Source organism: Arthrobacter sp. 35W (assembly GCF_000482545.1).
Taxonomy (GTDB): domain Bacteria; phylum Actinomycetota; class Actinomycetes; order Actinomycetales; family Micrococcaceae; genus Specibacter.
The window spans coordinates 805,753-862,787 of record NZ_KI519454.1 but is presented as its reverse complement, the minus strand read 5'-3'; the positions used below and the strand labels follow the sequence as shown (position 1 = coordinate 862,787).

General features: G+C 67.7%; 51 protein-coding genes (2 of these 51 only partly in view). 14 read left to right on the top strand and 37 right to left on the bottom strand.

The annotated features are described in order from the left end of the window. The 3 genes from lpdA to K254_RS0103675 form a co-directional block, all read left to right on the top strand. A protein-coding gene (gene lpdA / locus K254_RS0103685) for a dihydrolipoyl dehydrogenase (protein WP_026554242.1) crosses the window boundary here: on the top strand, window positions 1-1,060 show its 3' portion. Its footprint begins 323 nt before the window's first position; 1,060 of the gene's 1,383 nt are visible here — the last part of the coding sequence; its start codon lies beyond the left edge, outside the window; it ends in the stop codon at window positions 1,058-1,060. A gap of 123 nt (window positions 1,061-1,183) precedes the next feature. Further along, window positions 1,184-2,917: a 2-oxoglutarate dehydrogenase, E2 component, dihydrolipoamide succinyltransferase gene (sucB, locus tag K254_RS0103680; protein ID WP_026554241.1), complete on the top strand. Its 1,734-nt coding sequence runs from the start codon at window positions 1,184-1,186 to the stop codon at window positions 2,915-2,917. 92 nt (window positions 2,918-3,009) lie between these two features. Next, a complete protein-coding gene (locus tag K254_RS0103675; RefSeq protein WP_026554240.1) occupies window positions 3,010-3,360 on the top strand; it encodes a hypothetical protein in 351 nt (116 codons plus the stop codon). A gap of 75 nt (window positions 3,361-3,435) precedes the next feature. Here K254_RS0103675 and K254_RS0103670 read toward each other — a convergent pair whose 3' ends face one another. After that, window positions 3,436-3,777: a VOC family protein gene (locus tag K254_RS0103670; protein ID WP_231391737.1), complete on the bottom strand. Its 342-nt coding sequence runs from the start codon at window positions 3,775-3,777 to the stop codon at window positions 3,436-3,438. A 93-nt stretch (window positions 3,778-3,870) separates the two neighbouring features. On the opposite strand from K254_RS0103670, the gene K254_RS0103665 reads away from it, so the two are divergent. After that, window positions 3,871-4,299, top strand: coding sequence for an OsmC family protein (locus K254_RS0103665; protein WP_026554238.1), 429 nt, complete (start codon window positions 3,871-3,873; stop codon window positions 4,297-4,299). Window positions 4,300-4,461: 162 nt separating this feature from the next. Here the strand turns inward: K254_RS0103665 and K254_RS0103660 are convergent, their stop codons facing one another. After that, the gene (locus tag K254_RS0103660) at window positions 4,462-7,992 is read right to left on the bottom strand and encodes a S41 family peptidase (RefSeq protein ID WP_026554237.1); all 3,531 of its coding nucleotides are present in this window, start codon (window positions 7,990-7,992) and stop codon (window positions 4,462-4,464) included. Window positions 7,993-8,038: 46 nt separating this feature from the next. Continuing rightward, on the bottom strand, window positions 8,039-9,799 hold the full coding sequence (locus K254_RS0103655) for a serine/threonine protein kinase (RefSeq protein WP_026554236.1): 1,761 nt from the start codon (window positions 9,797-9,799) through the stop codon (window positions 8,039-8,041). A 105-nt stretch (window positions 9,800-9,904) separates the two neighbouring features. On the opposite strand from K254_RS0103655, the gene lipB reads away from it, so the two are divergent. The 3 genes from lipB to K254_RS0103640 all read left to right on the top strand — a co-directional run bounded on the left by lipB (window position 9,905) and on the right by K254_RS0103640 (window position 12,495). Beyond that, a complete protein-coding gene (gene lipB, locus K254_RS0103650) occupies window positions 9,905-10,624 on the top strand; it encodes a lipoyl(octanoyl) transferase LipB (RefSeq protein ID WP_026554235.1) in 720 nt (239 codons plus the stop codon). Next, window positions 10,621-11,637: a lipoyl synthase gene (gene lipA, locus K254_RS0103645; RefSeq protein WP_026554234.1), complete on the top strand. Its 1,017-nt coding sequence runs from the start codon at window positions 10,621-10,623 to the stop codon at window positions 11,635-11,637. Before lipB ends, lipA begins: the two co-directional genes overlap by 4 nt. Before the next feature lie 93 nt (window positions 11,638-11,730). Further along, window positions 11,731-12,495: a DUF4191 domain-containing protein gene (locus tag K254_RS0103640; RefSeq protein WP_026554233.1), complete on the top strand. Its 765-nt coding sequence runs from the start codon at window positions 11,731-11,733 to the stop codon at window positions 12,493-12,495. A 69-nt stretch (window positions 12,496-12,564) separates the two neighbouring features. On the opposite strand, the gene K254_RS0103635 is transcribed toward K254_RS0103640, so the two are convergent. Beyond that, window positions 12,565-13,002: an RDD family protein gene (locus K254_RS0103635; protein ID WP_026554232.1), complete on the bottom strand. Its 438-nt coding sequence runs from the start codon at window positions 13,000-13,002 to the stop codon at window positions 12,565-12,567. A 199-nt stretch (window positions 13,003-13,201) separates the two neighbouring features. On the opposite strand from K254_RS0103635, the gene glnA (K254_RS0103630) reads away from it, so the two are divergent. Further along, on the top strand, window positions 13,202-14,626 hold the full coding sequence (gene glnA, locus K254_RS0103630) for a type I glutamate--ammonia ligase (protein ID WP_026554231.1): 1,425 nt from the start codon (window positions 13,202-13,204) through the stop codon (window positions 14,624-14,626). 158 nt (window positions 14,627-14,784) lie between these two features. Here the strand turns inward: glnA (K254_RS0103630) and K254_RS0103625 are convergent, their stop codons facing one another. The 6 genes from K254_RS0103625 to K254_RS0103600 form a co-directional block, all read right to left on the bottom strand. Beyond that, a complete protein-coding gene (locus K254_RS0103625; RefSeq protein WP_026554230.1) occupies window positions 14,785-15,108 on the bottom strand; it encodes a cupin domain-containing protein in 324 nt (107 codons plus the stop codon). 47 nt (window positions 15,109-15,155) lie between these two features. Beyond that, window positions 15,156-15,371, bottom strand: coding sequence for a hypothetical protein (locus K254_RS0103620; RefSeq protein WP_026554229.1), 216 nt, complete (start codon window positions 15,369-15,371; stop codon window positions 15,156-15,158). 32 nt (window positions 15,372-15,403) lie between these two features. Beyond that, window positions 15,404-15,955 carry a GNAT family N-acetyltransferase gene (locus K254_RS21580; RefSeq protein ID WP_051388766.1) on the bottom strand — a complete coding sequence of 184 codons (552 nt, stop codon included), beginning with the start codon at window positions 15,953-15,955 and terminating at the stop codon, window positions 15,404-15,406. After that, on the bottom strand, window positions 15,955-16,860 hold the full coding sequence (locus tag K254_RS0103610; RefSeq protein ID WP_035749508.1) for a glutaminase: 906 nt from the start codon (window positions 16,858-16,860) through the stop codon (window positions 15,955-15,957). The genes K254_RS21580 and K254_RS0103610 overlap by 1 nt, the downstream gene beginning before the upstream one ends. A gap of 189 nt (window positions 16,861-17,049) precedes the next feature. Next, complete coding sequence (locus K254_RS0103605; RefSeq protein WP_026554227.1) at window positions 17,050-17,781, bottom strand: amino acid ABC transporter ATP-binding protein; 732 nt, start codon at window positions 17,779-17,781, stop codon at window positions 17,050-17,052. Beyond that, the gene (locus K254_RS0103600; protein ID WP_231391735.1) at window positions 17,778-19,295 is read right to left on the bottom strand and encodes an amino acid ABC transporter substrate-binding protein/permease; all 1,518 of its coding nucleotides are present in this window, start codon (window positions 19,293-19,295) and stop codon (window positions 17,778-17,780) included. Before K254_RS0103600 ends, K254_RS0103605 begins: the two co-directional genes overlap by 4 nt. Window positions 19,296-19,489: 194 nt before the next feature. Between K254_RS0103600 and K254_RS0103595 the strand changes: the two genes are divergently transcribed. Continuing rightward, on the top strand, window positions 19,490-21,022 hold the full coding sequence (locus K254_RS0103595) for an arylsulfatase (RefSeq protein WP_026554225.1): 1,533 nt from the start codon (window positions 19,490-19,492) through the stop codon (window positions 21,020-21,022). A 19-nt stretch (window positions 21,023-21,041) separates the two neighbouring features. Here K254_RS0103595 and K254_RS0103590 read toward each other — a convergent pair whose 3' ends face one another. Further along, window positions 21,042-21,641 carry a TetR family transcriptional regulator gene (locus K254_RS0103590; protein ID WP_026554224.1) on the bottom strand — a complete coding sequence of 200 codons (600 nt, stop codon included), beginning with the start codon at window positions 21,639-21,641 and terminating at the stop codon, window positions 21,042-21,044. Between the two features lie 101 nt (window positions 21,642-21,742). Between K254_RS0103590 and K254_RS21575 the strand changes: the two genes are divergently transcribed. Next, on the top strand, window positions 21,743-22,039 hold the full coding sequence (locus K254_RS21575; RefSeq protein WP_035749506.1) for a hypothetical protein: 297 nt from the start codon (window positions 21,743-21,745) through the stop codon (window positions 22,037-22,039). On the opposite strand, the gene K254_RS0103580 is transcribed toward K254_RS21575, so the two are convergent. Both K254_RS0103580 and glnA (K254_RS0103575) read right to left on the bottom strand, forming a co-directional pair. After that, window positions 22,030-25,041, bottom strand: a complete 3,012-nt coding sequence (locus K254_RS0103580; protein ID WP_026554223.1) for a bifunctional [glutamine synthetase] adenylyltransferase/[glutamine synthetase]-adenylyl-L-tyrosine phosphorylase — start codon at window positions 25,039-25,041, stop codon at window positions 22,030-22,032. The genes K254_RS21575 and K254_RS0103580 overlap by 10 nt on opposite strands. Before the next feature lie 8 nt (window positions 25,042-25,049). Continuing rightward, window positions 25,050-26,390: a type I glutamate--ammonia ligase gene (gene glnA, locus K254_RS0103575; RefSeq protein WP_026554222.1), complete on the bottom strand. Its 1,341-nt coding sequence runs from the start codon at window positions 26,388-26,390 to the stop codon at window positions 25,050-25,052. A gap of 235 nt (window positions 26,391-26,625) precedes the next feature. Here glnA (K254_RS0103575) and panB point away from each other — a divergent pair, with 235 nt between their 5' ends. Next, window positions 26,626-27,528: a 3-methyl-2-oxobutanoate hydroxymethyltransferase gene (panB, locus tag K254_RS0103570; protein ID WP_026554221.1), complete on the top strand. Its 903-nt coding sequence runs from the start codon at window positions 26,626-26,628 to the stop codon at window positions 27,526-27,528. Window positions 27,529-27,588: 60 nt separating this feature from the next. On the opposite strand, the gene K254_RS25595 is transcribed toward panB, so the two are convergent. After that, complete coding sequence (locus tag K254_RS25595; RefSeq protein ID WP_155848441.1) at window positions 27,589-27,753, bottom strand: SPOR domain-containing protein; 165 nt, start codon at window positions 27,751-27,753, stop codon at window positions 27,589-27,591. A gap of 97 nt (window positions 27,754-27,850) precedes the next feature. Here K254_RS25595 and map point away from each other — a divergent pair, with 97 nt between their 5' ends. From map to K254_RS0103550, 3 genes are all read left to right on the top strand, one after another. Then, complete coding sequence (gene map, locus K254_RS0103560) at window positions 27,851-28,729, top strand: type I methionyl aminopeptidase (RefSeq protein ID WP_026554220.1); 879 nt, start codon at window positions 27,851-27,853, stop codon at window positions 28,727-28,729. Between the two features lie 76 nt (window positions 28,730-28,805). Then, complete coding sequence (ppgK, locus tag K254_RS0103555; RefSeq protein WP_026554219.1) at window positions 28,806-29,594, top strand: polyphosphate--glucose phosphotransferase; 789 nt, start codon at window positions 28,806-28,808, stop codon at window positions 29,592-29,594. Window positions 29,595-29,603: 9 nt separating this feature from the next. After that, a complete protein-coding gene (locus K254_RS0103550; protein ID WP_026554218.1) occupies window positions 29,604-30,368 on the top strand; it encodes an SDR family oxidoreductase in 765 nt (254 codons plus the stop codon). 176 nt (window positions 30,369-30,544) lie between these two features. Here the strand turns inward: K254_RS0103550 and nrdR are convergent, their stop codons facing one another. The 23 genes from nrdR to mraZ all read right to left on the bottom strand — a co-directional run. Continuing rightward, window positions 30,545-31,039: a transcriptional regulator NrdR gene (gene nrdR, locus K254_RS0103545; protein ID WP_026554217.1), complete on the bottom strand. Its 495-nt coding sequence runs from the start codon at window positions 31,037-31,039 to the stop codon at window positions 30,545-30,547. Window positions 31,040-31,197: 158 nt separating this feature from the next. Continuing rightward, entirely contained in the window at window positions 31,198-32,532 is a 1,335-nt protein-coding gene (gene hisD / locus K254_RS0103540; RefSeq protein WP_442853051.1) for a histidinol dehydrogenase, read from the bottom strand. Window positions 32,533-32,695: 163 nt separating this feature from the next. Beyond that, window positions 32,696-33,238 (bottom strand): hypothetical protein, encoded by a 543-nt coding sequence (locus K254_RS21570; protein WP_051388764.1) that lies wholly within the window; start codon window positions 33,236-33,238, stop codon window positions 32,696-32,698. Window positions 33,239-33,294: 56 nt separating this feature from the next. Beyond that, entirely contained in the window at window positions 33,295-36,855 is a 3,561-nt protein-coding gene (gene dnaE / locus K254_RS0103530; RefSeq protein ID WP_035748953.1) for a DNA polymerase III subunit alpha, read from the bottom strand. Between the two features lie 126 nt (window positions 36,856-36,981). Then, entirely contained in the window at window positions 36,982-37,908 is a 927-nt protein-coding gene (locus K254_RS0103525; protein WP_026554214.1) for an RluA family pseudouridine synthase, read from the bottom strand. Next, on the bottom strand, window positions 37,901-38,482 hold the full coding sequence (gene lspA / locus K254_RS0103520; RefSeq protein WP_026554213.1) for a signal peptidase II: 582 nt from the start codon (window positions 38,480-38,482) through the stop codon (window positions 37,901-37,903). The genes K254_RS0103525 and lspA overlap by 8 nt, the downstream gene beginning before the upstream one ends. 145 nt (window positions 38,483-38,627) lie before the next feature. Then, window positions 38,628-39,314 carry a DivIVA domain-containing protein gene (locus K254_RS0103515; RefSeq protein ID WP_026554212.1) on the bottom strand — a complete coding sequence of 229 codons (687 nt, stop codon included), beginning with the start codon at window positions 39,312-39,314 and terminating at the stop codon, window positions 38,628-38,630. Window positions 39,315-39,492: 178 nt separating this feature from the next. Further along, window positions 39,493-39,783: a YggT family protein gene (locus K254_RS0103510; protein ID WP_026554211.1), complete on the bottom strand. Its 291-nt coding sequence runs from the start codon at window positions 39,781-39,783 to the stop codon at window positions 39,493-39,495. A 190-nt stretch (window positions 39,784-39,973) separates the two neighbouring features. Further along, entirely contained in the window at window positions 39,974-40,501 is a 528-nt protein-coding gene (locus tag K254_RS0103505) for a cell division protein SepF (RefSeq protein WP_026554210.1), read from the bottom strand. 133 nt (window positions 40,502-40,634) lie between these two features. Continuing rightward, complete coding sequence (locus K254_RS0103500; RefSeq protein ID WP_155848440.1) at window positions 40,635-41,426, bottom strand: YggS family pyridoxal phosphate-dependent enzyme; 792 nt, start codon at window positions 41,424-41,426, stop codon at window positions 40,635-40,637. Next, complete coding sequence (locus K254_RS0103495) at window positions 41,413-42,150, bottom strand: polyphenol oxidase family protein (protein ID WP_331271233.1); 738 nt, start codon at window positions 42,148-42,150, stop codon at window positions 41,413-41,415. The genes K254_RS0103500 and K254_RS0103495 overlap by 14 nt, the downstream gene beginning before the upstream one ends. 59 nt (window positions 42,151-42,209) lie before the next feature. Further along, on the bottom strand, window positions 42,210-43,394 hold the full coding sequence (gene ftsZ / locus K254_RS0103490; RefSeq protein ID WP_026554207.1) for a cell division protein FtsZ: 1,185 nt from the start codon (window positions 43,392-43,394) through the stop codon (window positions 42,210-42,212). A 236-nt stretch (window positions 43,395-43,630) separates the two neighbouring features. Next, entirely contained in the window at window positions 43,631-44,809 is a 1,179-nt protein-coding gene (locus K254_RS25180) for a cell division protein FtsQ/DivIB (protein ID WP_081709867.1), read from the bottom strand. Next, a complete protein-coding gene (murC, locus tag K254_RS0103480; protein WP_026554206.1) occupies window positions 44,799-46,244 on the bottom strand; it encodes a UDP-N-acetylmuramate--L-alanine ligase in 1,446 nt (481 codons plus the stop codon). Before murC ends, K254_RS25180 begins: the two co-directional genes overlap by 11 nt. Beyond that, the gene (murG, locus tag K254_RS0103475) at window positions 46,241-47,383 is read right to left on the bottom strand and encodes an undecaprenyldiphospho-muramoylpentapeptide beta-N-acetylglucosaminyltransferase (protein ID WP_035748950.1); all 1,143 of its coding nucleotides are present in this window, start codon (window positions 47,381-47,383) and stop codon (window positions 46,241-46,243) included. Before murG ends, murC begins: the two co-directional genes overlap by 4 nt. After that, on the bottom strand, window positions 47,380-48,675 hold the full coding sequence (ftsW, locus tag K254_RS21560) for a putative lipid II flippase FtsW (RefSeq protein ID WP_051388761.1): 1,296 nt from the start codon (window positions 48,673-48,675) through the stop codon (window positions 47,380-47,382). Before ftsW ends, murG begins: the two co-directional genes overlap by 4 nt. After that, window positions 48,675-50,285 carry a UDP-N-acetylmuramoyl-L-alanine--D-glutamate ligase gene (murD, locus tag K254_RS0103465; RefSeq protein WP_051388759.1) on the bottom strand — a complete coding sequence of 537 codons (1,611 nt, stop codon included), beginning with the start codon at window positions 50,283-50,285 and terminating at the stop codon, window positions 48,675-48,677. Before murD ends, ftsW begins: the two co-directional genes overlap by 1 nt. Then, the gene (gene mraY, locus K254_RS0103460; protein WP_026554203.1) at window positions 50,267-51,379 is read right to left on the bottom strand and encodes a phospho-N-acetylmuramoyl-pentapeptide-transferase; all 1,113 of its coding nucleotides are present in this window, start codon (window positions 51,377-51,379) and stop codon (window positions 50,267-50,269) included. The genes murD and mraY overlap by 19 nt, the downstream gene beginning before the upstream one ends. Further along, entirely contained in the window at window positions 51,376-52,869 is a 1,494-nt protein-coding gene (locus tag K254_RS0103455; RefSeq protein WP_026554202.1) for a UDP-N-acetylmuramoyl-tripeptide--D-alanyl-D-alanine ligase, read from the bottom strand. The genes mraY and K254_RS0103455 overlap by 4 nt, the downstream gene beginning before the upstream one ends. Window positions 52,870-52,875: 6 nt before the next feature. Next, window positions 52,876-54,552: a Mur ligase family protein gene (locus K254_RS0103450; RefSeq protein WP_231391734.1), complete on the bottom strand. Its 1,677-nt coding sequence runs from the start codon at window positions 54,550-54,552 to the stop codon at window positions 52,876-52,878. Window positions 54,553-54,734: 182 nt separating this feature from the next. Next, complete coding sequence (locus K254_RS0103445) at window positions 54,735-55,418, bottom strand: hypothetical protein (RefSeq protein WP_026554200.1); 684 nt, start codon at window positions 55,416-55,418, stop codon at window positions 54,735-54,737. Further along, the gene (rsmH, locus tag K254_RS0103440) at window positions 55,415-56,422 is read right to left on the bottom strand and encodes a 16S rRNA (cytosine(1402)-N(4))-methyltransferase RsmH (RefSeq protein ID WP_026554199.1); all 1,008 of its coding nucleotides are present in this window, start codon (window positions 56,420-56,422) and stop codon (window positions 55,415-55,417) included. The genes K254_RS0103445 and rsmH overlap by 4 nt, the downstream gene beginning before the upstream one ends. A gap of 251 nt (window positions 56,423-56,673) precedes the next feature. Then, window positions 56,674-57,035, bottom strand: partial view of a division/cell wall cluster transcriptional repressor MraZ gene (gene mraZ, locus K254_RS0103435; protein WP_026554198.1) — the 3' portion only. 70 nt of this gene lie beyond the right edge of the window; only the last 362 of its 432 coding nucleotides appear in the window; the start codon falls outside the window, past its right edge; it ends in the stop codon at window positions 56,674-56,676.

Here is a 57,035-nt window from a genome sequence, read left to right as displayed (position 1 = left end):
GGGCAAGGGCATCACCGTCATCGAGGGCGAAGGCAAGCTCACCGCTGCCAACACCATCACCGTGAACGGCGTCAACTACACGGGCAAGAACATCGTGCTGGCCACGGGTTCCTACTCCCGCTCGCTGCCGGGCCTGGAAATCGGCGGCCGCGTCATCACCTCCGACCAGGCGCTGACCATGGACTACGTCCCCAAGAGCGTCATCGTTCTCGGCGGCGGCGTCATCGGCGTCGAGTTTGCTTCCGTCTGGAAGTCCTTCGGCGTGGACGTCACCATCATTGAGGGCCTGCCGTCGCTGGTCCCCAACGAGGACACCGCGATCATCAAGGTCCTGGAGCGCACCTTCAAAAAGCGCGGCATCAAGTTCAACACCGGCACCTTCTTCCAGGGCGTCGAGCAGGATGCCAACGGCGTCAAGGTCACCCTGGTGGATGGCAAGACGTTTGAGGCCGACCTCCTGCTGGTTGCCGTGGGCCGTGGCCCGTCGACCGCAGGCCTGGGCTTCGAAGAAGCGGGCGTCACCATCGACCGCGGCTTCGTCATCACCAACGAGCGCCTGCACACCGGCGTCGGCAACGTCTACGCCGTCGGCGACATCGTCCCCGGCGTCCAGCTGGCCCACCGCGGCTTCCAGCAGGGCATCTTCGTGGCCGAGGAAATCGCCGGTCTGAACCCGGTGGTCGTTGAGGACATCAACGTCCCCAAGGTCACCTTCTGCGACCCCGAGATTGCCTCCGTGGGTCTGAACGAAAAGCAGGCCAAGGAAAAGTTCGGCGATGCCAACGTCGAGAGCACCGAGTACAACCTCGCCGGCAACGGCAAGAGCGCCATCCTCGGCACCGGCGGCATCATCAAGTTCGTCCGCGAGAAGGATGGCCCCGTGGTGGGTGTCCACATGATCGGCACCCGCGTGGGCGAGCAGATCGGCGAGGCCCAGCTCATTGTGAACTGGGAAGCCTACCCGGAGGACGTGGCATCCCTGATCCACGCCCACCCGACGCAGAACGAAGCCCTCGGCGAGGCCGCCATGGCCCTGGCCGGCCGCCCGCTGCACGGCTGATAAAGAACAACCCTTAGTGCACCCGGTGGCAGCCACCGGGTGCACTAAGCTCAGAAACAACTTTGAATCATTAGATTGCATGCTTGGCATGCGCATTGCTTATAAAAGGAGAACGGGGACGAAATGTCTGAATCCGTGAACTTGCCCGCCCTGGGCGAAAGCGTCACCGAAGGTACCGTGACCCGGTGGCTGAAGCAGGTAGGCGACCGCGTCGAAGTTGACGAGCCCCTGCTGGAGGTTTCCACCGACAAGGTCGACACCGAGATCCCCTCTCCCATTGCCGGCATCATCGAGGAAATCCTCGTGGCCGAGGACGAGACCGCCGAGGTTGGCGCTCCCTTGGTCCGCATTGGAACCGGCGACGGCGCTGCGCCCGCCCCGGCCGCCCCTGCAGCCGAGGCCGCTCCGGCCCCGGTGGCCGAGCCCGCACCGGTGGCCGCGCCTGTCGAGACCCCCGCACCCGTTGAGACGCCCGCTGCCGCTCCGGCCGCCGGTGGCGAGACCCATGAGGTCACGCTGCCCGCACTGGGCGAGTCCGTGACCGAGGGCACCGTCACCCGCTGGCTCAAGGCCGTCGGCGACGCCGTGGAGGTGGACGAGCCCCTGCTGGAGGTCTCCACCGACAAGGTCGACACCGAGATCCCCTCCCCCGTGGCCGGCACCCTGCTGGAAATCCGCGTCAACGAGGACGACACCGCTGAGGTTGGCTCCGTGCTGGCCGTCATCGGTGCCGCCGGCGCAGCCGCAGCTCCTGCTGCAGCAGCTCCCGCCGCCCCCGCCCCGGTTGCCGCACCGGTTGCCGCTGCACCCGCTCCGGCCGCTGCACCCGCTCCCGTTGCTGCGCCTGCTCCCGTTGCTGCGCCTGCTCCGGTTGCCGCTCCGGCCGCCCCGGCACCGGCTGCCGCTCCGGCTGCCCCCGCTGCCGAGTCCAGCTACGTGACTCCGCTGGTCCGCAAGCTGGCCAACCAGCACGGCGTGGACATCGCCACCGTCGCCGGCTCCGGCGTCGGCGGACGCATCCGCAAGCAGGATGTCATCGCCGCAGCCGAGGCCGCCACGGCCGCAGCTGCACCCGCGCCGGCTGCTGCTGCAGCACCGGCCAAGCCGGCTGCTGCCGCCGCCGCACCCTCCAGCCTGCGCGGCACCGTCGCCAAGGCTCCGCGCATCCGCCAGGTCATTGCCCGCCGCATGCGCGAATCCCTGGACGTCTCCACCCAGCTCACGCAGGTGCACGAGGTCGACATGACGCGCATCGCCAAGCTGCGCAACTCGGCCAAGGGCTCCTTCCAGGCTGTCAACGGCACCAAGCTCACCTTCCTGCCCTTCATCGCCAAGGCTGTCGCCGAGGCCCTGAAGGTGCACCCGAAGCTGAACGCGGAGTACAACGAGGACACCCAGGAGATCACCTACCACAACGCCGAGCACCTCGCCGTTGCGGTTGACACCGACAAGGGCCTGCTGGTCCCCGTCATCTCCGACGCCGGTGCCCTGAACCTGGCCGGCCTGGCCGGCAAGATCGCCGATGTTGCCTCGCGCACCCGCAGCGGCAAGATCGGTCCGGACGAGCTGTCCGGTGGCACGTTCTCGATCACGAACATCGGCTCCGTTGGCGCCCTGTTCGACACCCCGATCATCAACCAGCCGCAGGTCGCCATCCTGGGCACCGGTGCGATCGTCAAGCGCGCCGTCGTGGTGACCAACGCCGATGGCGATGACACCATTGCCATCCGCCACATGATGTACCTCTGCCTGACGTACGACCACCGTCTGGTGGACGGCGCGGATGCCGGCCGCTTCATGCAGACCCTCAAGGCCCGCCTTGAGGAAGGCGCCTTCGAGTCCGACCTGGGCCTGTAGCGGCACCTGTCCACAACGCGTAAGGGTTGCCTTCCCCTCGGGGAAGGCAACCCTTACGCGTTTTAGCGACAGATAGTCGCTAAGCTGGGATCATGGACATTCTGAAATACATTCTGATCTTCCTGCACATCCTTGGTGCAGCTGCGATCGTTGGCGGCTGGTTCGCCACGTTCAAGAAGCCCACCGTTCTTCCGATCCAGCTCTGGGGTGCCATTGCCCAGCTGGTCACCGGACTGCTGCTGGTCGGCCTGGCCGAGATGGGCGACGGCCCCGTCAACCACGCCAAGATCGGCGTCAAGGCTGTCATTGCCATCGCCGTCCTGGTTCCGGCCATCATCGGCTACCGCAAGGCCAAGTCCGGCGCCGAGGTCTCCACCGGCCTCGCCCACGCCGTCGGCGGCATGGCGCTGATCAACATCGCCGTCGCCACCCTCTGGCACTAAGAGCTCCATCTGTGCAACAGTAAACGTCCCCATGGCGCGCCATGGGGACGTTTACTGTTGCACAGATGTTTGCGTTTAGTCCTCGACGGGGCCGATGCAGAATTCATTGCCATCCGGGTCGGCCAGGACATGCCAGTGGAAGTCGTCAATGGCGTGGTCCTCCACCGCGGTGGCACCGAGGGCGACGGCGCGGGCGATGTCCGCTTCGACGTCGTGGGAGCCGAAATCCAAATGCAGACGACGGCGGCCTTCGGTGGGGTTGTCCACCTGCTGGAATGCCAGGCGGGTCTCCCCCGCACGGCGGCCGAGCCAGGTGAACTCCTCGTGTTCGGCTTCAATGCCGGTTTCAAGGTAGCTGGACCAGAACGCGGCAAGTGCCTTGGCGTTGGCCGAATTGATCATGATAGATGACAGCATGGGCATGTGCGAAAGCCTAGCGGACCGGCTGCGCGGATTGCGCCGGAGAGCATAGGCTGGAGGCGCATCAACCATCTACACAAGGAGTTCCCCTTGGCTACCACACGCACAGCACACACCGTCTGGAACGGCACCCTCATCGAAGGCGCCGGACAGGTCACCCTGGACAGCTCCGGACTGGGCACCTACGACGTCACCTGGAAGGCCCGCGCCGAGCAGGCCAACGGCAAGACCAGCCCCGAGGAACTGATCGCTGCAGCTCACTCCTCCTGCTACTCCATGGCCTTCTCCAACATGCTCGCCGAGGCCGGCTTCACCGCCGAAGAGGTCCACACGACGGCGGCAGTCACCTTCCAGCCCGGCACCGGCATCACCGGCAGCCACCTGACCATGACGGCACGCGTTCCCGGCCTGGGCCAGGAAGACTTCGACCGCATCGCCGGCGAAGCCAAGACCGGCTGCCCGGTTTCCGGCGCACTGGCTGCCATCCCGATCACCCTGGAAGCCACGCTGCAGGCGTAGTCCCCAAGTGCTCCCCAGCCTCGCTTCGCTCGGCTTGGGGGCCCTTGCACCTGTGGGCCCACCCACGAGCTTGACTGTCCTTCCTGCCAATGGCGGCATGCCGGACAAAAGGGAAGGCCCTGCCACCGGATTCCGGCGGCAGGGCCTTCCTGCGTTCTGGGGCTACGCCTTGGGCCGCGGGCCGAGCTTGGCGGGCTTGAGCTTCCGGTAGCCCACCAGCTCCGGCGGACGCTCGGTGGGGATTTCCTTGAGCATCTCCTTGAGCACGCCCACGGCGGACTCGAGCTGGGGGTCGTTGCCATTCATGTAGTCATGCGGAGGGTACGGCACCTCGATGTCCGGATCAACGCCGTAGTTCTCCACATTGAAGCCATTTCCCCCGCGGAACCAGAAGGCGTAGCGCGGCTGGGTGACGCCCGTGCCGTCGGCCAGGGTGAACTTGCCGTCGATGCCGACTACGCCGCCCCAGGTGCGCATGCCGACCACCGGCCCAATGCCACGCAGCTTGGCCACCTGGGTGATGATGTCGCCGTCGGAGCCGGCAAATTCATCGGTCAAGACCACCACCGGCCCGCGCGGGGCCTGCGCCGGGTAGATCTGGGGAGTCTGCCCGCGGGCCAGCCCCCAGGCATCCATCCGGCGGGCCAGCCGCTCGGCCACCAGCTGCGAGGTGTGTCCACCGCGGTTGCGGCGCACATCCACCACCAGTCCGTCGGCGGCAGTCTCCGTGTCGAGGTCCCGGTGCAGCTGGGCCCAGCCGTGGGCCTGCATGTCCGGGATGTGCAGGTAGCCGAAGCTGCCGCCCGAGGCCTGGCGCACGATGGCCCGGTTGGCGGCAACCCAGTCCTGGTAGCGCAGCCGGGCCTCGTCCGCCAGTGGAACCACTGCCACGCGGCGCACGACGGCGGCGCCGCCGCCGGACGCGGGCGTGCGGACGGCCAGCTCCACCACCTTGCCGGCGGTGCCTGCCAGCAGGGCGTCAATGCCCGCCCCGGCCACGTCCATGCCGTTGACTTCGAGGATCTCATCCCCTGCCTTCAGCCCCACGCCCGCTGCCTGCAGGGGTGAGACGGCCTGCGGGTCGCTCGACTCGCCGGGCAGGATGCGTGTGACGACGGCGCCGCCCGCGGTGCGCTGCAGGTCCGCGCCGAGGCGGCCCTGGCCTGCACCGCTGCCGGCCGGACGCGGGGAGACGTAGGCGTGCGAGGTGCCCAGTTCACCGTGGACCTCCCACAGCAGATCCACCAGATCGTCATGGCTGCCCAGACGCTCCACCAGGGGGCGGTAGCGGTCGTAGACCTCCTGCCAATCCGTCCCGGCCATGTCGGCCGTCCAGTAGAAGTCGCGCTGCAGGCGCCAGGCCTCCTCGAAGGCCTGGCCCCAGACCTTGACCGGGTCCAGCTGCACGCGGATGCGCTCCAGATCCACCTCCACACTGTCCGCGGAGTCCGCCTCGGCCGCGGCGGCGGTGGGAACGGCCCTCACCTTGCCCTGGCGGATGGAGACGAGGCGCTTGCGGTCCCCGGACACCCGGTAGGAATCCAGCTGCTCGACCAACACCGTGGTCTTGGCGCCCGCAAACTCGAAACGCACCAGGCGGCTGGCTGCCGGCGCGGCGGCGGTGGAGGCCCGGCCATCACCCATGACGCCCTCGGCGCCGTCCTCCATCCACAGCAGGGCACCCTCAACGGCCCGCAGCGCCCGGTAGGCGCCCTGCGGAACGGGCACGGCAATGATGCGGCCGGCAATGCCCTCGGCGTCCACCTCGACGGCGGTGGCAGGCACCGTGGACGCCGCCTCCGTGCCAGCCGCCCGGCCCGCCACCGACGGTCCAAAGGGCGACGGCGTGAGCGCACCCAGGGCGATCAGGAAGGGTTTTGTGGACTGCGGGAAGCTCAGGTCGAAGGAATGCGTGTCGTAGACCGGGTCGAAGCTGCGGTGGGACAGGAAGGCGACGAAGCGGCCGTCCGGGGTGAAATCGGGGCAGAAGTCGCGGAAGCGGCCATCCGTCAGATCAATGACGGCCCCCTTCTCCGGCACGGGCGCCATCCGCAGCTTGGAGCGGCCGTCCTCGCTGGTGACGGGCTCGGCCCACAGCAGCCAGCGCGAATCCGGGCTGAAGACGAGCTCGGCGACGGCATCGACGCCGGTCCGGGCCACCTCGCGCAGCGTTCCTGCGGCGATGTCCAGCAGCAGCACCTGGCCGAACTCCGTGCCGATGGCGGCGAACAGGCCGTCCGGGCTGGGGACCAGCTCGCAGACGCGCGTCGGCTCGCCGAACTCGATGCGGCGGCTGCCACGCTGCGCGGGGGCACCGGAGGCGGCACCGGCACCATCCGAGGCACCGTTGGGTGCGGCGTTGCCGGCACCGCCGGGCTGGGCACCAACCCCGGCCTTGGCTCCTGCCGGGGCGGCCTGCACAGTTCCGGCCGGTGCAGCACCGGCCTGTGCGGCGGCGTTCGCCACCACGGGGGCGGGCACCGTGGCATTGACGGCGGCGGCGGAGACGGGGCGCGGAAGCGCCGCTGCCTCGCCGTCGTCGTCCTTGGCCGGGGCGGCAGCGGCTCGGGCCGCGGTGGGTGCGGCGGCCGCGGCATCCTCGCCGGGCGCCGCCAGATCCTTGATGTAGAGGGCTTCGACGCCGTCGTGGTCGGCGACGTAGATGGCGCGGTCCCCGGCCAGCGGGCGCACCAGGCGGGCCCGAACGCCGGGGGTGGCCTCCAGGACGCGGGCGGGGCCGTCACGGTGTGTCAGCCAATGGACGGTGCCATGGGTCTCGACGGCGCTGGCGCGGCCCGTCTCATCGGGCACCACATCGCCCAGATGGGCGGCCACATCCAGCGGCTGTGCGCGGCGGGCCACCGAAGCGGAGCCCAGCGTGATGTCCAGCCGGACCGGCTCGGCGGACAGCGAGTCCAGAACGAAGAGGTGGCCCGCGGATTCGAACACCACGCGGGTGCCATCGGTGGAGGCGTGGCGGACGTAGAAGCCCTCATGGTCGGTGTGGCGCTGGAGCGAACCGCCGTTGGGCGCCACGGAGTACAAATTGCCATGGCCCTCGTGGTCGGACAGGAAGGCGATGCGCCCGCCCACCCAGAGGGGATCCGCGAGGTTGCCATCCAGGGTGGGGGCCAGGCGCACGAATTCGCCGCCGCCGTCCACATCGATCCACAGCTTGCCGGCGGTGCCGCCGCGGTAGCGCTTCCACCAGGCCGGCTCGCGCGACAGCACGGAGGAAACCACCACGGGACGCTCGTCACCCACCACCGGGCCATGGGCGACGGCGTCGACGGGCCCATACGGCAGCCGCTCGGAGCGCGAGCCGTCCAGAGCCACGGCATAGGCCCAGGTGTGGCGGCCCTCGGCCTGCTCGTGGGAGCTGGTCACGACGACGTCGCCGGCGGGGGTGAACCCCTTCACCTTGGTGCTGGCGTGGCCCCAGTGGGTCAGCCGCACCATGTCGCCCCCGGCCACCGGAGCGCTGACCACCTCGGGTGCGCCGCCCAGCTGCACCGTCCAGACCAGCGACGTTCCATCCGGGGTGAAGCGCGGATTGCGGGCCGGCTGCTGCAGCGAGGAGACGCGCCAGGCGCGGCCTCCGGCCAGCGGGGCCACCCAGACATCGTCCTCGGCCACGAATGTGACCAGATCTTCATGGATGTGCGGATACCGGAAATACTGTGAAGAGGTCATTTAGGAATCTTAGCCAACCAGCACGCAGCCTCCGGCGCACCGCACTCTAAGGCACGGGCTCAAGCACCTCGCTGATCTGCCATCTGGCGTCCTCCAGCACCAACACGAAGCGCAGCCGCTGGGTCGAGGCGTCAACGTGGTTGAACACCACCTGGGCATCGGCGCCACGTTCGGCAAAGGGGCTGGTCACGGTGGTGGCGTCCACCACCGTGCGGCCGCTGCCGTTGGGTCCCTCGCCGGGGACCGTGGCCGCCTCCGTGAGCTTGGTCTCCAGGCCGGTCAGCGTGTGCCCCGCGGCGGCCAGTGCCTCGACGACGGCGGCGTCGCCGGCCATGGCGGGCGATCCCTGCGCGTTGACCAGGTCCAGCAGCGCAGGCTGTCCCGATCCCAGAGCGTAGGAGCGCAGCCAGGACAGTCCTGCCAACGCCTGCTCGGGATCCCGGGCCTGCAGCTGCCGCCGGATCGAGTCCGGAAGTCCGACGCCGGCCAGCGGGTCCTTGGGCACCGCCACCGTGGACGGAGGTTCCGATCCTGCCCCCGGCAGGCCCTGCCGCCACATCAGCACCCCCGCTCCGACCGCGAGCAGCACCACCGCCGCGGCCACCGGGCGCACTGCCCGGCGCACCGCCGGCCGCACCACCGGCCGCACCGTCCTGCGTTCCTGTTCGGCACCCGGATCGTGTCCGAGGATGATGCCGCCCAGCGGGCCGGCACGCCTGTCCGGCGGCAGCTGCACACCGGTGCGGGGCGCGTGGGGGTCCAGCCAGGGGGCCGCGGCGCCCATGCCCGCCACAATGCCCACCCGCCGCCACCGGCGTGGCAGCAGCGCCGTCCGGCCCGCCACCCCGCCGCGAGTCCTGCCCGCAGGCTTCCGCCGCACTGCCCCCTCGAAGAACGTCCGCCATGGCAGCCGCAGGAACGAAAGCCTCCCCCGACCCTCCGCGGCGGGCCCGCGGCGGGTCAGCAGTTCCGGCAGCACGCTGGGGTGCACGGACAGGGACAGGTCAACGGGCTCCGCCGGCGCACTGCGGAAGACGGCCTGCGCAAACTCCAGCGCCGTGGGGCGCAGGCCCGGTTCCTCGGCCAGGCCGGCTTCCAGCGCGGCGGCCAATTCCTGCGGGACATCGGCCACCAGCAGCGACAGCGGCGGCCTGTCCGCCGTCGGCGCCGGGGCTTGACCCGTGAGCGCGAACCAGCCGACGGCGGCCATGGCCCTGATGTCGGCTGCGGCACTGAGCCGGACATCCGTGGCCGCGGCGAAGCCGGGCGTGCCGTGGACGGCGGCCGCCCCCTCGCCCAGCAGCCGTCCCAGGCCGAAATCCGCCAGCAGGGGCTTGCCGGCGGCAGTGAACAGCACATTGGCCGGCGACACATCGCCGTGCCAGACGCCTTCGCCGTGCAGGTAGCCCAGCACCTGTGCCAGCGGCGTCAGGACCGTGACGCATTCCCCGGCCGTGAGCGGACCACGGGCAGCCACGGTGTGGGCCAGCGATCCCCCGGCGGCAAAATCCATCAGCAGCGCCCGGCCGCCCTCCCCGGGGCCGACCAGTGGCACCGAACCGTGGACCACCACCAGATGCTCGTGCCGGTACCGGGACAGGATGCGCAGTTCGCGCTCCCATTCCCCGGGCTCCAGGGGCTCCGTGGTCTCCACTATCGGGGGCACCTGCAGCGGTGGGAAACATTTCGCCGCCAGCGGCTTCCCGCCGTGGGCCGGAACAACCAGCCATGTCACCGCGCTGGCCCCCACACCCAGACGCCGCTGCACCGCATATCCGGCCAGCTGGGGCCGCTGTTCGATGTCCATACCCTCAGTGATAGACCAGAACCGGAATCCCTGCAGAAGTTATCCACAGTCCAATGCGTCGCAGCCGATTTAGGGCTGGACCCGGGGACGTTTACCCTTAACCTCATGACTCTTGTCTTCACTGAGGTCGGAATTGCCCCGGACTACGTCGATTACATGCAGGCCTGGGAACTCCAGCGCCAACTGCATGAGGACGTGGTGGCCGGTACAGCACCCAGCACCGTACTTTTGCTCGAACATGCCGCCGTCTACACCGCGGGGAAGCGCACCGAGGACCATGAGCGTCCCTTCGATGGCACTCCCGTGGTCCCCGTGGACCGTGGCGGCAAGCTGACCTGGCATGGCCCGGGCCAGCTGGTCGTCTACCCGATCCTGAAGCTCGCGGATCCCCACGGCATCCGCGAATATGTCTGGATGCTGGAGGAGATCATCATTTCCACCCTCGCCAGCGTCGGCATCACCGGCACCCGCGTGGACCGCCGGGCCGGCATCTGGATCGAGGCAGACGAGCGCGGCCCCACCCGCAAGATCGCCGCCATCGGCATCCGGGTCCACAACGGTGCCACCATGCACGGCATCGCCATCAACGCCAACAACGATCTGGCCCCCTACGCCCAGATCATCGCCTGTGGCATCTCCGATGCCGGAACCACCTCCATCAAGGAGGAGACCGGCCAGGACATCAGCCCGGCGGACCTGCGCGCACGGGTCATCGAAGAATTCCGCGCCCACGAAAGCGCTCTGATCGGCAACGACGCCGAGACCGTCAAAACAACCACCGGGGACGACGCCGTTGCCGCCCCGGCCGAAGGAGCACTGAAGTGACACTCGCACCCGAAGGCCGCAAGATGCTGCGCATCGAACAGCGCAACGCCGCCACCCCCGTCGAGCGCAAGCCCGACTGGATCAAGGCCAAGGTCTCCATGGGGCCCGAATACATCGGCATGAAGAACCTGGTCAAGAAGGAGGGCCTGCACACCGTCTGCGAGGAGGCGGGATGTCCGAACATCTTCGAATGCTGGGAGGACCGCGAGGCGACGTTTTTGATCGGCGGCTCCGAATGCACCCGCCGCTGCGACTTCTGCCAGATCGACACCGGCAAACCCTCCCCCATCGACAGGTTCGAACCCACCAAGGTCGCCCGCTCCGTGGTGAAAATGAACCTGCGCTACGCCACCGTCACCGGCGTCGCCCGCGACGACCTGGAGGACGAGGGCGTGTGGCTGTACGCCGAAACGGTCCGCAAGATCCACGAACTGAACCCCAACACCGGGGTGGAGCTGCTCATCCCGGACTTCTCCGGCAAACCCGAGCACATCGCCGCGATCTGCGACTCCGCCCCGGAGGTCTTCGCCCACAACGTGGAAACCGTGCCGAGGATCTTCAAGCGCATCCGCCCCGCGTTCCGCTACGACCGCTCCCTGGACGTCATCACCCAGGGCCGGGACCTGGGCATGGTCACCAAGTCCAACCTGATCCTGGGCATGGGTGAAACCCGCGCCGAAATCTCCGAAGCCCTCGCCGACCTCCACGGCGCCGGCTGCGACCTGATCACCATCACCCAGTACCTGCGCCCCTCCGAACGGCACCTGCCCGTGGACCGCTGGGTCAAGCCGCAGGAGTTCGTCGAACTCGCCGCCGAGGCCGAGGAGCTGGGCTTCCTGGGCGTCATGTCCGGGCCCCTGGTGCGCTCCTCCTACCGGGCCGGCCGGTTGTGGGCGACCGCGATGCGCAAGAAGGGCCGCGACATCCCCGAACACCTCGCCCACATCGCCGAGGGCATCGCGGACTCCGGCACCACCCGCCAGGAGGCCGCCACCCTCCTCGCCGGACACTAACCAGCACCAGGCAGCACTCCACCAGTCGACACTGGCCACGCCGGCCGCACACAGAGTTCATCCACGCAAAGAACGGCTAGAATTAACACCACTATGGCCAAATCCACAGATTCCGCATCCACCAGCCCCGACGCCCCCAAGCGTTCGCTCTTCTCACGCCGCCCGAAGGACGGTGCCCCGGCCAAGCCCAAGGCACCGGGCCGCGTGAAGCAGATGGTGGAAATCTTCAAGATGACCCGCCGCTACGACCCCAACGTCGTATGGCTGATGCTTCTGGTGTTCCTCGGCGTTGTCGCCTTCTCGCTGATCGTCGGCTTCCTGGTCGGCAACTGGATCACGGCTCTGATTCTGGGCATCCCGGTCGGCTTCCTGCTGGCGCTGATCGTCATGTCCCGGCGCGCCGAAAAGGCCGCCTTTGCCCAGATCGAGGGCCGTCCGGGTGCTTCCGGTGCTGCGATGAGCTCGCTGCGCCGCGGCTGGATCGTCGAAGAGCAGCCGGCTGCGGTCAACCCGCGCACCCAGGACGCCGTCTTCCGCGCCATCGGACGCCCCGGCGTCGTGCTGGTCACCGAAGGCCCGTCCACCCGGGTGAAGACCCTCGTCGACGCAGAGCGCCGCCGCCTGGCCCGCATCCTGCCCAACGTCACGGTCCACGTGCTGGAGACCGGCCGCGGCGAGGGCCAGATCGAACTCAGCAAGCTCACCAAGACCATGCAGAAGCTCAAGCCCGAGCTGACCAAGGTGGAGGTTGGCGCCGTCAACAAGCGCATTGCCTCCATGGGCTCCGCGCTGCCGATCCCCAAGGGCATCGACCCGTTCAAGGCCCGTCCGGACCGCAAGGCAGCTCGCGGCCGCTAGGCTGAATCGGCAATATAAAGCAGTGAGGGCGTTCCCGGTCGGGAACGCCCTCACTCGTTTAAGCCAGGTTCAGCGCCGGACGAGGATGGTTTTCATGGCGCGGTCGTGCAGGCCGCGGTGGTCGGCATCGACCAGAATGGCCGGCACCAGCAGGCACAGCAGCAGCGCCCGGACCACGCCGGCCAGCAGGCCGGCCGGACCGCCGTCGATCCTCACCACATGGATCCCGGCAATCCGGTGCCCAATGCTTGATCCCAGCGTGCCAACCAGCAGCATCTGTTCCACGGCGAAGATGCCCAGCACGGCCATGGAATTGCCGTCAAAGAAGGTGTTGGCGATGAGCAGGCACAGGGCCCAATCGATGCACAAGGCCAGAATGCGCCGGCCGGCGCGGGCCATGGACCCGGGTCCAGACTCTGGACGTCCCAGCCGCTCGCCCGGATATTTGGATATGTTGGACGTGTCAGGGCCACTCAGCCAGGACCCAATGTCATTGCGATCTACCACCCCTTAAGACTACCCGCCGGTGCCCTGCCGCCGTCCGGTGGCCAACCGATACCGTTCGGTTATGGTTTGGCATTTATGTAACGTCCCGGAAACAAACCGGACACGATTGAGTAATGCCGCTTCTCTAGGGTTGTCAATAGTTGCAGTTGCACTGGTGGCCGAACAACGGCCGGAACCGAAGTATGCGTAAGGAGCATAGATGTTCAAGAACGCGGACGAAGTCCTCAAGTTCATCAAAGACGAAGATGTAAAGTTCGTCGACATTCGCTTTACCGATCTGCCGGGTGTGCAGCAGCACTTCAACGTTCCCGCCAAGACGGTTGACGCAGATTTCTTCATCAACGGCCAGCTCTTCGATGGTTCCTCCATCCGCGGCTTCCAGGGCATCGCCGAGTCCGACATGCAGCTGATCCCGGACCCCACGACGGCGTTCGTCGACACCTTCCGTGTTGAGAAGACGCTCGCGCTGAACTTCTCCATCGTGAACCCCCGTACGGGCGATCCGTACCACCGCGACCCGCGCGGCGTGGCCGAAAAGGCCGAGGCCTACCTGGCCTCCACCGGCATTGCCGACACCGCCTTCTTCGGTGCCGAGGCCGAGTTCTTCGTCTTCGACAACATCCAGTACGAGTCCTCTCCGCAGGGCTCCTTCTACAAGATCGACTCCATCGAGGCCCACTGGAACACCGGCCGCGAGGAAGACGGCGGAAACCTCGGCTACAAGACCCCCGTCAAGGGCGGCTACTTCCCCGTTGCCCCCGTTGACCACCAGGCCGACCTGCGCGATGCCATGTGCATCGAGCTCGACGCCGCCGGCCTTGAGGTTGAGCGCTCCCACCACGAGGTTGGCTCGGCCGGCCAGGCGGAAATCAACTACAAGTTCAACACGCTGGTCCACGCAGCCGATGATCTGCAGACCTTCAAGTACGTCATCAAGAACACCGCCTGGCAGTGGGGCAAGTCCGTAACCTTCATGCCGAAGCCCGTCTTCGGCGACAACGGCTCGGGCATGCACTGCCACCAGTCGCTGTGGTCCAACGGCGAGCCGCTGTTCTACGACGAGAAGGGCTATGCCGGCCTGTCCGACATGGCGCGCTGGTACATCGGTGGCCTGCTCAAGCACTCCTCCGCCGTTCTGGCCTTCACCAACCCGACGGTGAACTCCTACCGCCGCCTGGTCAAGGGCTTCGAGGCTCCTGTCAACATGGTGTACTCGCAGGGCAACCGCTCCGCCGGCATCCGCATCCCGATCACGGGCTCCAACCCGAAGGCCAAGCGCCTCGAGTTCCGCGCACCGGACCCCTCCTCCAACCCGTACCTGGCCTTCGCTGCCCAGCTGATGGCCGGACTTGACGGAATCAAGAACCGGATCGAACCCCCGGCTCCGATCGACAAGGACCTCTACGAGCTGCCCGCCGAGGAAGCCAAGGACATCCCCAAGGCTCCGGGCTCGCTCGAGGAGGCCCTGGAGGCCCTGCGCGAGGACAACGAGTTCCTGCAGGCCGGCGGCGTCTTCACCCAGGACCTGATCGACACCTGGATCGACTACAAGTACGAGAACGAGATCAAGCCGCTGGCCCTGCGCCCGAACCCGTACGAGTTCGAGCTCTACTACGGCTGCTAACAACGTCACGTCTGGCTAAGTGAGCTGACGAGGGACCCGAACCGAGCTTGCGAGGTTTGGGAGTCAGCGAACGGGCGGCATCCTTTCGAGGGTGCCGCCGGCGGCGTTTAACCACCAAGGGGCCTGGTTCCAGCCGGGCGGGCTGCCCTGGAACCCTGCTACGGGACTTCCGTGACGGCCGTCAGCAGGAAGACGGAATCCTCCGATGCCTCCACCGAGTGCCGCTCCTTGGGGACGACGGCCAGTTCGCCGGCGTTGAGCACCAGCCGCCCGCTGGCCGAGACCACCGTGATGGAGCCCTCCAACACGTAGAGCGTGGCGGCATGCGGAGCGTTGTGCTCGCCCATGACGGCACCGGCGGCCAGGGCCAGCACGGTTTGCCGCAGCGGTCCATCCTGGGCCACCAGCACGGCGCTGCGCCCATGGTCCGAGGACTCGGCAGCGCGCAGATGCTCCCTGGCAATGGCGTTGAGATCGGTCATGGCAGCCTCCCTGGTGCGGTCCTTGCCACCAGAGTAGACCCGAGGCCTCAGCGCTTGCCGTATTTCTTGTGCACGGCCTGTTTGCTCACGCCCAGACACACGGCAATGGCCTCCCAGGACAGACCGGCCGAGCGCGCACGCAGCACGGCCTCCGTCTCGGTCCGCGCCAACTCCTTGTGCAGTTGCGCGACGGCGCCGAGCACCTCGGCCGGGCCCTTGCCATCCATTGAACCCACCAGCGTCTTCATCCGGTCCACCTCCATACGTCAACCGTAGTTGACCATGCGGGTGGTCGTCAATGGAAGTTGACGGTGGGAATGGCGCCGCTTGGGAACGGGGCGAACAAAATGCGCTGGGGGCCGGAGCGGCCGCCGGTGAAACGGCCGTGATCCACATAGCCGGCCCGCTCGTAGGCCTTGATGCCGGCACGGTTGCGCTCATTGACGCCCAGCACGACGCCGGTGGCCGGCAGGTCCTCCCGGCGCACCAGCGCCTGGGCCAGGGCGACGGCGGCCCGTGCGGCCCACGTCCCGTAGCCGAGGCCTTGGTGCCTCGCATCGATGAGGAAGCCGCGCAGCAGGACGGCGCTGTCGGCGTCGGGCCAGCCTGCGTCGGCCGCAGCCCCGGCATGCAGAGTTCCCACACCCACCGTCTCGCCGCCGGCAACAATGCTGAAGGGGTGCCGCCCCGGGGTCTGCAGCCCCATCGCAGTCATGGCCGCAGCGTCTCCCACATATTCGTCCTGGCCCGGCGCCAGGCCGAGGGTGGCAATACGCACCAGTTCAGCGGCCAGCGCGGGCTGGGGCAGCGATTCAAGATCGATGAGCACGACGCCGGTGCCGTCCATCAGAACACCGACCAGCCGGTGCGCGTGGTGAACTCATCCAGCGCCGCCACGCCCGCCACGGAGTTCCCATTAGGGCCCAGCGCCGGGCTCCACACGGCAATGGAACACTTGCCGGGGACGATGGCGATGATGCCGCCGCCCACCCCGCTCTTGCCCGGCAGGCCCACCCGGTAGGCGAACTCCCCCGCCGCGTCGTAGGTGCCGCAGGTCAACATGACGGCGTTCACGCGCTTGCTCTGCGCCGGTGTCAGGAACACCGTGCCGTTGGATCCCACGCCGTTGCGCGCCAGGAACCGGCTGGCCAGCGCGAGGTCCTCGCAGCTCATTTCCAGGGCACACTGGTTGAAGTAGTGTTCGAGCACCTTTTCCACGGGGTTTTCCAAGTTGCCGTAGCTGGCCAGCAGGTGGGCCATGGAGGAATTGCGGTGTCCATGCTCGGCCTCGGAGGCGGCCACCGTTGCGTCGATCCCGAGGGACGGGTTCCCGGCCTCGGTGCGCAGCAGCCCGGCCACACTCGACGCGGCGTCACCCGTGAGGGTCAGCAGCCGGTCCGTGACCACCAGGGCGCCGGCGTTGATGAACGGGTTGCGGGGTATCCCCCTGTCGGCCTCCAGCTGGACGAGCGAGTTGAAGGGCGTGCCCGAGGGTTCCCGCGATACGCGCTTCCAAATGGAGTCGTAGTCGTGGGACATCACCAGCGCCAGCGAGAAGACCTTGGAGATGCTCTGGATGGAGAAGGCCTGCTGCCAGTCCCCCGTGCCGTACACGGGGCCGTCGGCCATCGCCACGGCCATTCCAAAGCGTGCGGCAGGGACGCGGCCCAGGCTGGGAATGTAGTCGGCCACGCGCCCCTGGCCCACCAGTGGCGCCACGGCCGCGGTGATGTCGGCAAGGAGTTGGGGCATGTCGGAGCCGGGGCCGTCGGGTTGGGTAGCAAAGTCCACCTGCCCAGCATGCCAGCGCCCCACCCCTGCGGCCAGCACCGGAGCCGGGCGCGCCGTCGTCGGGCGTTAAGCACAGTTGAGGCGTGGGCCGTCGCCCTTGGAGCGGATCCAAGGGGCAACAACCCACGCCTCAGCGAAAGCCAAGGGCGCCTAGAGCACCTTCGCCAGGAAGTCCTGCAGGCGCGGCTGCTGGGCGTTGGAGAAGATGGCCTCCGGGCTGCCCTGCTCGCAGATCACGCCGTCGGCCATGAAGATCACGCGGTCGGACACCTCGCGGGCGAAGCCCATCTCATGTGTCACCACCACCATCGTCATGCCCTCCTTGGCGAGGTCCTTGATGACCTGCAGCACCTCGCCCACCATCTCCGGGTCCAGGGCGCTGGTGGCCTCGTCGAAGAGCATGATGTCCGGGTTCATGGCCAACGCGCGGGCAATGGCCACGCGCTGCTTCTGGCCGCCCGAGAGCGACGCCGGGCGGGCATCGGCCTTCTCGGCCAGGCCCACGCGCTTGAGCAGCTCCAGGGCCTTGGCACGGGCCGCGGCCTTGTCGGCCTTCTTCAGCTCCACCGGCGCCAGCATGATGTTCTGGATGACAGTCATGTGCGGGAAGAGGTTGAAGTGCTGGAACACCATGCCGATGTGCTGGCGGACGGCGTTGAGGTCAACCTTGGGGTCCGTCAGGTCGAAGCCATCGACGACGACGTTCCCCCCGGTGATGTCCTCCAGCTTGTTCAGGCAGCGCAGGAAGGTGGACTTGCCCGAGCCGGAGGGCCCGATTACGCAGACCACCTCACCCTCGGCCACGTCGACGTCGATCCCCTTGAGGACCTCGTTGGACCCGAAGGACTTCTTCAGTCCCTTGACTTGGATCTTGGGGCTCATTTGTTGAACTTCCTGTCCAGAACGTTGGAGAGCTGGGTGAGCAGCGTGATGACGATGAAGTAGATGGCGCCCACAATCAGCAGCGTCTCACCGGTGCGGAAGTTGGAAGCGTAGATCTGCTGTCCGGCGTAGGTCAGCTCCGCGAAGCCAATGACGGCCAGCAGCGAGGTGTCCTTGAGCGTGATGACGAACTGGTTGATGAACGACGGCGTCATGATCTTCACGGCCTGCGGCACGACGACGCGGCGCATGGAGGTGACGTAGCTCAGGCCCAGGCTGCGGCTGGCCTCCAGCTGGCCCGGATCCACGGACTGGATGCCGCCGCGGACGATTTCGGTCATGTACGCACCGGCGTTCAGGCTCAGCGTCAGCACGCCGGCGGTGAGGACGTCGATGGGCACGCCCGTCAGCTGCGGGAGGCCGAAGTAGAAGAAGAAGGCCTGCACCAGCAGCGGGGTGCCGCGGAAGATGCTCACGTAGACGGTGGCCACACCGCGGAGGATCTTGTTCTCGCCGACCTTGAAGAACCCGAAGACGACGCCGAGCACCAGGGCGATCACTAGCGACAGTGCCGTGGCGAGCAGGGTCAGGCCCAGGCCCTTCATCAGGGCCGGGAAGGAGTTGGCCAGCAGCGAGAAGAAGCTGGTGTCCTCCGCCTGGGCGGGGTCCTTCAGGTAGACGTCAAGGATCTTCTGGTATTCGCCGTTGGCCTTCAGCTCGGCCAGGCCGGCGTTGAAGGCGCTCATCAGATCGGCGTTGGCGCCCTTGTTCACGGCGAAACCGTAGGAGCTGCCGGCTTCCTTCGCGGTGACGGCCTTCAGGCCATTGTTCTGGCTGATGCCGTAGGCCAGGACCGGGTAGTCGTCGAACACGGCCACGGAATTGCCGGCCTTGACGTCGTCGTACATGGTGGCGGACTGGTCAAGCGCCTTGACCGTGAAGTTGTACTGGTCCTTGATCGAGTTGGCGAAGGTCTCGCCCTCGCTGCCGCGCTTGACGGCGACGGTCTTGCCGGCCAGATCGGCGTACGTCTTGATGTCGTTGTTCGTCTTGGCGACGGCCATCTGCACACCGGAGTCGAAGTACGGGTCCGAGAAGTCGAAGATCAACTTGCGCTTGTCCGTGATGGACATGCCGGCAATCACGCCGTCCACCTGGTTGGACTGCAGTGCCTGCAGGGCGGCGTCGAAACCAAGCGACTTCACGTTGACCGTGAAGCCCTGGTTCTTCGCGATGGCCTGCAGCAGGTCCATGTCGATGCCGACCAGATCCCCGTTGCCGTTGCGGAACTCGAACGGGGCAAAGGTGGTGTCGGTGCCGATGGTGAAGGTCTTGCCCTTCGCCTCGGCGGGCACGGCCAGCACGCCGGCGGACTGGTTGGCTGCGGCCACCGGCGCCGGGGCGAGCGCTGTGGCCCCCGCGGAGCCGAAGAACATGGCAAGGACGGTGAACAACGCGGCCAAGGTGGCAGCGGTTGCGCCCCTGGACCGTGCGGCCCGTGGAAGCCTAAGCATGGATATCCCCTTACTGAATGGTCGGCCACAATGGCCGGAAAGTACTGCACGAGGTTACCCGCTTTCCGTCCAGCATGCGAGACGAAAAGGTGTCCCGGGCCACCCGGTAGACTCAATGTGATCGATAACCCACCCCCATTCCGGGCTCCGGGACCGCCCGTTGACGCCCGCAATGTGACAGTAAAGGCAGCACTGTGGCCCAGCAGAACGTGATCCTTGTTTGTGTGGACGAGTGGCGTGGAGACGCACTCTCGGCGGAGGGCCACCCCTACGTCCAGACACCCCATCTGGATGAACTCGCCTCCAAGGGCGCCCGCTTCCGCCACGCCTACTCGGCCACCCCCACCTGCGTCCCCGCACGGGTGGCACTGTTCACCGGGCAGTCGCAGGAGCGCCACGGCCGGGTGGGCTACCAGGAGGGCGTCCCCTTCGATCGGATGCACCCCACCACGCTGCAGGGCGAGTTCCGCAAGGCCGGCTACCAGACCCAGGCCATCGGAAAGATGCATGTATACCCGGAGCGGAGCCGGACGGGGTTTGACGACGTGATCCTGCATGATGGCTTCCTGCACTACGCCCGCAAGAACCACAGGGGCCATTTCAAGATGTTTGACGACTATGTGCCGTGGCTGCGACGCCAGCCCGGTGCCACGGCGGACGCGGAGTATTTCGACCACGGTGTGGGCTGCAACTCCACTGTGGCCCGGCCCTGGGACAAGGACGAGCGGCTGCACCCCACCAGCTGGACCGGCCAGATGGCCATCGACTGGCTCCACCGCCGCGACCCCACCGCCCCGTTCTTCCTCTACCTCTCCTTCCACCGCCCGCACCCGCCGTACGATCCGCCGGCCTGGGCCATGGACATGTACCTGGACCTGCCCGCCTTCAAGCGCCGCGTGGGCAATTGGGAGCACCACTACGAATCGGTGCGCGCCGATGGGATGCACCAGCTGGCGTTCGGCACGCTCTCCGAGGCGGTGACGCACCGGGCCCGTGCGGGCTACTACGGGCTGATGACCCACATCGACCTGCAGCTGATGCGCCTGTTCGAGGCATTGAATGAATTCGACCTGACGGAGGACACCATCGTGGCCTTCACCTCGGACCACGGGGAAATGCTGGGCGACCACGATTTCTACCGCAAGGGGGTGGGCTACGAGGGCTCGGCCCGCATCCCGCTCATCATCGCACCCTCCCCCGGCGACAAGGCTGCCATCCGGCACACCGTGGTGGACGAGGTGGTGGAACTGCGCGATGTGATGCCCACGCTGCTGGAGCTGGCCGGCGTGCCGGTGCCGGACAGCTGCGACGGCCGCTCGCTGGCCCGTTTCCTGCGCACCCCGCCGAAGGTGGATGACATAGGTGTGGAGGACGCCGGGACCGGCGCACCTGCTGAACTGGAGCCGTGGCGCCAATGGCTGCACGGCGAACATGTCTACTTTGGCCAGTCCCTGCAGTGGGTCACCGACGGCCATGTTAAGTATCTGTGGGCCTCGGGCTGGGGCACCGAAGAACTCTTCGACCTGGACGCGGATCCGGACGAGATGGACAACCTCGCCGAGGATCCCGGGCACGCGGACCTGCTGGCACTCTGGAAGGGCCGGCTCATCGAGGACCTCGCCAACCGTCCCGAGGGCTTCGTGCGCGACGGCGCCCTGCTGGCCGGCGCCGCCGTGGCCCCCATGCTCCCGCACGCACGCGAACGGTTCGAGGCGCTGGCCCGCTGACCCGCGGGCGCCGTCGAAGCTAGTCCCGGGCCGAGCCCGAGAGGGCCCGGGCCAGGGCTTCGACGGCGAGCAGCACCGTGCGCCGCCGCCGGGCCGTGCGTTCGGGGGTGGCCGCGGCGGCACCTGAATAGATGCGGTCGGTGGTGCCCATGGCCTGCCAGCCATCGGTGAGGGCCAGCACGCTGAGCAGCAGTTCCTGGGCTTCCTCGGTCGAGAGTTCCGGCAGGGCGGTGCGCAGCATGGCAATCTTGGCCTCGGCGCGCTCGGCGCGCATCGCCAGCGCAATGGGTTCTGTGCGCTCCAGCCCCTCCCAGAACGTCAGCCGGGCCAGAGCCGGGCGCGCCTGGTGGTAGTCAAAGAGCCGGCCGGCGTAGCCCACCACGGCTTCCACCCCCATCCCCTCCAGAGTCACCGCATCCATGACGGCTGCCAGCTCGTGCTCCAGGGCAATGGCGAAGAGCTCGTCCTTCTTGCCGAAGTACTGGTAGATGCGTTCCTTGCTGAATCCGGCTGCCGCTGCGATCCGGTCCACCCGGGCGCCGGCCAGGCCGTACTGGCTGAATTCTGCAACCGCCGCCGCGAGAATGCTGCGCTTTGTGTTCTCCGTGTCCCAGGCCATGGCACCACCCTAGCAATTTTCCAACCAGATGGTTGTAAATTCCAGCAAAGGGGCGTACGGTAATTTCCAACCACTTAGTAGGAAATCACTTGGGAGCCGTCATGAGCATCAATGGATCAACCACAGCACTCGTCCAGGAGCCGGCAGAAGCCGCACCCGCACGCCCCGCGGCACTGCTGCCGTCGGTGCATGTCAGGGCCGCAGCCACCTGGCTGGTCATCTTCCCGTTGGTCGCCGTGGGCATGACGGCGCTGGGCCTGGTGGCCGGGGACTGGCACCCGGTGCTGCGCGCCCTGGTGCTGACCGCCGTCGTCGTACCGCTGGCGGTCTACGTCCTCGTGCCCCGGGTCCTGGGCCTGTACGCCCGGCACATCGCCCCGCGCCTGCGTCAGCCGTAGAACAGCCGCTCGAAGACCGCCCGGGCACGCCGGGTCAGGCCCAGGTAGTCCTCTTCGAAGCGCGCCGCGGCGCCGGCGTCGTAGCCGCACCAGCGCGCCACGGCCTCCAGATCGCCGCGCTTGGACGGCAGGAGGTCTGAGGACTTGCCGCTCCAGATGACGTTGGCCGAGCGGATGCGGCTGGCCAGCCGCCAGCTGGCCGCGAGCAGATCGGCGTCGTCCTTGTCCACCAGGCCCACGGCACGCGCCGCCTCCAGCGCGGCCAACGTCGACGTGGTCCGCAGCTCGGGATGCTCATGGGCGTGCTTGAGCTGGATGAGCTGCACCAGCCATTCGACATCGCTCAAGCCGCCGCGGCCCAGCTTCACATGCCGGGCCGGATCGGCGCCGCGCGGCAGCCGCTCCGATTCCACCCGGGCCTTCACCCGGCGGATCTCGCGCTGGTCGGCCTCGGTGATGGCCACCGGGTACCTGACGGTGTCGACCAGTTCCATGAACTCGGCCGCGACGTCGTCCGAGCCGGCCAGCGGGCGGGCACGCAGCAGCGCCTGGGCCTCCCAGATGAGCGACCAGCGCTGGTAGTACTCCCGGTAGGCCTCCAGCGAGCGGACCAAAGGACCATTGCGGCCCTCGGGGCGCAGATCGGCGTCGATCGCCAGCACACGCTCGGCCTGGATGGCCGGCTTGAGCGGAGCGGTCAGCAGCGAGGACATGCGCGAGACGATCTCCTTGGCCTGCTGCTGGGCCTCCTGCGGGTCCACCCCCGGCAGGGCGCGGTGCACATAGAGCACATCCGCATCGGAGCCGTACCCGATCTCCCGCCCGCCCTGGCGCCCCATGGCCACCACCATCACATTCGTCTTGGCGCCGCCGGCAAACTGGACCTCGGCCTCGGAAACGTGGAGGGCACCCAGAATGGCCGCACGATCGGCATCGGACAGCGCATGCCCCACGGCATCCTGCTCCAGCAGGCCGGAGCTGTCCGCAATGGCGATGCGCAGGATCTCCCGGCGGCGGATCAGCCTGATCTGCCGCATGGCGGCGGTGGCATCAGGGTGCCGGGACATCTTGGACTGGATTTCCTGCCATTGGGCCTCAAAGGTGAGCGGCACCAGGTCCTTGTCCGTCCCCAGCCAGGCCGTGGCCTCCGGGGAGACCTCCAGAAGGTCCGTGATGAGCCGGGAGCTGGAGAGCATGTGGCAGAGCCGCTCGGCGGCCGCGGCGGAATCGCGCAGCATGCCCAGGTACCAGTGCGAGGTGCCCAGCGATTCGCTGATCCGGCGGAAGCCCAGCAGCCCGGCGTCGGGGTCGACGCCGTCGGCCAGCCAGCCCAGCAGCACCGGCAGGAGCTGGCGCTGCAGCGCGGCCCGCCGGCTCACTCCGGCCGTGAGCGCCTCAATGTGCCGCATGGCACCGGCGGCATCCCGGTAGCCCAGGGCCGCCAGCCGGCTTTGGGCGGCCTCGGAGGTCAGGGCAACGTCGTCGGCGCTCAGATGCGCGGCGGTGGCCAGCAGCGGCCGGTAGAAGATGCGCTCGTGCAGCGTGCGCACCTGGCGCTTGACCTTCTGCCACGCGGCGGTGAGCACCTCCGCGCCCGGGCGGGCCGTGGTGAGCGGGCCGACGGCGGAGCGGGCCAGGGCGCGCAGGGCCGCGTCGGAGGTGGGCATCAGATGCGTGCGGCGCATCTGCACCAGCTGGATCCTGTGCTCCAGCACGCGCAGATACCGGTAGGCGGCATCCAGGGCGTGGGCATCCGTGCGGCCGATGTAGCCGGCCTCGGAGAGTGCAGAGATGGCGGTCGTGGTGTCCCGGCAGCGCAGGGACTCGTCCCCCTTGGCGTGCACCAGCTGCAGCAGTTGGACGGTGAACTCGACGTCGCGCAGACCACCCGGCCCCAGCTTCAGCTGCCGGGGTGCCTCGGCGGCGGGGATGTGGTCCGTGACGCGCCGGCGCATCGCCTGGACTGACTCCACAAAGCCCTCGCGCTCCGAGGAGGCCCAGATCATCGGGGCCACGGCGGCCTCGAAGCGTGCACCCAGCTCCCTGTCGCCGGCCAGGGTGCGCGCCTTCAGCAACGCCTGGAACTCCCAGCTGAGCGCCCAGCGCTGGTAATAGTGCAGATACGAATCCAGGGTGCGCACCAGCGGGCCGTCCTTGCCCTCGGGGCGCAGATTGGCGTCAACCTCCCACAGCCCCGGCTCCCTGGCTGGGGCGTAGATGGCGCGGGAAATGCCGCTGGCCAGCGCCGTGCCCACCGTGACGGCGGTGGCTTCGGCCAGCTCCGGCGCCTCGATCACATACATGACGTCGACGTCGGAAATGTAGTTCAACTCACCCGCGCCGCATTTGCCCATGCCGATGACGCTGAGCCGGACGGCGGCCACCGTCGTCGGGTCCATGGTCGTGGCGAGGTCGTACCGGGAGACGGCCAGCGCCGCTTCCAGCGCGGCGCCGGCCAGATCGGCCAGCTCCGCCCCGGCGGCGGGCATGAAATCCTGCGGCGAGGCCGCACAGAGGTCCCGGATGGCCAGATCCGTGAGCAGACGCCGGTATTGCGTGCGCAGGGCCACATAGGCCTCGGTTCCCCCCATGGAAGCGCACGGGACGGCCGACGCCGGGTCCGCAGCGACGGCGCGCAGCATCGCCTCCCGCAGCCCGGCGCCATCCCTGGCCACCGGTTCCGGGCTGGTGGGGGCCTGCAGGACATCCAGGTGCTCCGGATGCCTCATCAGGAACTCGGCCAGGGCCTCCGAGGAACCCAGCAGCCGAAAGAGCGCCTCGCTGGGCCCCTTGGGGCCGTCCACCAGCGCGGAGAGCTGCGGGTGGGCGGCCAGCAGCCGCACCAGCGACTGCAGGGCCAGGTCCGGGTCCGGGGCAAGGTCCAAGGCGTCCAGCAGCGCCTCAACGCCAAAGTCCGCCAATTCGGCGGCGTTGAGGAATCGCTCGCTCTTGTCCAGATCGGCGAAGCCGTGGGCAATCAGGGTTCGCTGCAGGCTTCCCACCAAGGATCCTAGAGAACGCCCAGGTAGCGCTTGAGCTCGTAGGGGGTCACCTGGAGCCGGTAGTCCTGCCACTCGGCGCGCTTGTTGCGCAGGAAGAACTCGAAGACCTGCTCGCCCAGGATTTCGGGCATGAGCTCGGACTCCTCCATCTGCTGGACTGCGTCGTGCAGGGAGGACGGCAGCGGATCGTGCCCCATGGCGCGGCGCTCGGCCGGGCTCAACGCCCAGATGTCATCCTCGGCCGCCGGCGGCAGTTCGTAGCCCTCCTCGATGCCCTTCAGCCCGGCGCCCAGCAGCACGGCATAGGCCAGGTACGGGTTGGCGGCGGAGTCGATGCCGCGGTATTCGATGCGCGCGGACTGGCCCTTGCCGGGCTTGTACAGCGGCACGCGCACCAGGGCCGAGCGGTTGTTGTGGCCCCAGGACAGGTAGCTGGGGGCCTCTCCCCCGCCCCAGAGGCGCTTGTAGGAGTTCACGAACTGATTGGTGACGGCGGTGAATTCCGGTGCGTGGCGCAGGATTCCAGCGATGAACTGGCGGGCCGTCTTGGAGAGCTGGAATTCGGCGCCGGCCTCGTAGAAGGCGTTGGTGTCGCCCTCGAAGAGGGAGAAGTGCGTGTGCATGCCGGAGCCGGGGTGCTCGGAGAAGGGCTTGGGCATGAAGGTGGCGTAGGTCCCCTGCTGCAGGGCCACCTCGCGGATCACCGTGCGGAAGGTCATGATGTTGTCGGCCGTCTGCAGGGCATCCGCGTAGCGCAGGTCGATCTCATTCTGGCCCGGGCCGCCCTCGTGGTGGCTGAACTCCACGGAGATGCCCACGCTTTCGAGCATGGTCACGGCCGTGCGGCGGAAGTCCTGCGCTGCGCCGCCCGGAACGTGGTCGAAGTAGCCGGCCTGGTCCACAGGAACAGGAATGCCATCCGGGCCCGGGGTGGCGGACTTGAGCAGGTAGAACTCGATCTCCGGGTGGGTGTAGCAGGTGAAACCCATGTCCGCGGCCTTGGCCAGGGTCCGCTTGAGCACATTGCGCGGATCGGAAGTGGAGGGCTCGCCGTCGGGCGTGAGCACGTCGCAGAACATCCGCGAGGTCTGTTCCGTCTCCCCGCGCCAGGGCAGGATCTGGAAGGTGGAGGGATCCGGTTGGGCCAGCATGTCGGACTCGAAAACGCGGGCCAGTCCCTCGATGGCGGAGCCGTCAAAGCCCAGGCCCTCCTCGAAGGCGCCCTCGACCTCGGCCGGGGCAAGAGCCACGGATTTCAGCGAGCCAACCACGTCGGTGAACCAGAGCCGGACAAAGCGGACGTCGCGTTCCTCAATGGTGCGCAGGACGAATTCTTGCTGGCGGTCCATGGCTGCCTCTTTTCTGCTGGAGTGTCTCGCCAAAGCAGACCGCGGCGCGGGCCGTGTTGGGCCCGGATGCGGGTCCGCTTCGGATGGTGGGGCGCGGCCGCCCGCGGTGGAGTGGCCGATGATGTTTACTCTACTGGGAACCGGCACCCCCGCGGCCCTATTTGACGTCCATCGCACCCGGCACCGGGCCGATGCTGGTTGGCTGGAGTGCTGCGGGTGAGACTACGCTCTATTCATGGCCTCAACATCACGCCCCGAATCATCCGCCCCGGTGCCCGCTGCCTCCGCAGAAACCACCGCCCCCTACGGCACCGGCGCCGCGGGGAACGCCATCACCGCCGCGCGGGTGCGCACCCACCACCTGCTGGCTGCTAAGCGCAATGGCACCAAATTCGCCATGTTGACGGCATATGACCAGTACACAGCCCAGATTTTTGACGAGGCGGGCATCGAGGTTCTGCTGGTGGGCGATTCCGCCTCCAACAACGTCCTGGGCAATGCAACGTCGCTGCCGATCACACTGGATGAAATGATCATCTTCTCCCGCGCCGTGACCGCCGGCGCCCAGCGCGCCCTGGTGGTGGCCGATCTGCCCTTCGGCAGCTACGAGGAGTCCCCGGCACAGGCCATCGCCTCCTCGGTGCGGCTGATGAAGGAGGGCCTGGTGCATGCGGTGAAGATGGAGGGCGGCGCGTACTACGCCCCGACCGTCCGCGCCCTCACCCAGGCGGGCATCCCCGTCATGGCGCATATCGGCTTCACTCCGCAGAGCGAGCACATGCTTGGCGGCTACCGCGTGCAAGGCCGCGGCGAGGCGGCCCAGAACCTGGTGGACGACGCCACCGCGCTGGTCGAGGCCGGCGCGTTCGCCGTGCTGATGGAGATGGTCCCGGCCTCCTCGGCCGCCGCCGTCGATGCCGCCATCGACGTTCCGACCATCGGCATTGGTGCGGGGACCTCCACCACCGGCCAGGTGCTGGTGTGGCAGGACATGGCCGGCCTGCGCACAGGCAAGATCGCAAAGTTCGTCAAGCAATACGCCGACATGCGCACCGTGCTCACGGACGCCGCCCGGGCCTACGGTGACGAGGTGCGCTCCGGCGCCTTCCCGGCCCCGGAGCACATCTTCGCGGACTAGCACCCAGGCCGGCTGGGCCAGGGGGCGGGCCACAGCGGCCGGCCCCTTGGTCAGCCCACGCTAGTCGTCGTCCTGCGCGTCCCAGGAATCATTGCGCTGGCGCACCTTCTCCAGGGCAGCCTCCGCCTCCGCACGCGTGTCGTAGGGGCCGATGAGCTGGGTCCAATCGCTCATGGCATCCTCCTCCACCTCGTGGGTCTTCACGTTGTACCAAAACTGCGGCATGGCGGGCCTCCTTCATGGCAAAGCGCCAGGACCTCGGGCGGAACCTGGACCGTTGGCATGATCCTACGCCGCCCGGCCTCCCCATTAGGATGGAACCATGCCTGAGATCACCAGCACCGCCCCCGTAGGAACGCTTGTCCAGGGGACGGTCAGCCCGGAACGGCCCGTGCCGCCGTCCATCGCCCGTCCGGAGTATGTGGGCAAGGCCGGCCCCGCCAAATTCACCGGCTCCGAGGTCAAGGACGCGGAGACCATCGAGAAGATCCGCATCTCCGCCAAGATCGCCGCCCAGGCCATCGTCGAGGTGGGCCGGCACATTGTCCCCGGCGTCACCACCGATGAGCTGGACCGCATCGGCCACGAGTTCCTCCTGGACCACCAGGCCTACCCGTCCACGCTGGGCTACCGCGGCTTCCCCAAGTCCCTGTGTTCCTCGCTGAACGAGGTCATCTGCCACGGCATCCCGGACTCCACGGTGGTGAACGACGGCGACATCATCAACATCGACATCACCGCCTACAAGAACGGCGTGCACGGCGACACCAACTACACCTTCTGCGTGGGCGATGTGGATGAGGAATCCCGCCTGCTGGTGGAGCGCACCGAGGAATCCCTGCGCCGCGCCATCAAGGCCGTGGCGCCGGGCCGTGAAATCAACGTCATCGGGCGCGCCATTTCCGCCTACGCCAAGCGCTTCGGCTACGGCGTGGTGCGCGATTTCACCGGCCACGGCGTGGGCGAAGCCTTCCACACCGGCCTGATCATTCCGCATTATGACGCGGCTCCGGCGTACAACACTGTGATGGAAGAGGGCATGGTGTTTACCATCGAACCTATGCTTACCCTCGGCACCATCGAGTGGGACATGTGGAACGACGACTGGACAGTCGTCACCCGTGACCGCAAGCGGACCGCCCAGTTTGAGCACACCATGGTTGTCACCAGCACCGGCGCTGAAGTCCTCACCCTCCCGTAGAACGCGCCGCTGGCGCGCGCCCTGCGGTGGCAACCGGCCACGCATCTGTACACCCACAAGCACCGACGGAGTAAGCATGTCCAAGAAGCACTCGTCCACTGTCATCGGAATCGACATCGGCGGCACCGGAATCAAGGGCGGCATTGTCGATCTCGAAAAGGGCAAACTGCTGGGCGAGCGCTTCCGCGTCGACACCCCGCAGCCGGCCACCCCGCAGGCCGTCGCCAAGGTGGTTGCCCAGGTGGTGGACGAGCTCATGACGCGCCCGGAGGCGCCGTCGGCCGATTCCCCCGTCGGGGTGACCTTCCCGGCCATCATCTCCCACGGCGTGGCCCTCTCCGCTGCCAATGTGGACCCGAGCTGGGTGGGCACCAACCTTGACGAGGTGTTCTCGGCCGAGCTGGGCCGCGAGGTCGAGGTGGTCAACGACGCCGACGCCGCCGGCCTGGCCGAGGCCCGCTATGGTGCCGGCAAGGACGTCAAGGGCACAGTGCTGGTCATCACCCTGGGCACAGGCATCGGCTCCGCCTTCATCTTCAACGGCAAGCTGATCCCCAACGCCGAGTTGGGCCACCTGGAGATCGACGGGTTCGACGCCGAGACGCGCGCCTCCGCCGTCGCACGCGAACGCGATGGCATCGGCTGGGACGAGTACGCCGTGCGCCTGCAGCGCTACTTCTCCCACGTCGAGTTCCTGTTCTCCCCGGATCTGTTCATCATCGGCGGCGGCATCTCCAAGCGCAGCGATGAATTCCTGCCTCAGCTGGACCTGCGCACGAAGATCATCCCGGCCAAGCTGAAGAACGACGCCGGCATTGTGGGCGGCGCGCTCGAGGCCGCCATCCACTTCGGCCACACCAAGTAGCCACCGGCCATGCTGGAGGCGCCGGCCGGCCCCGGAACGATCATCGTCACCGGGGCCAGCCGCGGCATCGGTGCGGCCGTGGCGCAGCTGGCCGCCGGCGCCGGGTACGCCGTCGTTGTGAACTATTCGCAGGACGCCAACGGTGCCGCCTCCGTCGTCGAAGGCATCACGGCAGCGGGCGGCATGGCACTGGCTGTCCGCGCCGATGTCAGCGACCCGTCCAGCGTTGCGGTGCTTTTTGACGCCGCAGCGGCCCTTGGACCTGTCACGGCAGTGGTCAACAACGCCGGCATCACGGGCGATCTCATTGCACCGCTCGTCGATGTCCCGACAGCCTCCATCAGCCGCGTGCTGGCCGTCAACGTGGCGGGTGTGGCCTTCATGTGCCAGGAAGCGGTCCGGCGCATGTCCACCAACAACGGCGGCCCGGGCGGCGGCATCGTGAACATTTCCTCCACCGCCACCAAGGCCGGTTCCCCTGGCACCTGGGTGCACTACGCCGCCAGCAAGGGTGCCGTGGATGTGCTCACGCTGGGCCTGTCCGCGGAGGTGGCGGCCCAGGGCATCCGGGTCAACGCCGTCTCCCCCGGCAGCACCAACACCGGACTGCACGCCGCTGCGGGCATGCCCGACCGCGTTGAACGGCTCAATGCCGTGATTCCGATGGGCCGCGGCGGAGAACCGGAAGAGGTCGCTGCGGCGGTGCTGTGGCTGTTGTCGCCGGCGGCCGGGTACATCACCGGCGCCAACCTCCCCGTCGCCGGCGGCCGCTGACCGGTCTCGACGGGCACACCATCGGCATCGCCGACGCAGTTCCCCGCTTGGGATGCAGTCGTAGTCGCGTCCCGGAAGGGCATCGGCGTCATGGATGGATGCTGCAAGCCGCGGAAGGGTGGAACCGGTGGCGGCCCGGGCTTCCCCTCCCCGGCCGCCACCGGGGCTGTGCGGGGCTAGCTGCCCGAGGCCGCCGAGCCGACCGTGTCGGCCACGGCGTCGTTGAGGGCATCGTGCCGAAGCAGGGCAATGGCCCGCTCAAAGTCCTCAAGGGTGTCAAAGCCCTGGTACACGCTGGCAAAGCGCAGGTAGGCCACCTGGTCCAGCTTCTGCAGCGGGCCCAGGATGGCCAGGCCAACATCGTTGGCATTGATCTCGGCGGCGCCGCTGGCCCGGATGGTCTCCTCGACCTCCTGGGCAAGCACCGCCAGATCGTCATCCGTCACGGGACGCCCCTGGCAGGCCTTGCGTACGCCGGTGATGACCTTGCTGCGGCTGAAGGGCTCGGCCACGCCGGAACGCTTCATCACGGACAGGCTTGACGTCTCAACCGTGCTGAAACGTCTTCCACATTCCGTGCACTGGCGGCGTCGGCGGATGGAGGCGCCGTCGTCGGCGATCCTCGAGTCCACAACACGGGAATCGGGATTGCGGCAGAACGGGCAGTACATCCGCTCCCCTTCCTGTATCCAATGAGTGGCGGTCCAAGCGGCGGCCCACCGTTGTAGTGCAGCCGTGCGTTTATCATCCTACGACTACATCTTGACAAACTACAAGGACGTAATTACCACATGTAGTGGTCGGACGGTGTCTGCGGCCGAAGATTTCTCTATTTGAATCGGATGCTGACGGCTTCTCCGTGTGCCGGCAGATCCTCCGCGCCCGCGAGCGAGACGACGTGGCCCGCCACCTGCTCCAGCGCGGAGCGGGAGTAGTTGATGACCTGGATGGCCCGCAGGAACGTCGTGACGTTCAGCCCGGAGGAGAACGCAGCGGTGCCGCCGGTGGGCAGCACGTGGTTGGACCCGGCGCAGTAGTCGCCCAGGCTCACCGGGCTGTAGTTGCCCACGAAGATGGCGCCGGCGTTGTGGATCCGCCCGGCCACGGCGGCGGCGTCCGCCGTCATGATCTCCAGGTGCTCGGCCGCGTAGGCGTTGGCCACGGCAATGCCCTGCTCCAGCGAGTCAACCAGCACGACGCCGGACTGGGCGCCGGAGAGCGCCTCGGCCACGCGTTCGCTGTGCTTGGTGGCGGCGGCCTGGATGGCCAGCTCCGCCTCCACGGCATCGGCCAGTGCCGGGGCGTCGGTGATCAGCACGGCGCCGGCGCGGGGGTCGTGCTCTGCCTGGCTGATCAGGTCCGCCGCCACCAGTGCAGCATCGGCGGTGGCGTCGGCCAGGATGGCAATTTCGGTGGGGCCGGCCTCGGAGTCGATGCCCACCACACCCTTGACCAGGCGCTTGGCGGTGGCCACGAAAATGTTGCCGGGGCCGGTGACAACATCCACCGGGTCCAGCGCATCCCCGCCGCCATCGGTGCCGGTGCCGGCCTCAATGCCGTAGGCAAAGGCGGCAATGGCCTGCGCGCCACCCATGGCGTAGACCTCGTCCACACCCAGCAGGGCGGCGGCGGCCAGGATGGTGGGGTCCGGCAGGCCGCCGAATTCCTTCTGCGGCGGGGAGGCCAGCGCGATGGAGCCGACGCCGGCGGCGAGGGCTGGAACCACGTTCATCACCACGGAGGAGGCCAGCGCGGCCAGACCACCGGGGACGTACATGCCCACGCGGGAGACGGGGACCCAGTGCTGGGAGACAACGGCGCCGTCGGCAATGGGAAGGTCGACGTCGGCCGGACGCTGGGCTTCGGCGAACACCTTGGCGCGGGCAATGGACTCGGTCAGGGCGGCCCGCACCTGCGGGTCGACGGTTTCAAGGGCGTGGGCCAGGGCCTCCGCGGGGACGCGAGGGTGTGTCTGCTCGACGCCGTCGAACTTGTGGGCCAGCTCGGAGAGGGCGCTGAAGCCGCGGCCGCGGACATCGGCAATGATGCCCTCCACGATGGTCTCGGCCGTGGCCACGGAGGAGGTGTGGGCGCGCGGAACGGCATGGCGCAGCTGGGCCAGCGAAAGGCTCGCTCCCCTCAAATCGATGCGTCGGAAGGACACCTCGGGGGTGAAAGTGGCGTCGGTGGCGGATGCTGTGCTGGCGCTGTTGCGTTCGTTGCTGGTCACAGGGCCAGTTTACCGGCCGCCGCCGGTGCCGCCCATTCGCCGGCGGAGGCGTCCGTCATCAAGCGCCGCGCAGCCGCCGGGCCCCGGATGGAAAGGATCAGGAGTCGCGGGAGGGGTTGCTGCGCAGCATGCTCAGCAGGGCCGCGGCGAAGAGGACAAGGGCCGCCGTGCCCGGCCAGACGAGCAGCACGGACGTCGAGCGGAGCGAAAAGGCGATGCTCGCGCTGGGGGCGTCGGCGGCAACATGCTGCCACAGCGAGCCGGCGAACAGCCCCAGCTGCCAGGCAGCCAGGGACCCCATGCCGGAGCCCAGAACGGCGGCCATGGCCTTGGCCGCCGAACCCATGCTGCGCAGCTGGGGCAGCAGCACCGCGGCAACGACGACGCCGGCCAGCGCGCCGAGCAGGGCCAGCACCAGATCCCGCGGCAGCCAGAGGTTGAAGTCCTCCCCGGAACCGAAGAAGGCTCCACCGGGGGCCAGGACCCACCAGAGGGCGCCAACCACGATGCCCGCCGCCGCCGTGGAGGTGAACCAGCGCCACAGCGAGGCGGGCGGCGCGGTGGCCAGGTCCGCCGGCAGGGCCGGAGCGTAGGCGGCCGGCGGGTACAGGGGCGCCTCGGCATTGCTGTGCTCAGTCATGGACTCCACCGTAGCAAAGCGGGCCCGCTCCCCCACCCATCAACCCGTCAGGGGGCTCAGCCCTCCAGGCAGGCCGGGCCCAGCAGCACCTTGAGATCGCCGAACAACGCCGGGTTGGGGTTGACACGGTGGTGCAGCGGCAGCTTCATGACGGCCACGGACTTGGTGCCCGTGAGCTTCATCCGCACCTCGGTGGTGCCCTGGTGCGTGGCGAGCACATCCTTCAGCGCGAGCAGCACCGGCTCCGTGGCCTTGTGCTCCTGCATGGAGATGACCACCGGCCCGGTCAGCCCGTCGGTCAGATCCGGTACGGAGAGCTCCATGGCGTTCAGCGTGACGGCACCGTCGTCGCGGCGCTGCAGGCGGCCCTTGACCACCACAATCAGATCCTCGGCCAGAATGGAGGAGATAGGACCGTAGACCTGGCCGAAGAACATCACCTCCATGGAACCGCCGAGGTCCTCGATCTCGCAGCGGGCATAGGGATTGCCACTGTTCTTGGCAATGCGGCGCTGCAGCGAGGTGATCATGCCGCAGATGGTGATGATGTGGCCATCGGCCGGGCCGTCCTCGCCCAGAACCTGGGTGATTGACTGGTCCGCGTGCTGGTTGAGTACGCCCTCCAGGCCCTGCAGCGGGTGGTCGGAGACGTACAGGCCGAGCATGTCGCGCTCGAAGGCCAGCTTGTCCTTCTTCTCCCACTCCGGCACATCGGGAATCTCGGTGGTCAGGCTCGGCTCGGCGTCGTCGTCATCGCCGCCCAGGCCCGCGAAGAGGTCGAACTGGCCCACGGCCTCGTTGCGCTTGAGCGTGATGACCGAGTCGATGGACTCCTCGTGGATCATCGCCAGGGCGCGGCGGGCATGGCCGAGCGAGTCGAAGGCGCCGGCCTTGATCAGCGATTCAATGGTGCGTTTGTTGCAGACCACCGCCGGAACCTTCATCAGGAAGTCCGGGAAGTTCTCGTAGGCTCCCTTTTCGCCGCGCGCCGTCACCATCGCATTGACCACATTGGCGCCCACATTGCGGATGGCACCCATGCCGAAGCGGATGTCGGTGCCGATGGGGGTGAAGTTCAAGGCAGATTCATTGACATCCGGCGGCAGCACCGTGATGCCCATGTGGCGGCATTCGTTCAGGTAGAGCGCCAGCTTGTCCTTGTCATCGCCCACGGACGTCAGCAGGGCGGCCATGTACTCGGCCGGGTGGTGCGCCTTCAGATAGGCGGTCCAATAGCTGACGACGCCGTATGCGGCCGAGTGGGCCTTGTTGAATGCGTAGTCGGAGAACGGGAGCAGAATGTCCCAGAGCGTCTTGACGGCGGCGTCGGAATAGCCGTTGTCGTTCATGCCCTTGGCGAAGCCGGCGTACTGCTTGTCCAGCTCGGACTTCTTCTTCTTGCCCATCGCGCGGCGCAGAATGTCTGCCTGGCCCAGCGAGTAGCCGGCCAGCTTCTGCGCGATGGACATGACCTGCTCCTGGTACACGATCAGGCCGTAGGTTCCACCGAGGATGTCCTTGAGGGGCTCCTCCAGTGACGGGTGGATCGGGGTGATCTCCTGGATGCCGTTCTTGCGCAGCGCGTAGTTGTTGTGCGAGTTGGCACCCATCGGGCCCGGCCGGTACAGGGCCAGGACGGCGGAGATGTCTTCAAAGTTGTCCGGACGCATCAGCTTCAGCAGCGAACGCATCGGACCGCCGTCGAGCTGGAACACGCCCAGCGTGTCGCCGCGGGCCATCAGCTCGTACGACGCGGCGTCGTCCAGCTCCAGGCGCTCAAGATCGAGGTCGATGTCCTTGTTGTTCTTGATATTCTCCAGGGCATCGGAAATGATCGTCAGGTTGCGCAGACCCAGGAAGTCCATCTTGATCAACCCCAGGCCCTCGGCCGTGGGGTAGTCGAACTGGGTGATGACCTGGCCGTCCTGGAAGCGGCGCATGACAGGGATGACGTCGATGATGGGATCGGAGCTCATGATCACACCGGCGGCGTGCACGCCCCACTGGCGCTTCAGGCCTTCGATGCCCTTGGCCGTCTCGAACACCTTGGCGGCGTCCGGGTTGGTGGCCACCAGTTCGCGGAAGTCACCGGCCTCGGAATAGCGCTTGGAGTTCTTGTCCTCGATGTCGTGCAGCGGGATGTCCTTGGCCATCACGGCCGGCGGCAGCGCCTTCGTCAGCGTCTCGCCCATGCTGAACGGGTAGCCCAGCACACGCGAGGAGTCCTTCAGCGCCTGCTTGGTCTTGATCGTGCCGTAGGTGACAATCATGGCCACGCGCTCATCGCCGTACTTGCGCGTGACGTAGTCGATCACCTCGGAGCGGCGGCGGTCATCGAAGTCGACGTCGAAGTCGGGCATGGAGACGCGCTCGGGGTTCAGGAAGCGCTCGAAGATCAGCCCGTGGCGCAGCGGATCCAGATCGGTGATGCGCATGGCGTAGGCCACCATGGAACCGGCACCGGAACCACGGCCGGGACCGACGCGGATGCCGTTGTCCTTGGCCCAGTTGATGAAGTCGGCCACCACCAGGAAGTAGCCGGGGAATCCCATCCGGTTGATGACGTCCAGCTCGTAGTCCGCCTGCTTGCGCACATCGTCCGGAATGCCGCCCGGGTACCTGTAGGCCAGGCCCTTGTCGACCTCTTTGACGAGCCAGGATTCCTCGTTGTCACCCTCGGGGCAGGGGAACTTGGGCATGTAGTTCGCGTTGGTGTTGAAGGAGACTTCACAGCGCTCGGCGATGAGCAGCGTGTTGTCGCAGGCCTCGGGCACCTCGGAGAAGAGGGCACGCATTTCGGCCGGGGACTTGAGGTAGTAGCCGCTGCCGGAGAAGGCGAAGCGGGAGCCGCCCATGTCATAGGTGGGTTCCAGCAGGGTGGAGCCGGACTGGATGGCCAGCAGGGCCTCGTGGGCCTTGGCGTCGTGCTCATGGGTGTAGTGGAGGTCGTTGGTGGCAACCAGCGGAATCTCAAGTTCCTTGGCCAGCCGCAGCAGATCCTTGGTGACGCGCCGCTCGATGTCCAGCCCGTGGTCCATCAGCTCACAGAAGTAGTTTTCCTTGCCGAAGATGTCCTGGAACTCGGAGGCCGCGGCCTTGGCCTCGTTGTACTGGCCCAGGCGGAGCTTGGTCTGCACCTCGCCCGAGGGGCAGCCGGTGGTGGCGATCAGGCCCGGACTGTAGGTCTGCAGGAGCTCGCGGTCCAGTCGCGGGTACTTGCCGAACACGGAGTCCAGCGAGCCGATCGAGGAGGCGCGGAAGAGGTTGCGCATGCCCTGGTTGTTGTAGCTGAGCAGCGTCATGTGGGTGTAGGCACCACCACCGGAGACGTCGTCCTTGCGCTGGCTCTCGTCGCCCCAGCGCACGCGGGTCTTGTCATTGCGGGCCGTGCCCGGGGTGACATAGGCCTCGACGCCGATGATGGGGCGGATGCCGGCGGCGGTGGCCTTGCTCCAAAAGTCGAAGGCACCGAAGAGATAGCCGTGGTCCGTGGTGGCCAGCGACGTCATGCCCAGCCGCTCGGTTTCGGCGAACAACTCTGTCAGGCGCGCCGCACCGTCCAGCATTGAGTACTCGGTGTGATTGTGCAGATGGACGAATGAATCTTGGCTAGCCACCCATCCATTCTAGTTGCTCACCCGGACACGGTCCGCCCCCGCCGGGAACTCTGGCGTGTGGGCCCAATGCCCTAGTGGGGACCGCCCGCCGTCGTGAATCTGGTCACGACGGCGGACGGCTGGCTCCTAGCGGGTGCCGTTCTGCAGGGCGGAGAGGGCGTAGGCGAGGTCCTGCGGGTACTCGCTGGTGGCCTCCACCCAATCGCCCGTGACGGGGTGGTTGAAGCCCAGCCGGCGCGCGTGCAGCCACTGGCGGGTCAGGCCCAGCTCCGCGGCCAGGCGCGGATCGGCGCCATAGGTCAGATCTCCTGCGCAGGGGTGGTGCAGTGCCGAGAAGTGCACGCGGATCTGGTGCGTGCGCCCCGTTTCCAGGTGCACCTCCACCAGCGAGGCCTTGCCGAACGCCTCCAGCACCTCGTAGTGGGTCACGGAGGGCCGGCCGTCTTCGATGACGGCGAAGCGCCAGTCGTAGCCCGGGTGCCGGCCAATGGGGGCGTCAATGGTGCCCTCCAACGGATCCGGCAGGCCCTGGACCAGTGCGTGGTAGACCTTGTCCACGGTGCGCTCCTTGAACGCGCGCTTGAGCACCGTGTACGCCTGCTCGGTCTTCGCAACGACCATGCAGCCGGAGGTGCCCACATCCAGGCGGTGGACGATGCCAACGCGCTCTGCCGCACCGGAGGTCGCAATGCGGAAGCCCGCGGCCGCCAGTCCGCCCACCACCGTGGGGCCCACCCAGCCGGGCGAGGGGTGTGCCGCCACACCCACCGGCTTGTCAATGACCACAAAGGCATCATCGTCCAGCAGGATGTTCAGCCCGTCGACGGGTTCAACGACCACCTCCAGGGGGTCGCGGCGCTCCGGGATGGTGATGGCCAGGGCGTCGCCGGCCTTGACCTTGTCGGCCTTGGCCAGCACGGCGCCGCGCAGGCGGACGTTGCCTTCCATGCACAGCAGGGCCGCGGCGGAGCGGGAGATGTCCAGCAGCTTGGCGACAACTGTGTCGGCGCGCTCCCCGGCGAGGTCCTCGGGGACGATGATCGGATCAGTCATTGGCCGAAGCCGCCTTTCCGGCGTCGTCGGTTCCAGCGGCAGCAGCGCGCATCGGGATGCCCTTGAGCGTGAGGATGCAGATCAGGGCCACGCCGCCGACGACGGCGGAATCGGCCAGGTTGAAGATCGCAAAGTTGGGGAAGGAGATGAAGTCCACCACATGCCCCATGCCGAAGGAGGGCTCACGGAAGAGCCTGTCGGTGAGGTTTCCCAGCGCACCGCCGAGCACCAGCCCCAGGGCCACGGCCCACCAGGCGCTGGAGACCTTGCGGCCCACCACGATGATCGCCACGGACACGGCAGCCATGACCAGGGAGAAGAACCAGGTGAAGTCCTCCCCGATGGAGAAGGCAGCACCGGAGTTGCGGATGAAGTACCAGCGCAGCACCGGTGGCAGCACCCAGGTGGTCTGCCCCTCGTACATGGTGGACACCACCCACCACTTGGTCAGCTGGTCCAGCACATATGCCAACACGGCAAAGCCGCCCAACAGCATCCACACGCGGCGGGTCGACGGCTGGGTGGACGGCGGAACGGGCACTGTGGCGTCCGCTGGGGATGATTCTTCAGTCATGATGCTTTCGTTGTGGCAGGCAGCTGCGGGAACCGCCGTCCTGGAGGACAAGGTTCTTAGAGACAGGCTTCCAAAGACAGGGGCTGTTAAAAGAGTACGGGCCGGCGGCGGGGGCTTCCCCCAGCCACCGGCCCGTGCACGTGTCCTAGGACTCGGCTCCACCTTCGGCGAAGTCCGGAGCTGCCACGGAACCGCGGGCATCCAGATCGCGCAGCTGACCTTCAATGTAGGTCTTCAGGCGGGAGCGGTAGTCGCGCTCGAAGCCGCGGAGCTGCTCAACCTTGCGCTCGAGCACTGCACGCTGCTGCTCCAGGGCACCGAGCGTCTTGCGGCTCTTCTCCTGGGCATCGTTGACCAGGCTCGAGGCCTCGATCTGGGCCTCGGCAATGATCTTGTCGCGCTTCTCGACACCGGCGGCAACGTACTCGTCGTGCAGCTTCTGGGCCATGGCCAGAACGCCTGCAGCGGACTCGACGCCGACAACGGTTGCCGCGGGAGCCGGGGCGGGCGCCGGAGCAGCCTTCTCGACGACGGGCTCGGGCTTGGGCTTCTCGACCACGGGTGCCGGCTTCGGAGCTTCCTTGACCTCGGGGGCCTTTTCCTCGACGGCGGGAACCTTCTCGACGACGGGCGCGGGAACGGCCGATGCTGCCTGCGGGTTGGCCGAGAGATCGGCAACCTTCTTGCGCAGCTCGTCGTTCTCCTGGTTCAGGCGGCGAAGCTCTACGACGATTTCGTCAAGAAAGTCGTCGACTTCGTCCTGGTCGTAGCCTTCACGGAATTTGGTCGGCTGAAACCGCTTGTTGACAACATCTTCTGGCGTGAGCGCCATCTAGTCACCTCGTTGGTTTAAGTTAGGGTCCGTGGCGTAAGCCACCGTCCCTACGGTACCTAATACGAGTCTGGGACCCGTAATTGGGGGGCATTTCGGTTTGAAGTATATCTTTTCGCGGGGAAAAACCAGCAGTCAGCCCCGACGCGCCGGAACGTTTTTCACTGATTTGGGTTCTTTAGGCTGCCAATTGGGCGGTGAAGGACATCCCAATGCCCACCACCACCAGCAGCAGAATGAAGCCCACATCCAGCGAGATGCTGCCGATCCGTACGGGCGGCAGCAGCCTGCGCAGCGCACGCAGGGGCACATCGGTGATGGAATACACCACAGAGGCGGCCAGCAGGGCCACACCGCGCGGCTTCCAGTCCCTGGCGAAGACCTGCACCCAGTCAAAGACCAGACGAATCATCAACGCCAAAAAGAACAGCAGCAGCACGAGATATAACAACGCAAATACAATGGACACGCGGGTAGACACATTCCTTAGTAGTGGCGGTTCATTTTGAGCCTAACATTACTGCCTGCCGCTGTGCGGCGGACACCCCTGCCCAGCGGCACGTGCCGGCTGGGCCGCCCGGGGAACGCGAAAGGCCCAGCCGTTGCGGCCGGGCCTTGTGCGGCGCCCTGGTGGCGGCCCTCTGCGGGCCGCTGGCGGGTCAGCTCTGGTTGAAGAATGCGGCCTGGGTGTCGGAGGCCTTCTTGTCATCGCCAAGAACCTCAATGTACGACGGTGAGAGCAGGAACACCTTGTTGGTGACCCGTTCGATGGAGCCATGCAGGCCGAAGACCAGGCCGGCGGAGAAGTCCACCAGGCGCTTGGCGTCGGACTCGCCCATGTCGGTGACGTTCATGATGACGGGGATGCCGTCACGGAAGCTCTCACCGATGATCTTCGCGTCATTGTAGGAGCGCGGATGGACTGTGGTGATTTGACGCAATTCTGCCGCCTCTTCGCGGCTGGATGCCGCACGCTTGATGGGAGTCACGGGAGCACGGTACTCCTCCTCTGCCACCTTGTGGACCACCGGTTCCGGTGCGGCCTCAAGGTGCGGGGCGGGTTCCCGGTCGTAGTCCACGGAATAATCTTCATTCTTGGGCCCGGGCACGGTGTGCTCGGCCTCGTACTGCTCGTCACCATCGGCGAGCCCAAGATAGATCATTGTCTTGCGCAGAGCGCCAGCCATGGGTAGCTCCTCATATGTCTTGTACTGGTGGGTGGGACGGCAGTGCGGGGTGGAACAGGTTCAGCGAACCGGCGGACGGCCGTAGAGCCGCGCCGCCGAGGCAGCGCACACCGTCCGTCCAACACTTTCGACGCTACCGCACCGTGGGGCGCGGACCGAGCACATCTGAGCCGACACGAAGGTGTGTCGCGCCCCAGCGGACGGCCGCCTCCAAGTCCCCGCTCATGCCGGCGGAGAGCTCCCCCGCGCCGGGGAAGGCCGCCACCAGCGTGGCGGACAGCTCCGCGAGCCGTTCGAAGGCCGCGTCGGGGTCCGCACCCAGGGGCGCCACGGCCATCAGGCCGCGCAGCCGCAAACCCTGGGCGGCCTCGACCAGCCCGGCCAGCTCCAGCAGCGCCGCCGGGTCGGCACCGCCGCGGGCCGCCCCCGCGGGCGCTGCGCCGGAGGCCTGGGGCGCAGCATCCTCGAGCGACATCTGCAGGAACACGCCCAGCTCCGCCCGGCCGGTGGCCTCCTGCTCGGCCACCACGGCCCGGCTGAGGGCGCTGACCAGCGCGGGCCGGTCCACCGAATGCACGGCATGGGCGTAGGCGGCGACGGACTTCGCCTTGTTGGTCTGCAGCTGGCCAATGAAGTGCCAGCGCAGGGCGGGCGCGGCATCGGCCAGCTCGGCGGCCTTGGCCGAGGCCTCCTGGCAGCGGTTTTCCCCCACATCCCGGACCCCCAGTCCATGCAGGGTGCGGACGTCGACGGCGGGATGGAACTTGGTGACGACAATCAGCTGCGGCGCCACGACGGAGATCCCAGGCGCGCGCGGAGCCTGGGCGGCAGCGTCGATGCGGGCATGGACGGCGGCGAGATTGGCCGCCAAGGCCTCGGCCCGGGTGCGGGCCGGCTCCGCTTCCGTGGACTCAACGGGCAGCATGGACAACCCCTGCAATTCGTCCCTCGGCGCCGCCATTGCGTCCGAAGCGGCGGTGCGAAAACATGGCCTCATCCTCCAGGGTGCACACGTCCAGCCGGCGGGCGGGCACGCCGTCCGCGGCCAACTGGGCCAGCACGGCTGCGGGCAGATCCAGCGCGGGCGTACCCCAGGAGGTTTGGGCCCAGGCTGCGGGTTCCACGGCGGCAACGCGGGCACGCAGCTCATCGGGGACCTCATAGCAGTCCCCGCACACCGACGGCCCAAGCCAGGCGCGGATGCCTTCGGCACCCTGGGCACGCATGGCCGCCACGGTCTTGGGCACCACGTGTGCCTCGACGCCGGGGCGTCCGGCGTGCGCGACGGCCAGCACCGGGTCGCCGGCGGCAGTGCTGGCGACGAAGACCACGGGGACGCAGTCGGCAACCATTACGGCCAGCGGATCCCCCAGCGACACCATGGCATCGGCCGTCGGGCCGGTTTCGGGTTCGAAGTCCCCGGCGGCGACCACTGCGACATCGCTGCCGTGCACCTGGTTCATGAACTGCAGGCCCGGCCCACCGGCGCCTAGGCCCAGTTCCACGGCCAGTGCTGCCCTATTGGACCGCACCGACTCCGCATCGGAGCCAACATGAAAGGCCAGGTTGCCGGCGTCGGCGGCGGTGAAGCCGACCCAGATTCCCGGGCTGGCTTCTTCCTGCCACCACACCACTGCTACCTGACCCATCACGTGCCGCACCCAGACGGGGTGCGGTGCTGCATTAACCTATTGTGCTTCTGGCTTCTCTACTTCAGGAAGTCGGGAACATCCAGCTCGTCGGCGCGGTGGCCGGAGAGGTCCGGCTCCACGATCGCGGGCAGATCGACGTCGAAGCCGCCGTCGGCCGGAACGTGGGCCGAGGACTGCTGGCCCCACTGGTTCAGACTGGTGACGGTGGCAACCGGAGCCGCAGCGGCCACGGCCGGGGCTGCAGCCGGAACGGCCGGAGCCTTCACCGTGGGCTCCTGCGGAGCACTGGTGACGTCAACGTTGTCGAAGCCGGCCGCGATCACAGTCACGCGGGCCTCATCGCCCAGGGCGTCGTCAATGACGGCACCGAAGATGATGTTGGCCTCGGGGTGCGCCACTTCCTGGACCAGGCGGGCGGCCTCGTTGATTTCAAACAGACCCAGATCCGAACCACCCTGGATGGAGAGCAGCACGCCGTGGGCGCCGTCGATGGAAGCCTCCAGCAGCGGGGAGGCGATGGCCAGCTCGGCAGCCTTGACGGCACGGTCCTCGCCTCGGGCGGAACCGATGCCCATCAGGGCCGACCCGGCACCCTGCATGACGGACTTGACGTCGGCAAAGTCGAGGTTGATCAGACCGGGGGTGGTGATGAGATCGGTGATGCCCTGGACACCTGAGAGCAAAACCTGGTCAGCGGAGCGGAAGGCGTCCAGCACGGAGACGTTCCGGTCGCTGATGGAGAGCAGGCGATCGTTGGGAATGACGATCAGCGTGTCCACCTCATCGCGCAGCGAATCAATGCCGTTCTCTGCGCTGGTCGCGCGGCGGCGGCCCTCGAAGGTGAACGGGCGGGTCACAACACCGATGGTGAGGGCACCCAGCGAGCGGGCAATGCGGGCGACGACGGGCGCGCCGCCGGTGCCGGTTCCGCCACCCTCGCCGGCGGTCACGAAGACCATGTCGGCGCCGCGGAGGACTTCCTCGATCTCCTCGGCGTGGTCCTCGGCAGCCTGGCGGCCCACCTCGGGGTTGGCGCCGGCACCGAGGCCGCGCGTCAGCTCACGGCCGATGTCCAGCTTGACGTCGGCATCGCTCATCAGGAGCGCCTGGGCATCGGTGTTGACGGCGATGAATTCCACACCGCGCAGTCCGACATCGATCATGCGGTTGACTGCGTTGACGCCACCGCCGCCGATGCCGACGACCTTGATGACGGCCAAGTAATTCTGGGGTGCTGCCACGTTACGTGTCCCTTGTTCGTGTCCTGATGAGAATCTGTCCTCCATCCGTGGCACCTGCCTTGCGGCAGCCCTGCGGACATTGCCGCCGGTCTTCCCTGCACCACTGGTTGAAGCTTTCGAGCTTAACCTTCAAGTTGAAGGTTATAGTTATGTCAAGTAACTCTTGTTGTGACGGTATGGGGCATCAGTGCCGCATGCAATAACCGCCCCCGCGTGTCGCGGGAATACGGCCCAAATTACCTAGTAACAGGGTGTTTGGGCGTGCTGACATCATAGACGGAAATCGGCGCCCGCTCCGGCTGCCCCTTCCCGGGGGGCGGCATCGGCGAATTCAGCAGGGCGTCAAGCACCTCAGCCTTCAACTCATTTTGGGAGTCATTGCCCCAGATGATCTTCTTGCCGTCACTGAGCGCGAGCTCCACGGCATCGGGCGATTCGGCCGAGGCATGCTCGAGTTTGGTGAGCACACTCTGGGGCAGAACGGCCAGCACCGAGGTGATCGCCACGAAGATCTTGTTGCCGATCACCGCCGTGCCGCCATCGATCAGCGGCAGCGCAATGGCCGCCGGATCCGCCGTCGTCCCCAGCGCTACTCCGGCCGGGTCCACCATGATGTAGCTCTCCCCGTCCTTGAGCAGTGCCACGGGCTCTCGCTCCACGATGTGCACCAGCAGCGTCGACGGCGGCCGGGCTTCGATGCTCACCCGGTCCACCTGCGGCAGCGGCGCCAGCAGCGCCGCCACCTGGCCCTCGTCGATCTGCGGCAGGGGCTTGCCCTCCAACGGTGCCAGCGAGGCCTGCAGGACGTCCATCGTGGCCAGCTTGTTGCCATCGATGGTGATCGTCTTCAGGGCCAGGATGGGCGAAAAGATGGCAGCGCCGACGACGACGGCGATGACCGCGGCAACGCTGCCCAGCACCAGCCACAGGCGCTGCCTGCGCACCTTGAAGGCCGGTTTGGGAAAGCTGAGGACGGTGGCCGTGGGCGCCGGTTCAGGCGCAGATGCGGCCTTGGCCTTGGATGTGGTCTTGGAGGCCGGCGCCGGAGCGGGCGCAGGACCCGGCAACGGGTCCACGTCCAACGCCGGCAGCGGCAGGACCGTCACCTTGGCTCCGGCCGTCACCACCACCGGTGGCTGCTCCGGCAGTGCGGCTTCCTCTTCACCGGCCTGGCCGTCCCGGAGGTTCTGTCCGGCACCGGTTTCGTTGGCCGTTGCCTTCTCGGCTGCGGCAGCCTGCGCCCCTGCTGCGGATCCCGCAGCCGAGCCACGCCGGCGCAGCCAGCGCCGGGCACCCTCAACCGTTGCACCGTCGTCAGTGCCGGCTGCGCCAAGCTCGGCGGCGGTGGGGAGGTCCTCGGCCGGGGGCAGGCCGGAGCCGCTGCGGACGACGCGGGGCCGGCGGCTACCTGCCATGGCCGTCTCCGCCGGGAGAGGCGGCAGTGCCGGCCAGGGCGGCCACGAGCTGCGGGCCGCTGGCCGTGACGTCGCCGGCACCCACCGTCAGGATGATGTCCCCCGCGACAGCGCCGCCGGCCAGGGCCGCGACGGCGGCGTCAAGATCCGGTGCGTAGTGCCGATCGCCCGTGAGTGCGTTGGTGATGAGCTCGCTGGTGACACCGGGGATGGGATCCTCGCGGGCCGGGTAGATGTCCAGCACCGCCACGGTGTCCGCCAGTTCCAGTGCCCTGGCAAATTCGATGGCAAATTCGCGTGTGCGGGAAAACAGGTGCGGTTGGAAAAGCACGTGCACCCTGTGCCCACCGGCCACGTGCCGGGCCGCCTTCAGCGCGGCCTCGACTTCCGTGGGGTGGTGGGCGTAGTCGTCGAAGACGCGCACGCCGCGCACCTCCCCCTTGGCCTCGAAGCGCCGTGCGGCACCTGTGAAGGAGCCCAGCGCGGCAGCAGCTGCCGCCGGGTCCACGCCCAGGGCGATGGCCACGCCCAGGGCAGCAGCGGCGTTGAGGGCGTTGTGGTCCCCGGGGACCTGCAGGTCCAGGGGCAGCACCACGGGTCCACCGGCGCCGCCGGTCCACGTCACGGTGCTGTGGGTTCCCGTCCCGCTGCTGTCCATGCCGGCCGAGAGCCGCAGGTCGGCGCCGGCGCTGCGGCCATAGGTCAGCGTTGCCGTGCCAGCGGCGCGGGAGCGTGCCGCCAGGGCCGCGGAGCCGGCGTCGTCGGCGCAGGCCACCAGCAGGCCGTCAGCGGGCAGCAGCGCGGCGAAGTCGTCAAAGGACTTGTACACGGCCTCGGCCGTGCCGTAGTGGTCCAGGTGGTCCGGCTCCACATTCGTCACCACGGCGATCTGCGGACGGTAGTTCAGGAACGAGCCATCGGATTCGTCCGCCTCGGCCACGAAGACATCGGCGGTGCCGTGGGCGGCATTGACGCCCAGTGCGGGCACCGTGCCGCCAATGGCAAAGGAGGCGTCGATGCCGGTGGCGCGCAGCAGCACCGTGGTCATCGACGTCGTCGTCGTCTTCCCGTGCGTTCCGGCCACGGCCACCACCCTGTCGCCGGCCATCGTGGCGGCCAGTGCCTGGGAGCGGTGGATGATGCGCAGTCCGGCGGCACGGGCGGCGGCCAGTTCCGGGTTGCTCTCGCGGATGGCGGTGGAGACCACCACTGTGTCGACGCCGGCGACGGCGGCGGCCTCATGCCCCACATGCACCGTGGCGCCGAGTGCTTCGAGCTCGCGCAGTCCGGCGGAGTCCTTGGAATCCGAGCCGGACACGGCGACGCCGCGGGCCAGCATGATCCTGGCGATGGCCGACATGCCGGCCCCGCCGAGACCGATGAAGTGGACGCGGCCGAGGGAGGCCAGCTCTGCCGCCGTGTTGTGGTTGGTCATTTCTCTTCTTTCCCCGCTGCCGAAAGCACCATCTGGGCCATGCGGACATCGGCGTCGCGGATGCCCAGTGCGGCTGCCGCGGCAGCCATGCGTTCGCGCCGCTGTGCATCGGTGCACAGGGGCAGGACGTTGGCGGCGATCCAGGCCGGGCTGAGCTCGGCGTCGGAGACCAGCAGGGCCGCCTCTGCTGCCACCAGTTCGCGGGCGTTCAACGCCTGTTCACCGTTGCCGATGGGCAGCGGCACAAAGACGGCCGGCAGCCCCACGGCCGCCACCTCGCACACCGTGCCGGCCCCGGCCCGGCAGAGCAGCACATCGGCTGCGGCATACACGCTTTCCATGTCATCGACATACTCCACCTGCCGGTAGCCCGGCGCGGTGAGCGCCGTGCCATCCCCGCCCAGCACACTCTTGCCGCGGCCGGTGATGTGCAGTACCTGGACGCCCGCGGCGGCAAGGTCCGCCAGGGCGCCGGCCACGGCACGATTGATGCTCAGTGCACCCAGCGAGCCGCCGGTGGCAATCAGGGCTGGGCGGTCCGGATCCAGTCCCAGGGCGTCCCGGGCCGCAGCGCGCGCGGCGGCCCGGTCGAGGGTGGAGACGGCTGTGCGCATGGGCATGCCCACCTGCACTCCCCCGCGGATCTTCGTGCCGGCAAAGGCCGTGCCCACGGCAGCGGCAAAAAGCGCCCCCACCCGGTTGGCCAGCCCCGGCCTGCTGTTGGCCTCGTGGACCACCATCGGAATCCCCAGGCTGCGCGCGGCCAGGTACATCGGCGTGCACACATAGCCGCCCACGCCCACCAGCACATCGGCCTCGGCGCTGCGCAGGATGTTCTTGGCGGCCGCGATGGCCCCCAGCATGCGCCCGGGCAGCCGCAGCAGATCCATCGAGGGCCGCCGCGGCAGCGGCACCTTGTCAATGGTCGCCAAGCGGTAGCCGGCGGCGGGCACCAACCGGGACTCCATGCCATCCGCGGTGCCCACAGCCACCAGCCGGGCCTCGGGACGCTGTGCCTTGACGGCGTCGGCGATGGCCAGCAGCGGGCTCACATGCCCGGCCGAGCCACCGCCGGCCAGCACCACCGACAACTGGCGCGTGGAGCCCGGGGAGGTGGAATCGGAAGAGGGGGTGCTCATGGGGCGGGGGTGTCGCTTTCGGGGTAGGAACGGGCAAAGGAGAGCACGACGCCGATGGCGGCAAGCACCAGCAGCAGCGAGCTTCCGCCATAGGAAATGAAGGGCAGCGGGACGCCGATCACGGGCAGCAGGCCGGTGACCATGGCGATGTTCACGAAGGCCTGGCCGATGATCCAGGTCATGATGCAGCCGCAGACAATGCGCACGAAGGTGTCGTTGTGGCGCACGATCACGCGGAAGATGGCAAAGGCCAGGACACCGTAGAGCAGTACGATCAGCAGCGTGCCCATGAGACCGAATTCCTCGCCGATGATGGCGAAGATGAAGTCGTTGTGGGCCTCGGGGATCCAGCTCCACTTCTGCCGGCTCTGGCCCACGCCGACACCGAACCAGCCGCCTGAGGCGAGGGCGTAGATGCCGTTCTTGGCTTGGTAGCAGATGTCATTGCCCGTGTCGCAGTTTCCCAGCCAGCCCGACAGCCGCGAGGTTCTGTTGCCACTGGTGGCGGCGAAGACCAGGGCACCGACGCCGGCCACGAGGATGGCGGGGACAAAGAGGCGCAGCCGCACACCGCCAAAGTAGAGCCCGGCACCGACGATCGAGGCGATGATCACGGCGGTGCCCAGGTCCTTGCCGCCCAGCACCAAGCCCAGGATGGCCAGCGCGACAGGGAAGACCACGGGAACGAGGGCATGCTTCCAGTCCTTGACCAGCTCCCCCTTGCGCGAGAGCACCGCCGCCATCCACACCGCCAGGGCCAGCTTGGCCGCCTCGGAGGGCTGGGCGCTGAAACTGCCGATCTCGATCCAGTTGCGGTTTCCACCCACCTCCTTGCCGATGGGGGTGAACACCAGGGCGAGCAGGGCGATGGCCAGGAAGATGGCCGGGTAGGCAATCTTCTTCAGGAAGGTGACGCTGGCCCGGGACAGCAGGAACATGGCCACCAGCCCGATCACGGCGAACATCCCCTCCTTCAGGAACAACCCGTAGGGATCCTCGTCCTGGGAGATGGATTCGGCCGCGGAGGCGGAGAGCACCGTCATCAGCCCGATGCAGGTCAGGGCCAGTGTGGCGCCGACGATGAGGTAGTAGCTGGAGCCGTTGCTCGGGCGGCTGCTGCCGTCCAGGCGCGGCCAGAAGTTGTTGAAGACGCGCCCCAGCATCCGCGGCGGCCGCGTGGACCCGGCCGCTTTGCCGGGCACCCCTGCTTTGCCCCGGCCGGCGGGCGCGGCCGTTTTGGCCGGCACGGCAGGTTTTGCCGTCTTGGCCGGCGCGGCGGGCTTGGCTGCCATTAGGACTCCTTGGTAGGTGTTGCCTGCCCCCGAAGCAGATCCTGCACGGCATTGATGAACGACTGGCCGCGGTGGGCGTAGGAGGCAAATTGGTCCATGGAGGCGGCGGCCGGAGCCATGAGCACCGTGTCCCCCGGTCCGGCCAGTGTTGCTGCGGCCGCCACGGCTGCTGCCATGACGTCCTCCCCCGTGGCGGGCCGGGCGGCGGCCGCGGACTCCTGGGCTGCCATCCCTTCCCTGCCAGTGTCCACCGGGGACGCCTCGACCACGGGGACCTGCGGCGCGTGTCGCGCCAGAGCCCCGCGGAGCCCGGAACTGTCGGCACCGATCAGCACTACGGCCTTCAGCCGTGCCGCGTGGGTGCTGACGAGCTCACTGTAGTCCACGCCCTTGGACAGGCCGCCGGCGATCCAGACCACCGGGTTGAACGCTGACAGGGAGGCCGAGGCTGCGTGCGGGTTCGTGGCCTTGGAGTCGTTGACCCAGAGGATCTCCCCAAAGCTGGCCACGGGCTGGATGCGGTGTTCGCCCGATTCGTAGTTGAGAAGCCCGGCCTTTACATCGGCCGGCGTGAGCCCGTAGGCGCGCACCAGGGCGGCGGCAGCCAGAGCGTTCGCCACGAGGTGCCGGGGCACCAGGGGCGCAATGTCGGCAATCTGGGCCAGCTCGACGGCGGAGTCCTTGCGCTCGGCAATGAACGCACGGTCCACCAGCATTCCCTCGACCACGCCCACCATGGAAATGGCCGGCATGCCGGTGGTGAAGCCGATGGCGCGGCAGCCCTCGGCCACCTCCGCCTCCTGGACCATGCGCTCGGTTTCGATCTGCTCAACGTTGTAGACGCAGGCCACCTTGGTGTTGGCGTACACCTTGGCCTTGTCGGCCGCGTAGGCCTCAAAGGTGCCGTGCCAGTCCACGTGGTCCTCGGCCAGGTTCAGGCAGACGCTGGACAGCGGCTCCATGGACTCGGTCCAGTGCAGCTGGAAGGTGGACAGCTCCACGGCCAAGGCGTCGTAGCCCTCGGGGTCGCGGACGGCGTCCAGAATCGGGGTGCCGATGTTCCCGGCGGCGATGGCGCGCAGGCCCGCTGCCTGAAGCATCGACTCGACCATCGTCGTCGTCGTGGTTTTGCCGTTGGTGCCGGTGATGGCAATCCACTCGGCCGTGCGGCGTCCGGCGCGGATGCGCACCCGCCAGGCCAGTTCGACGTCGCCCCAGATCGGGATGCCGGCCTCGGCGGCCGCGGCCAACAGCGGATGGCCGGGGGCCAGTCCCGGGCTTGTCACCACCAGTTCCGGCGCCAGGCCGTCGACGAGCGGAAGCACCGTGGAGCTCGCCTGGCCCAGAAGGACCTCGGCCACGCCCACGATCTTCAGCGTGTCGGCATTGCGGCGCGCGTCCTCGTCGTCGGAAGCGGCCACCACCACCACGCGGGCGCCGAGCTCTGCCAGCGTGTCGGCAGCGGAGAAGCCGGTCTTGGTGATGCCCGTGACCACCACGCGCAGTCCGCGCCAATCGGCGTCCCACGAGGTCAATGCGGCCAGCCGGCCTGCCGGGGAAGCAGAGGGGGAAAGATGTGTTGCGTCAGTGCTCACAGTTGGACAAACCATTCCGCGTAGAAGGCCCCCAGACCCACGGCCACCATCAGCCCGGCCATGATCCAGAAGCGGACCACCACCGTAACCTCGGCCCAGCCCTTGAGTTCAAAGTGGTGCTGCAGCGGGGCCATCTTGAAGACGCGCTTGCCGCCGGAGAGTTTGAAGAAGCCGACCTGGATGATCACCGAGAGGGTGATCATCACGAACAGGCCGCCGATGATGGCCAGCAGCAGTTCGGTGCGGGAGAGGATGGCGAAGCCGGCAATGGCGCCGCCGATGGCCAGCGAGCCGGTGTCGCCCATGAAGATCTTCGCCGGGGAGGTGTTCCACCACAGGAAGCCGATCAGCGCGCCAAACAGGATGGCGGCCAGCAGGGCCAGGTCCAGCGGATCACGGACCTCGTAGCAGACGCCACCGCCCAGCACGCGCGGCGAACCGCAGCTCTGGTTGTATTGCCATATGCCGATGAGCGTATATGCGCCAAACACCATAACTGAGGCGCCAGCGGCCAGGCCGTCCAACCCATCGGTGAGGTTCACGCCGTTGGTGGCGGCCGTGACGATCAGATTCGCCCAGATGATGAAGAGGATGACACCGACTCCCGCCCCGGCGAAGGCCAGGTCAAGGCCCGGAATGTCCCGGGCAAAGGAGATCTGCGTACTGGCCGGGGTGCGGCCAAAGGCATTGGGGAAGTTCAGCGCCAGCACGGCGAAGGAGATGCCCACGCCGGCCTGCAGGATCAGCTTGGCCTTGGCGTTCAGACCCAGGCTGCGCTGCTTGGAGATCTTGATGAAGTCGTCCAGGAAGCCCACCAGCCCCATGCCCACCATCAAAAAGAGCATCAGCCACCCCGAGGCCGAGGGCCCGGGTGAGGAGGGGTTGAGCAGCCAGACAAACAGATGTGTGAGCAGGTAGGCGGCCACCACGGCACCGACGACGACGGCGCCGCCCATGGTGGGAGTCCCGCGTTTGGTGTGGTGCGAGGTGGGTCCGTCATCGCGGATGAACTGGCCGTAGCCCTTCTTCACCAGCAGGCGGATGAACAGCGGGGTACCAATCATGGCAAAGGACAACCCCAAGCCGGCACCCATGAGCAATGCGATCATTGGGTATTTGTCCTTTCACCCGTGGTGGTGTCATGGGCCTCGTGGGGTAATGCTATCCGATCGCCCAGGAACCGCAGTCCGGCCCCGTTGGAGGATTTCACGAGCACAATGTCGCCCGGGGCAAGCTCCCGGGACAGCAGATCATAGGCCTCGTCGGCGTCGGCGACGAAGACGGATTCGTCCCCCCAGGAGCCCTCCATCACCGCTCCGACGTGCATGGCCCGGGCGGGCTTTCCGACCACCACCAGCCGGGAGATGTTCAGGCGTACGGCCACGCGGCCCAGGGCATCGTGCTCGTGGATGGAGTCATCGCCCAGTTCGAGCATCTCCCCCAGCACGGCCCAGGTCCGGCGGCCGGCATTGCTGCCCAGCTCGGCCAGCGTGCGCAGAGCTGCCCGCATGGATTCCGGGTTGGCGTTGTAGGCATCGTTGATCACGGTCACGCCGTCCGCACGGTCCGTGCGCTCCATCCGCCAGCGGCTGGCGGCAGCCAGGCCGTTGAGCACGGCAGCGATGTGGACAGCGGGGGCGCCGGCCACGAAGGCGGCGGCCGCTGCGGCCAGCAGATTATGCACGTGGTGCAGGCCCAGCAGGCCGCTCACCACGGGGAAGCCCTCGGGCACATCGGATCCGCCGGTGGCGGGGAAGCGCAGGAGAAATTCGGGGTGCCCGTCGGCATTGGTGCCGGCGTTTTCGGCCAGCACCGTCTCGGCGCCGTCCGCGGGGACGTCGGAGGAGAAGTACAGCAGGTGGGCGCCGGTGCGGGCGGCCATGGCCCGCACGCGGGCGTCGTCGTAGTTGAGGACGGCGGTTCCGGTTGCCGCCAGGGCGGCCACCAGCTCACCCTTTGCCCGGGCGATGTTCTCCACACCGCCGAATTCGCCGGCATGCGCCGAGCCAACGCCCAGGACGATGCCAATGTCCGGCTTGACCAGGGAGGTGAGGTAGTCGATCTGGCCCATTTTCGTGGCGCCCATCTCGATGACCAGGTAGCGGGTGTCCAGATCGGCGGCAAAGACCGTGAGCGGAACGCCCACCTCGCCGTTGAAGGAGCCGCGCGGGGCAACCGTGGGGCCCAGGGGCGCCAGGATGCCGGCCAGCAGGTCCTTGGTGGTGGTCTTGCCGGCGGAGCCGGTGATGGCCAGCACTGTCAGCGGGCTGTGGGCACGGATGCGCCGCACGGCCTCGGCCGCCAGGGCGCCCATGGCCAGCACGGCATCCTCGACGACGACGGCCGGATGGGTTCCGCCGTCGTCCGTGGGCACCTCGCGCTCGGCCAGGGCCAGCACCGCACCACGGGCAAAAGCCGCCTCAACGAAGTCGTGTCCGTCGGCGCTTTCTCCGGGCTTGGCGATGTACATGCTGCCTGGCACGGCCTCGCGGGAATCTGTCACGGCCAGGCCCAGGGCCACCGTGAGTTCCGGATCCGTGTCTGCCGCCAGGCGGCCGTGCGTAATCGCGGCGATGGCTGCCGCAGTAAATTCAATCATCTCGATCTAGGACTCTATCCCGGCAACCGGCTCGGGGGTGAATCCACGTGCGGCCAGGGCCGTGCGCAATTCCACCCGGTCATCCAGGGGAAGGTTGACTCCCTGGACCTCCTGAAGGACTTCATGTCCACGCCCCGCCACCAGGATGGTGTCCCTGGCGTGCGCGAGCTCCACGGCCCGGACAATGGCGTCCGCCCGCGGGAAAACTTCTTCGACAACCGTCGCCAGGCCCTCGGCGGCCACGGCGGCGCGGGCGCCGGCCAGCACGCCGGCCCGGATGGACGCGGCGTCCTCATCGTGGGGATCATCATCGGTGACAATCACCACATCGGCGCCACGGACGGCCACAGCACCCATGGTGGGGCGCTTGGTGGCATCGCGCTGGCCGGTGGCGCCAAAGACGACGATGACGCGGGAGGAAGCATCCGTGGAGCGCACGGCGCCCAGGGCACGCTGCAGGGCATCGGGATTGTGGGCAAAATCAACAATCGCTGCGGGCTCGCGGGCCACCAACTGCATCCGCCCCGGCACGGCAACTGTGAACGGGTCGTGCGCGTCCGCGGCGGCCTGGACCTGTGCTGCGGCCTCGGAGAGGGTGCCGCCTGCCGCGGTGAGCTGTTCCAGGACCATGGTGGCGGCCAGGGCGGCGTTGGCGACGTTGAAGTCCCCGGGCAGCCCGGTGTGCAGCGCGAGCTCCACACCGTCGGGGCCGGCGAGCGTAAAGCGGCTGCCCAGACCTGCGGGTTCGACGCCGGACACCTGCCACTGGGCATCGGCCGCGGCACCCGCCTGAGTGCTGGCGGCGGTTGTGCGCAACGTCGCCACGGGCACGGTGGCCCGGGCGGCCAGCGCCAGGCCCCAATCGTCGTCGACCGTGACCACGGCGCGGCGCGCGTGGGACGGCGTGAACAGCTGGGCCTTGACCGCGGCGTAGCCAGCCATGCTGCCGTGCAGATCGAGGTGGTCCTGCGTCAGGTTGGTGAAACCGGCGACGTCGAAGACCACGCCGTCCACGCGGCCAAACTCCAGCGCGTGCGAGGAGACCTCCATGGAGGCGGCACCCAGTCCGCGTTCGCGCATGAGGGCCAGCAGAGCGTGCACATCCGTGGATTCCGGCGTGGTGAGCTTGCTGGGGATCGCTACATTGCCGGCCAGGATCTCAATCGTCCCGATCAGCCCCGTGCCCCGGCCAAGTGCCTGCAGCAGCGAGTTGATGAAGTAGGTCGTGGTGGTCTTGCCATTGGTGCCCGTCACGCCAAAAAGCGCCATAGGCGCAGAACCAGGCGCAGAAGGCGGCACGGAATCGGCCGATGCATGAGTGCCATAGATGGCCGCGGCAACGGTGCCGGCAGCCTTCCGCGGCGAGGGCACCACCAGCACCGGAACGTCCACCCGGCCCGCCAGCCTGGCGGCGCCGTCGGCATCGCTCAGCACGGCAACCGCCCCGGCGGCTACGGCGGCTTCGGCAAAGTCGGCACCGTGGGAGCGGGCACCGGGCAGGGCCAGGTAGAGGTCGCCGGGCAGAATGGCCCGCGAGTCAAGGCTGACGCCGCCCACCAGCACATCGGCGGCCGGTGCGTCGGCCCCAATCAGTGCTGCCAGGGTTGCCAGTTCAACAGGAACAACCCGTGCTGGGCGCACGGGTGTGTCGGCTGCTGCTGGATTCGGATGGTTGTCAGACACTGTATTGATGCTCCGGCCCTTTGTAGTGCTCGTTTGTACTGCTGTGGGTGGTGGGTCCGGCAGGCATCGGGCAGTCCCTGCTACCCGTGCCCACGGGAAATGTCCACGTGCTTGGTGGGCCAGCGCGGCACAAGCGATGGCGCGCGCAGGCGCCACCGCCGAACCACGGCCCGGGAAAAAGTCTAGCTGTCCCGCTGGGCCGGGGCCGGAATGCTCCCGCCGTTCAGCTCCGCTGCGGGCACCACGGGGGCCACCACGGGGGCAACGGGAGCGACGGCGGTCGAGGCCGCTGGATCCTGGCCCGACGCGGCGCCGGTGGCGCTGTCGGACCCTGCCTTGGCGGGTCCGCCGGGGGTTTCCGTGGCGGGCTTCTGGTCCGGCATGCGGGCGTCAATGGCCGGTGGCGCGATGTGGCCTGTGGACTTGGTCGACGCCACCGCGGGCTTGGGATCGCCGGTGATGGTCTTGGAGTTCACATCGATCTGCCCGGTGGTGGTTGAGGTCACCATCCCCAGGGCTTCGGCACGCGCCACCAGGTTCTGCGGCGCGCCGGCATTTTGCACCTTGGCCGTCAGATCCTGGTTCGACTTCAGCAGGGCAGCCTGCTGTTCCTTCAGCTCCACCAGTTTGTACTGGCCGGACGTCACCTGGACATTGAGCACCAGCACGGTCATGAGGGCGCCCACAAGGAACAGGAAGCACACCGCCGCGAAGGGGACGCGGCGCTTGCGCGGCGCGCTGACCACCAGCGACAGCGGCGTCCGCGTGCGCCGGGGCGTGGGCGTTTCTTCGAGCGGAGCCACCCACGGCAAAGCACGGGCCGTATTGCCGATGACTGACTGGACGTTTCTCGAAGCCGCGCTCATAGTGCTCTCCTGACTCGTTCCACTGCCCGCAATCGTGCGGAGGCAGCCCGGGGGTTCTCGGCAATTTCGGCATCGGTGGGCACTTCCGTGCCCTTTGTCAGAGTTTTCAGCGTTGCCTTGTGCTCCTCCAGCTCAACCGGGAATCCCAGCGGCGCCGATGACTTGGAGCCTGCGGCAAAGACACTCTTGACGATTTTGTCTTCCAGCGAGTGGTACGACATCACCACCACCCGCCCGTGGAGGGCGAGGGCGTTGACGGCGGCCGGAACGGCGGCCTCAAGCACGCTCAGTTCCTCGTTGACCTCGATCCGAAGCGCCTGGAAGGTGCGCTTGGCCGGGTGCCCGCCGGTGCGGGAGGCAGCCGCGGGGACAACGGAGCGGATGGACTCCACCAATTCCCCGGTGGTGGTGAAAGGCTTCTTGGCGCGGTCGGCGGCTATCCGGTTCGCAATGCGGCCGGCAAACTTCTCCTCGCCCCATTTGCGGATGATCCGCACCAGGTCTTCTTCGGAGTAGTTGTTGAGAACATCGGCGGCGGTCTGGCCGCGGCTGGTGTCCATGCGCATGTCCAGCGGCGCATCGTAGGAATAGGCGAAGCCCCGCTCGCGCTCGTCGAGCTGCAGGGAGGAGACACCCAGATCCATCAGGACGCCGTCCACCTCGTCCACGCCCAGATCGGCAAGCACGGAGGGGATTTCGTCGTAGACGGCGTGGACCAGGTCCGTGCGGTTGCTGAAGGGCGCCAAACGTGCGCCGGCCAGGGCAAGTGCCTCGGTGTCGCGGTCGATGCCGATCAGGTGCAGCGTCGGGAAGCGTTCCAGCATGGCCTCGCTGTGTCCACCCATGCCCAAGGTGGCATCAATGGCAATGGGAGTCCGGCCGTCGGCAATGGCGGCTTCAAAGGCGGGTGCCAGAAGATTGATGCACCGATCCTTCAGGACCGGGATGTGTCGTGAAGAGGTGGGCGGCGTGGGGTTGTCCGGTGTGGGATCGCCCTGCGTCATGCCTTCTCCTTTGACCATTGGTGCGCTGCTGGTGCCAAAGCCTGGTCCGGGACTGGTTTCTTGAACCAGACCCCCATCCTCCCGAGCAATCCCCAGCCTGGCTCCGGGGAAGGTGAGCCAGGTTGGGCCTGCTGGGCGGCTGGAGATCTCATTCAAGAACCCGTGCCGTTCCACGCGTGCCGTGCTGAAACTTCTGTGCTGCTTTAACTTCTGTACTGCTTTAACTTCAGTGCTGCCTTGGTGCTGTGGCTCTAGAAGATGCCGGGGATCGTATCTTCGTCCGTCTCGGAGAATGCCTTCTCCTGCTCGGCCAGATAGGTTTCCCAGGCTTCCGCATCCCAGATCTCGGCCCGGTTTCCCGCACCAATCACCACCAATTCCCGCCCCAAACCCGCATAGTTGCGCAGCGTGGCTGGAATTGTCACGCGGCCCTGCTTGTCTGGGATTTCATCGGACGCTCCAGAAAGGAAAACCCGAATATAGTCACGAGCCTGGCGCGAGGATATGGGTGCATCCCGCATTTGTTCGTGGACTTTCTCAAATTCCCTTGCACTGAAGACGTAGATGCAGCGTTCCTGCCCCCTGGTAAGGACAAGTCCACTGGCCAGTTCCT

Excerpts from the sequence above, each read along its gene's own strand:
- K254_RS0103625 (WP_026554230.1), bottom strand. The coding sequence starts at position 15,108 with ATGACCGATCTCAACGCCATTGCCAGGGAGCATCTGCGCGCTGCCGAG.
- ftsW (WP_051388761.1), bottom strand. The coding sequence starts at position 48,675 with ATGGCAGCCAAGCCCGCCGCGCCGGCCAAGACGGCAAAACCTGCCGTG.
- K254_RS0103500 (WP_155848440.1), bottom strand. The coding sequence starts at position 41,426 with ATGCTGCCCGTTGAGTCCACGGAAGCGGAGCCGGCCCGCACCCGGGCC.
- K254_RS0103640 (WP_026554233.1), top strand. The coding sequence starts at position 11,731 with ATGGCCAAATCCACAGATTCCGCATCCACCAGCCCCGACGCCCCCAAG.
- rsmH (WP_026554199.1), bottom strand. The coding sequence starts at position 56,422 with ATGACGCAGGGCGATCCCACACCGGACAACCCCACGCCGCCCACCTCT.
- sucB (WP_026554241.1), top strand. The coding sequence starts at position 1,184 with ATGTCTGAATCCGTGAACTTGCCCGCCCTGGGCGAAAGCGTCACCGAA.
- K254_RS0103505 (WP_026554210.1), bottom strand. The coding sequence starts at position 40,501 with ATGGCTGGCGCTCTGCGCAAGACAATGATCTATCTTGGGCTCGCCGAT.
- murG (WP_035748950.1), bottom strand. The coding sequence starts at position 47,383 with ATGAGCACCCCCTCTTCCGATTCCACCTCCCCGGGCTCCACGCGCCAG.
- K254_RS0103600 (WP_231391735.1), bottom strand. The coding sequence starts at position 19,295 with ATGCTTAGGCTTCCACGGGCCGCACGGTCCAGGGGCGCAACCGCTGCC.
- K254_RS0103455 (WP_026554202.1), bottom strand. The coding sequence starts at position 52,869 with ATGATTGAATTTACTGCGGCAGCCATCGCCGCGATTACGCACGGCCGC.
- K254_RS0103515 (WP_026554212.1), bottom strand. The coding sequence starts at position 39,314 with ATGGCGCTCACGCCAGAAGATGTTGTCAACAAGCGGTTTCAGCCGACC.
- mraY (WP_026554203.1), bottom strand. The coding sequence starts at position 51,379 with ATGATCGCATTGCTCATGGGTGCCGGCTTGGGGTTGTCCTTTGCCATG.
- K254_RS0103550 (WP_026554218.1), top strand. The coding sequence starts at position 29,604 with ATGCTGGAGGCGCCGGCCGGCCCCGGAACGATCATCGTCACCGGGGCC.
- K254_RS0103610 (WP_035749508.1), bottom strand. The coding sequence starts at position 16,860 with ATGCCCCAACTCCTTGCCGACATCACCGCGGCCGTGGCGCCACTGGTG.
- lspA (WP_026554213.1), bottom strand. The coding sequence starts at position 38,482 with ATGACTGAAGAATCATCCCCAGCGGACGCCACAGTGCCCGTTCCGCCG.
- K254_RS0103605 (WP_026554227.1), bottom strand. The coding sequence starts at position 17,781 with ATGAGCCCCAAGATCCAAGTCAAGGGACTGAAGAAGTCCTTCGGGTCC.
- lipB (WP_026554235.1), top strand. The coding sequence starts at position 9,905 with ATGACTCTTGTCTTCACTGAGGTCGGAATTGCCCCGGACTACGTCGAT.
- K254_RS21580 (WP_051388766.1), bottom strand. The coding sequence starts at position 15,955 with ATGGACGGCACCGGCGTCGTGCTCATCGATCTTGAATCGCTGCCCCAG.
- ppgK (WP_026554219.1), top strand. The coding sequence starts at position 28,806 with ATGTCCAAGAAGCACTCGTCCACTGTCATCGGAATCGACATCGGCGGC.
- K254_RS0103445 (WP_026554200.1), bottom strand. The coding sequence starts at position 55,418 with ATGAGCGCGGCTTCGAGAAACGTCCAGTCAGTCATCGGCAATACGGCC.
- K254_RS0103660 (WP_026554237.1), bottom strand. The coding sequence starts at position 7,992 with ATGACCTCTTCACAGTATTTCCGGTATCCGCACATCCATGAAGATCTG.
- panB (WP_026554221.1), top strand. The coding sequence starts at position 26,626 with ATGGCCTCAACATCACGCCCCGAATCATCCGCCCCGGTGCCCGCTGCC.
- K254_RS0103495 (WP_331271233.1), bottom strand. The coding sequence starts at position 42,150 with ATGGGTCAGGTAGCAGTGGTGTGGTGGCAGGAAGAAGCCAGCCCGGGA.
- K254_RS25180 (WP_081709867.1), bottom strand. The coding sequence starts at position 44,809 with ATGGCAGGTAGCCGCCGGCCCCGCGTCGTCCGCAGCGGCTCCGGCCTG.
- K254_RS25595 (WP_155848441.1), bottom strand. The coding sequence starts at position 27,753 with ATGCCGCAGTTTTGGTACAACGTGAAGACCCACGAGGTGGAGGAGGAT.
- K254_RS0103655 (WP_026554236.1), bottom strand. The coding sequence starts at position 9,799 with ATGGACATCGAACAGCGGCCCCAGCTGGCCGGATATGCGGTGCAGCGG.
- K254_RS0103590 (WP_026554224.1), bottom strand. The coding sequence starts at position 21,641 with ATGGCCTGGGACACGGAGAACACAAAGCGCAGCATTCTCGCGGCGGCG.
- K254_RS0103670 (WP_231391737.1), bottom strand. The coding sequence starts at position 3,777 with ATGCTGTCATCTATCATGATCAATTCGGCCAACGCCAAGGCACTTGCC.
- K254_RS0103620 (WP_026554229.1), bottom strand. The coding sequence starts at position 15,371 with ATGGAGGTGGACCGGATGAAGACGCTGGTGGGTTCAATGGATGGCAAG.
- K254_RS0103675 (WP_026554240.1), top strand. The coding sequence starts at position 3,010 with ATGGACATTCTGAAATACATTCTGATCTTCCTGCACATCCTTGGTGCA.
- K254_RS0103525 (WP_026554214.1), bottom strand. The coding sequence starts at position 37,908 with ATGACTGATCCGATCATCGTCCCCGAGGACCTCGCCGGGGAGCGCGCC.
- nrdR (WP_026554217.1), bottom strand. The coding sequence starts at position 31,039 with ATGTACTGCCCGTTCTGCCGCAATCCCGATTCCCGTGTTGTGGACTCG.
- murC (WP_026554206.1), bottom strand. The coding sequence starts at position 46,244 with ATGACCAACCACAACACGGCGGCAGAGCTGGCCTCCCTCGGCCGCGTC.
- map (WP_026554220.1), top strand. The coding sequence starts at position 27,851 with ATGCCTGAGATCACCAGCACCGCCCCCGTAGGAACGCTTGTCCAGGGG.
- glnA (WP_026554222.1), bottom strand. The coding sequence starts at position 26,390 with ATGGACCGCCAGCAAGAATTCGTCCTGCGCACCATTGAGGAACGCGAC.
- murD (WP_051388759.1), bottom strand. The coding sequence starts at position 50,285 with ATGGTTTGTCCAACTGTGAGCACTGACGCAACACATCTTTCCCCCTCT.
- glnA (WP_026554231.1), top strand. The coding sequence starts at position 13,202 with ATGTTCAAGAACGCGGACGAAGTCCTCAAGTTCATCAAAGACGAAGAT.
- K254_RS21570 (WP_051388764.1), bottom strand. The coding sequence starts at position 33,238 with ATGACTGAGCACAGCAATGCCGAGGCGCCCCTGTACCCGCCGGCCGCC.
- K254_RS21575 (WP_035749506.1), top strand. The coding sequence starts at position 21,743 with ATGAGCATCAATGGATCAACCACAGCACTCGTCCAGGAGCCGGCAGAA.